The sequence below is a fragment of the Acinetobacter sp. NyZ410 genome (assembly GCF_022828975.1).
GTDB lineage: Bacteria > Pseudomonadota > Gammaproteobacteria > Pseudomonadales > Moraxellaceae > Acinetobacter > Acinetobacter guillouiae.
In genome coordinates this window covers 2,595,219-2,652,889 of record NZ_CP094620.1, presented here as the reverse complement: position 1 = coordinate 2,652,889, position 57,671 = coordinate 2,595,219, and the positions used below count along the sequence as shown (strand labels likewise).

52 protein-coding genes, 1 pseudogene and 1 riboswitch (2 of these 54 cut by a window edge) are annotated in these 57,671 nt (G+C 36.9%); of the genes and pseudogenes, 31 read left to right on the top strand and 22 right to left on the bottom strand.

All coding sequences use genetic code 11. The annotated features are described in order from the left end of the window. On the bottom strand, positions 1 to 580 hold the 5' portion of the coding sequence (locus MTO68_RS12550) for a UDP-2,3-diacylglucosamine diphosphatase (RefSeq protein ID WP_004821836.1). 167 nt of this gene lie to the left of the window's left edge; the window shows 580 of its 747 coding nt (coding positions 1-580); its start codon is at positions 578 to 580; its stop codon lies off the left edge, out of view. 92 nt (positions 581 to 672) lie between these two features. Further along, positions 673 to 1,182, bottom strand: coding sequence for a peptidylprolyl isomerase (locus MTO68_RS12545; RefSeq protein ID WP_004821835.1), 510 nt, complete (start codon positions 1,180 to 1,182; stop codon positions 673 to 675). Positions 1,183 to 1,350: 168 nt separating this feature from the next. Between MTO68_RS12545 and MTO68_RS12540 the strand changes: the two genes are divergently transcribed. Both MTO68_RS12540 and MTO68_RS12535 read left to right on the top strand, forming a co-directional pair. Then, on the top strand, positions 1,351 to 3,072 hold the full coding sequence (locus tag MTO68_RS12540; protein ID WP_004719961.1) for a glutamine--tRNA ligase/YqeY domain fusion protein: 1,722 nt from the start codon (positions 1,351 to 1,353) through the stop codon (positions 3,070 to 3,072). 136 nt (positions 3,073 to 3,208) lie between these two features. Then, a complete protein-coding gene (locus MTO68_RS12535; protein WP_034615323.1) occupies positions 3,209 to 3,529 on the top strand; it encodes a pyrimidine/purine nucleoside phosphorylase in 321 nt (106 codons plus the stop codon). A gap of 24 nt (positions 3,530 to 3,553) precedes the next feature. Here MTO68_RS12535 and MTO68_RS12530 read toward each other — a convergent pair whose 3' ends face one another. Beyond that, the gene (locus tag MTO68_RS12530; RefSeq protein ID WP_244012711.1) at positions 3,554 to 4,450 is read right to left on the bottom strand and encodes a LysR family transcriptional regulator; all 897 of its coding nucleotides are present in this window, start codon (positions 4,448 to 4,450) and stop codon (positions 3,554 to 3,556) included. A 104-nt stretch (positions 4,451 to 4,554) separates the two neighbouring features. On the opposite strand from MTO68_RS12530, the gene MTO68_RS12525 reads away from it, so the two are divergent. Both MTO68_RS12525 and MTO68_RS12520 read left to right on the top strand, forming a co-directional pair. Continuing rightward, positions 4,555 to 5,607 carry an aldo/keto reductase gene (locus MTO68_RS12525; RefSeq protein ID WP_244012709.1) on the top strand — a complete coding sequence of 351 codons (1,053 nt, stop codon included), beginning with the start codon at positions 4,555 to 4,557 and terminating at the stop codon, positions 5,605 to 5,607. Positions 5,608 to 5,715: 108 nt separating this feature from the next. Beyond that, entirely contained in the window at positions 5,716 to 6,159 is a 444-nt protein-coding gene (locus MTO68_RS12520; protein WP_244012707.1) for an SRPBCC family protein, read from the top strand. A gap of 57 nt (positions 6,160 to 6,216) precedes the next feature. Here MTO68_RS12520 and MTO68_RS12515 read toward each other — a convergent pair whose 3' ends face one another. Next, positions 6,217 to 6,753 carry a lecithin retinol acyltransferase family protein gene (locus MTO68_RS12515; RefSeq protein WP_004821822.1) on the bottom strand — a complete coding sequence of 179 codons (537 nt, stop codon included), beginning with the start codon at positions 6,751 to 6,753 and terminating at the stop codon, positions 6,217 to 6,219. Between the two features lie 187 nt (positions 6,754 to 6,940). Here MTO68_RS12515 and MTO68_RS12510 point away from each other — a divergent pair, with 187 nt between their 5' ends. Beyond that, entirely contained in the window at positions 6,941 to 7,699 is a 759-nt protein-coding gene (locus MTO68_RS12510) for a phosphodiester glycosidase family protein (protein WP_244012705.1), read from the top strand. Between the two features lie 90 nt (positions 7,700 to 7,789). Here MTO68_RS12510 and MTO68_RS12505 read toward each other — a convergent pair whose 3' ends face one another. Continuing rightward, positions 7,790 to 8,035, bottom strand: coding sequence for a hypothetical protein (locus MTO68_RS12505; RefSeq protein WP_004719975.1), 246 nt, complete (start codon positions 8,033 to 8,035; stop codon positions 7,790 to 7,792). Between the two features lie 192 nt (positions 8,036 to 8,227). Continuing rightward, positions 8,228 to 9,469 carry a transporter gene (locus MTO68_RS12500; protein WP_244012703.1) on the bottom strand — a complete coding sequence of 414 codons (1,242 nt, stop codon included), beginning with the start codon at positions 9,467 to 9,469 and terminating at the stop codon, positions 8,228 to 8,230. Between the two features lie 516 nt (positions 9,470 to 9,985). Here MTO68_RS12500 and MTO68_RS12495 point away from each other — a divergent pair. Then, the gene (locus tag MTO68_RS12495) at positions 9,986 to 10,615 is read left to right on the top strand and encodes a TetR/AcrR family transcriptional regulator (RefSeq protein ID WP_034615342.1); all 630 of its coding nucleotides are present in this window, start codon (positions 9,986 to 9,988) and stop codon (positions 10,613 to 10,615) included. 29 nt (positions 10,616 to 10,644) lie between these two features. Further along, the gene (locus MTO68_RS12490) at positions 10,645 to 11,325 is read left to right on the top strand and encodes a class I SAM-dependent methyltransferase (protein WP_244012701.1); all 681 of its coding nucleotides are present in this window, start codon (positions 10,645 to 10,647) and stop codon (positions 11,323 to 11,325) included. Between the two features lie 154 nt (positions 11,326 to 11,479). Here MTO68_RS12490 and plsB read toward each other — a convergent pair whose 3' ends face one another. Beyond that, positions 11,480 to 13,681, bottom strand: a complete 2,202-nt coding sequence (plsB, locus tag MTO68_RS12485) for a glycerol-3-phosphate 1-O-acyltransferase PlsB (RefSeq protein WP_244012699.1) — start codon at positions 13,679 to 13,681, stop codon at positions 11,480 to 11,482. 232 nt (positions 13,682 to 13,913) lie between these two features. Here plsB and cysK point away from each other — a divergent pair, with 232 nt between their 5' ends. Next, on the top strand, positions 13,914 to 14,912 hold the full coding sequence (gene cysK, locus MTO68_RS12480) for a cysteine synthase A (RefSeq protein ID WP_154130056.1): 999 nt from the start codon (positions 13,914 to 13,916) through the stop codon (positions 14,910 to 14,912). Between the two features lie 121 nt (positions 14,913 to 15,033). Here the strand turns inward: cysK and MTO68_RS12475 are convergent, their stop codons facing one another. The 8 genes from MTO68_RS12475 to MTO68_RS12440 all read right to left on the bottom strand — a co-directional run bounded on the left by MTO68_RS12475 (position 15,034) and on the right by MTO68_RS12440 (position 22,596). After that, complete coding sequence (locus MTO68_RS12475; RefSeq protein ID WP_239045543.1) at positions 15,034 to 15,570, bottom strand: transglycosylase SLT domain-containing protein; 537 nt, start codon at positions 15,568 to 15,570, stop codon at positions 15,034 to 15,036. Positions 15,571 to 15,701: 131 nt separating this feature from the next. Next, positions 15,702 to 16,283: a hypothetical protein gene (locus tag MTO68_RS12470; RefSeq protein ID WP_004821805.1), complete on the bottom strand. Its 582-nt coding sequence runs from the start codon at positions 16,281 to 16,283 to the stop codon at positions 15,702 to 15,704. A gap of 28 nt (positions 16,284 to 16,311) precedes the next feature. Continuing rightward, positions 16,312 to 17,256, bottom strand: a complete 945-nt coding sequence (locus tag MTO68_RS12465; protein WP_004719987.1) for a phosphatidate cytidylyltransferase — start codon at positions 17,254 to 17,256, stop codon at positions 16,312 to 16,314. Beyond that, positions 17,253 to 17,993, bottom strand: coding sequence for a lysophospholipid acyltransferase family protein (locus MTO68_RS12460; protein WP_004821804.1), 741 nt, complete (start codon positions 17,991 to 17,993; stop codon positions 17,253 to 17,255). Before MTO68_RS12460 ends, MTO68_RS12465 begins: the two co-directional genes overlap by 4 nt. Positions 17,994 to 18,311: 318 nt before the next feature. Further along, on the bottom strand, positions 18,312 to 18,740 hold the full coding sequence (locus MTO68_RS12455; protein ID WP_244012697.1) for a hypothetical protein: 429 nt from the start codon (positions 18,738 to 18,740) through the stop codon (positions 18,312 to 18,314). Continuing rightward, positions 18,737 to 20,092, bottom strand: coding sequence for a phosphatase PAP2/dual specificity phosphatase family protein (locus tag MTO68_RS12450; RefSeq protein ID WP_244012695.1), 1,356 nt, complete (start codon positions 20,090 to 20,092; stop codon positions 18,737 to 18,739). Before MTO68_RS12450 ends, MTO68_RS12455 begins: the two co-directional genes overlap by 4 nt. 91 nt (positions 20,093 to 20,183) lie before the next feature. Further along, the gene (locus MTO68_RS12445) at positions 20,184 to 21,932 is read right to left on the bottom strand and encodes a bifunctional alpha/beta hydrolase/class I SAM-dependent methyltransferase (protein ID WP_244012694.1); all 1,749 of its coding nucleotides are present in this window, start codon (positions 21,930 to 21,932) and stop codon (positions 20,184 to 20,186) included. Positions 21,933 to 21,960: 28 nt separating this feature from the next. Beyond that, positions 21,961 to 22,596, bottom strand: coding sequence for a CDP-alcohol phosphatidyltransferase family protein (locus MTO68_RS12440; protein ID WP_004719997.1), 636 nt, complete (start codon positions 22,594 to 22,596; stop codon positions 21,961 to 21,963). A gap of 158 nt (positions 22,597 to 22,754) precedes the next feature. Here MTO68_RS12440 and ybaK point away from each other — a divergent pair, with 158 nt between their 5' ends. Next, the gene (gene ybaK / locus MTO68_RS12435) at positions 22,755 to 23,222 is read left to right on the top strand and encodes a Cys-tRNA(Pro) deacylase (protein WP_244012692.1); all 468 of its coding nucleotides are present in this window, start codon (positions 22,755 to 22,757) and stop codon (positions 23,220 to 23,222) included. Between the two features lie 287 nt (positions 23,223 to 23,509). On the opposite strand, the gene MTO68_RS12430 is transcribed toward ybaK, so the two are convergent. After that, entirely contained in the window at positions 23,510 to 23,920 is a 411-nt protein-coding gene (locus MTO68_RS12430; protein WP_244012690.1) for a helix-turn-helix domain-containing protein, read from the bottom strand. A 99-nt stretch (positions 23,921 to 24,019) separates the two neighbouring features. Here MTO68_RS12430 and MTO68_RS12425 point away from each other — a divergent pair, with 99 nt between their 5' ends. From MTO68_RS12425 to aqpZ, 4 genes are all read left to right on the top strand, one after another. Continuing rightward, positions 24,020 to 24,856, top strand: a complete 837-nt coding sequence (locus tag MTO68_RS12425; RefSeq protein WP_034617952.1) for an enoyl-CoA hydratase/isomerase family protein — start codon at positions 24,020 to 24,022, stop codon at positions 24,854 to 24,856. A gap of 242 nt (positions 24,857 to 25,098) precedes the next feature. Beyond that, complete coding sequence (locus MTO68_RS12420; protein ID WP_244012688.1) at positions 25,099 to 25,878, top strand: APH(3')-VI family aminoglycoside O-phosphotransferase; 780 nt, start codon at positions 25,099 to 25,101, stop codon at positions 25,876 to 25,878. 700 nt (positions 25,879 to 26,578) lie between these two features. Continuing rightward, a complete protein-coding gene (locus MTO68_RS12415) occupies positions 26,579 to 26,932 on the top strand; it encodes a YcgJ family protein (protein WP_244015977.1) in 354 nt (117 codons plus the stop codon). A gap of 343 nt (positions 26,933 to 27,275) precedes the next feature. Then, positions 27,276 to 27,968, top strand: coding sequence for an aquaporin Z (gene aqpZ, locus MTO68_RS12410; RefSeq protein ID WP_244012686.1), 693 nt, complete (start codon positions 27,276 to 27,278; stop codon positions 27,966 to 27,968). A 222-nt stretch (positions 27,969 to 28,190) separates the two neighbouring features. Here the strand turns inward: aqpZ and MTO68_RS12405 are convergent, their stop codons facing one another. Beyond that, on the bottom strand, positions 28,191 to 29,510 hold the full coding sequence (locus MTO68_RS12405) for an NAD(P)/FAD-dependent oxidoreductase (RefSeq protein ID WP_244012684.1): 1,320 nt from the start codon (positions 29,508 to 29,510) through the stop codon (positions 28,191 to 28,193). Between the two features lie 477 nt (positions 29,511 to 29,987). Between MTO68_RS12405 and MTO68_RS12400 the strand changes: the two genes are divergently transcribed. From MTO68_RS12400 to MTO68_RS12315, 18 genes and pseudogenes are all read left to right on the top strand, one after another. Next, positions 29,988 to 31,232 carry a transposase gene (locus tag MTO68_RS12400; RefSeq protein ID WP_244012683.1) on the top strand — a complete coding sequence of 415 codons (1,245 nt, stop codon included), beginning with the start codon at positions 29,988 to 29,990 and terminating at the stop codon, positions 31,230 to 31,232. Positions 31,233 to 31,538: 306 nt separating this feature from the next. Continuing rightward, positions 31,539 to 31,683, top strand: a riboswitch (yybP-ykoY riboswitch). A 71-nt stretch (positions 31,684 to 31,754) separates the two neighbouring features. Further along, on the top strand, positions 31,755 to 32,330 hold the full coding sequence (locus tag MTO68_RS12395) for a TMEM165/GDT1 family protein (protein WP_244015976.1): 576 nt from the start codon (positions 31,755 to 31,757) through the stop codon (positions 32,328 to 32,330). A gap of 44 nt (positions 32,331 to 32,374) precedes the next feature. Next, on the top strand, positions 32,375 to 33,958 hold the full coding sequence (locus MTO68_RS12390; RefSeq protein WP_244012681.1) for a phosphoethanolamine transferase: 1,584 nt from the start codon (positions 32,375 to 32,377) through the stop codon (positions 33,956 to 33,958). A 538-nt stretch (positions 33,959 to 34,496) separates the two neighbouring features. Continuing rightward, positions 34,497 to 36,281 carry an IucA/IucC family protein gene (locus MTO68_RS12385; RefSeq protein WP_244012679.1) on the top strand — a complete coding sequence of 595 codons (1,785 nt, stop codon included), beginning with the start codon at positions 34,497 to 34,499 and terminating at the stop codon, positions 36,279 to 36,281. Then, the gene (locus tag MTO68_RS12380) at positions 36,274 to 37,746 is read left to right on the top strand and encodes a SidA/IucD/PvdA family monooxygenase (protein WP_244012677.1); all 1,473 of its coding nucleotides are present in this window, start codon (positions 36,274 to 36,276) and stop codon (positions 37,744 to 37,746) included. The genes MTO68_RS12385 and MTO68_RS12380 overlap by 8 nt, the downstream gene beginning before the upstream one ends. Then, positions 37,743 to 39,551, top strand: coding sequence for an IucA/IucC family protein (locus MTO68_RS12375; protein WP_244012675.1), 1,809 nt, complete (start codon positions 37,743 to 37,745; stop codon positions 39,549 to 39,551). Before MTO68_RS12380 ends, MTO68_RS12375 begins: the two co-directional genes overlap by 4 nt. Positions 39,552 to 39,652: 101 nt before the next feature. Beyond that, positions 39,653 to 40,285 carry a GNAT family N-acetyltransferase gene (locus tag MTO68_RS12370; RefSeq protein WP_034616754.1) on the top strand — a complete coding sequence of 211 codons (633 nt, stop codon included), beginning with the start codon at positions 39,653 to 39,655 and terminating at the stop codon, positions 40,283 to 40,285. Between the two features lie 14 nt (positions 40,286 to 40,299). After that, positions 40,300 to 40,683 (top strand): hypothetical protein, encoded by a 384-nt coding sequence (locus MTO68_RS12365; RefSeq protein WP_034616757.1) that lies wholly within the window; start codon positions 40,300 to 40,302, stop codon positions 40,681 to 40,683. Further along, positions 40,671 to 41,924, top strand: coding sequence for an MFS transporter (locus tag MTO68_RS12360; protein WP_244012673.1), 1,254 nt, complete (start codon positions 40,671 to 40,673; stop codon positions 41,922 to 41,924). The genes MTO68_RS12365 and MTO68_RS12360 overlap by 13 nt, the downstream gene beginning before the upstream one ends. A gap of 10 nt (positions 41,925 to 41,934) precedes the next feature. After that, the gene (locus MTO68_RS12355; protein WP_244012671.1) at positions 41,935 to 44,211 is read left to right on the top strand and encodes a TonB-dependent receptor; all 2,277 of its coding nucleotides are present in this window, start codon (positions 41,935 to 41,937) and stop codon (positions 44,209 to 44,211) included. A gap of 139 nt (positions 44,212 to 44,350) precedes the next feature. Next, positions 44,351 to 45,646, top strand: coding sequence for an MFS transporter (locus MTO68_RS12350; protein WP_244012670.1), 1,296 nt, complete (start codon positions 44,351 to 44,353; stop codon positions 45,644 to 45,646). Positions 45,647 to 45,716: 70 nt separating this feature from the next. Beyond that, on the top strand, positions 45,717 to 47,315 hold the full coding sequence (locus MTO68_RS12345) for a histidine-type phosphatase (protein ID WP_244015975.1): 1,599 nt from the start codon (positions 45,717 to 45,719) through the stop codon (positions 47,313 to 47,315). A gap of 64 nt (positions 47,316 to 47,379) precedes the next feature. Further along, positions 47,380 to 48,018 (top strand): annotated as a pseudogene (locus tag MTO68_RS12340) (HAD family phosphatase); the annotation flags it as partial. A gap of 136 nt (positions 48,019 to 48,154) precedes the next feature. After that, positions 48,155 to 48,823 carry a 2'-5' RNA ligase family protein gene (locus MTO68_RS12335; RefSeq protein ID WP_244012666.1) on the top strand — a complete coding sequence of 223 codons (669 nt, stop codon included), beginning with the start codon at positions 48,155 to 48,157 and terminating at the stop codon, positions 48,821 to 48,823. Next, positions 48,811 to 49,323 carry a bifunctional adenosylcobinamide kinase/adenosylcobinamide-phosphate guanylyltransferase gene (gene cobU, locus MTO68_RS12330; RefSeq protein WP_244012664.1) on the top strand — a complete coding sequence of 171 codons (513 nt, stop codon included), beginning with the start codon at positions 48,811 to 48,813 and terminating at the stop codon, positions 49,321 to 49,323. Before MTO68_RS12335 ends, cobU begins: the two co-directional genes overlap by 13 nt. Positions 49,324 to 49,403: 80 nt before the next feature. Continuing rightward, positions 49,404 to 50,456, top strand: coding sequence for a nicotinate-nucleotide--dimethylbenzimidazole phosphoribosyltransferase (cobT, locus tag MTO68_RS12325; protein WP_034616776.1), 1,053 nt, complete (start codon positions 49,404 to 49,406; stop codon positions 50,454 to 50,456). Between the two features lie 30 nt (positions 50,457 to 50,486). Then, positions 50,487 to 51,098 carry a histidine phosphatase family protein gene (locus MTO68_RS12320; protein WP_004720201.1) on the top strand — a complete coding sequence of 204 codons (612 nt, stop codon included), beginning with the start codon at positions 50,487 to 50,489 and terminating at the stop codon, positions 51,096 to 51,098. Further along, positions 51,095 to 51,835 carry an adenosylcobinamide-GDP ribazoletransferase gene (locus tag MTO68_RS12315; RefSeq protein ID WP_034616781.1) on the top strand — a complete coding sequence of 247 codons (741 nt, stop codon included), beginning with the start codon at positions 51,095 to 51,097 and terminating at the stop codon, positions 51,833 to 51,835. Before MTO68_RS12320 ends, MTO68_RS12315 begins: the two co-directional genes overlap by 4 nt. A 129-nt stretch (positions 51,836 to 51,964) precedes the next feature. Here the strand turns inward: MTO68_RS12315 and MTO68_RS12310 are convergent, their stop codons facing one another. The 5 genes from MTO68_RS12310 to sulP all read right to left on the bottom strand — a co-directional run. Then, the gene (locus tag MTO68_RS12310; protein ID WP_034616784.1) at positions 51,965 to 54,052 is read right to left on the bottom strand and encodes a TonB-dependent receptor; all 2,088 of its coding nucleotides are present in this window, start codon (positions 54,050 to 54,052) and stop codon (positions 51,965 to 51,967) included. 193 nt (positions 54,053 to 54,245) lie between these two features. Beyond that, complete coding sequence (locus MTO68_RS12305) at positions 54,246 to 54,782, bottom strand: DUF2058 domain-containing protein (protein ID WP_004720210.1); 537 nt, start codon at positions 54,780 to 54,782, stop codon at positions 54,246 to 54,248. 15 nt (positions 54,783 to 54,797) lie between these two features. Then, a complete protein-coding gene (locus MTO68_RS12300; protein WP_244012662.1) occupies positions 54,798 to 55,472 on the bottom strand; it encodes a YoaK family protein in 675 nt (224 codons plus the stop codon). A 32-nt stretch (positions 55,473 to 55,504) separates the two neighbouring features. Next, on the bottom strand, positions 55,505 to 56,701 hold the full coding sequence (gene sstT / locus MTO68_RS12295; RefSeq protein ID WP_244012660.1) for a serine/threonine transporter SstT: 1,197 nt from the start codon (positions 56,699 to 56,701) through the stop codon (positions 55,505 to 55,507). Positions 56,702 to 56,870: 169 nt separating this feature from the next. Then, on the bottom strand, positions 56,871 to 57,671 hold the end of the coding sequence (gene sulP, locus MTO68_RS12290) for a sulfate permease (RefSeq protein WP_244012658.1). Its footprint extends 927 nt past the window's final position; the window shows 801 of its 1,728 coding nt (coding positions 928-1,728); its start codon lies beyond the right edge, outside the window — the gene reads right to left on this strand; it ends in the stop codon at positions 56,871 to 56,873.

The following is a 57,671-nucleotide window of genomic DNA, read 5'->3' as shown; positions in this document are numbered from 1 at the left end:
GACCATGAACCAACAGGTCGACATTATTAACTGCTTTTTCAACAGCTTGCTGGTTAACATCCATAATTTCATAGGATTTATTTTGTTGAGATTCACGGCTTTTTTTACGAAAACCGTTGGCAAGTTTTTGTCTAAAACCAAGTGGAGTACTTTTTAAAAGTCCTAATACAATCGGATTGCGAATAATTTTTTTAAATCGTTGATAAGAAATATCATCGGTACATAAAGCATCGCCATGTTCAAGACGAAATTTTTTATCACCAATGTTAAATGTATAAAATTCAGGAAGTAATTTACCATTAAACTGATTTAAAAATGTTTGCCCTAAAGCAAAATCACGGTTACCCACTTGAAAATAAATTTGATTACCAGCTTGCAAGGAAAATTGTTTTAGATGCTCAATAATTTCATCTAACCAAGGCGCAGTATAATCATCTCCAATCCAAGCATTAAACCAGTCACCGAGAATAAACAGTTGCGTATTTTGATATTTATAGTGTTCTAATAAATCAAAAAACCCTCGAACCAGTCGAGGGTGTTCTGGTGACAAATGTAAATCAGCGATAAACAGATAGGTCACTTATTTTTCCTATTTAATAATTCTCCCAAGCTTGCTTTGTAAAGGGGACAGTATCCCTTTATTTAAAAGTCAGCTTCGGGAGGATTTATAAATTATTCAGAGATAATTTTTGCAGATTCAATCACAATGTTTTCTAAAGGAACATCAGCATGATAACCACGGTTACCTGTACGAACGCCTTTGATTGCTTCAACGATGTCTAAACCTTCAGTTACTTTACCAAATACTGCATAACCCCAACCTTGAGCAGTTTTACCTGTATGGTTAAGGAAAGAGTTGTTTTTTACATTGATAAAGAATTGTGCAGAAGCAGAGTGAGGCGCTTGAGTACGTGCCATTGCAATCGTACCTTCGTCATTGCTTAAACCATTGTCCGCTTCATTTTCAATTGAATCACGTGTGGTTTTTTCTTTGAAGTTTTCATCCATGCCACCGCCTTGGATCATGAAACCATCAATAACACGATGGAAGATTACGCCATCATAAAAACCATCACGAACATATTCTAAAAAGTTAGCAACAGTTTTTGGTGCTTTTTCAGAGTTAAGTTCAAGAACAATGCGTCCTTTGTTGGTGTTTAATTCGACTTGAGGAAAACTCATTCTATAATCTCCTAATCATGACTAAAAATGTCATGGGTTTTTGGTTGAGAGAAGCATAAGCAAACTGTAAACTACATAGCAAGTAAAAATGTGAAATTCTTTTGTTAAAAAAGGATAAAATCACATTTTCTATATTCAATTTTAACTTTTAGAAGTGATTTATCAACTATGAAGCCAAATGATGTTGTTTCAGAACTGCCGAAAACCCCGACAAATAGTCCAAGCCCTGTCGATAATGCGCAGCAAGAACAACAAGCGGGCTTAGATTTTGTACGCCAAGTCATTACAGAGGATTTGGCAGCGGGCCGTACACAAAAAGTTGTTACACGTTTTCCACCTGAGCCAAATGGTTATCTACATATTGGCCATGTAAAGGCTATTTGCTTAAATTTTGGCATTGCTCAAGAATACGATGGTTTGTGTAACTTGCGTTTTGATGACACCAACCCAGATGCTGAAGAACAAGAATATGTTGACGGTATTGCCAATGACGTAAAATGGTTAGGTTTTGAGTGGAATGGCGAACCTCGCTATGCATCAAGTTATTTTGACCAATTACATACTTGGGCAGTTCAGTTGATCAAACAGGGCGATGCTTATGTAGATCTACAAAGCCCAGAAGAAATTAGAATTAACCGTGGTAATTTTGTCGAGCCAGGTAAAAACTCACCTTATCGTGATGCATCTATTGAAGAAAACCTTGCTCGTTTTGAAAAAATGAACAATGGTGAGTTAGCTGAAGGTGAAGCAGTATTACGTGCCAAAATTGATATGACATCACCAAATGTACATATGCGTGATCCAATTCTATATCGTGTACTTCATTCAGAACATCACCAAACGGGTGATAAATGGAAAATGTACCCAATGTATGACTATGCTCATCCATTGTCAGATGCGATTGAAGGGATTACCCATTCATTATGTACTTTAGAGTTTCAAGACCATCGTCCATTTTATGATTGGGTGGTTGAGAAAGTGCATTCACAATCAGTTCCACGTCAGTATGAATCTAGCCGTTTAAATATAGATTATACGATTACCTCTAAACGTAAATTACGTAAATTGGTAGAAGGTAACTATGTTCATGGTTGGGATGACCCGCGTATGCCAACTGTAGTGGGCATGCGTCGTCGTGGTTTTACCCCTGAAGGGTTACGTGAGTTCTGTAAGCGTGTAGGTGTATCTAAAACAGACGGTATTGTTGATGTGGCTATGCTTGAGTTCTGTATTCGTCAATCTCTTGAAAACACAGCAGCACGTGGTATGGCTGTTTTAAATCCGCTGAAAGTAACTTTGACTAACTTGCCAGCAGATTTGGACTTAAGCCATGCACGTCATCCAAATGTAGATATGGGCGATCGTATTATTCCTTTAACCTCTGAAATCTTTATTGATCGTAAAGACTTTGAAGAAGTTCCACCAAAAGGTTTTAAACGTTTAGTTCCTGAGGGTGAAGTACGTTTACGTCATGCTTATGTGATCAAGTGTGATGAAGTGATTAAAGATGCCAATGGCGAAGTGATCGAGTTGAAATGTTCAATTGATCCTGAAACTTTAGGTAAAAACCCAGAAGGTCGTAAAGTGAAAGGCGTTGTACATTGGGTTTCTGCGTCGAAAGGGATTCCGGCTGAGGTTCGTGTTTACGATCGTTTATTCACCGAAGCTGCACCAGATGCAGATGATGATTTCTTGGCAAATTTAAATCCAGAGTCTTTAACGGTACTTCAAGCGGTGATCGAGCCTGCTTTGGCCCAAGCGCAACCAGAAGATCGTTTCCAGTTTGAGCGTGAGGGTTATTTTGTTGCGGATCAATATGATCATACAGCAGATAAACCTGTGTTTAACCGTGTCTTAGATTTGAAAGATAGCTTTAAACCGGGTAAATAATTTTATTCAATCTTGAATAAAATCATGATTTAAGACCTAGCTTCGGCTAGGTCTTTTTTATGCTGTTTAAAATTGATTGAGGAATACTATAGAAAAGCGATATAGTAAATGCACAAATAATAATCAGGACAAAAATATGTCTTCCCAATTTGATTTTGTTACGGTCCATATTAAACCTAATGTTCATTATAAAGGGCGATCAATCAGTTATCTTATCGAATGCAAAGATGGTTCGAAGAAAACATTAGGGGTCATTTTACCCACAGAGAAACCTTTAACTTTTGAAACGCATGTGACTGAGCGCATTGAGATTGTCTCTGGAAAATGCTTGGTTCGGATAGCAGATCAAGAAGAAATGGAAGTCTATAGTTCTGGAGAGTCTTTTACTGTTCCTGCAAATAGCCGTTTTAGTCTGCAATCCAGCGAAGTTGTAGATTATGTTTGTCATTTGGAATAACGGATAACGTTAGCCAAATCATCATTAGAATTCTTTAAAGTAATCCTGTAAATACTCAATAAAAACTTTTACTTTATCAGAGATTAATTTTTTATCGGGAATAACAGCATAAATAGCAGTGGGTTCTATCATAAAATCAGGAAGCACATGAACCAGTTTTCCTGAATCTAAATCGTTTTTGACATGCCAAAGTGAGTGATTAGATATGCCGAGCCCTGCCAAAGATGCCTGACGAATCCCTTCGCCTGAGTTGGTAATAAAATAGCCATTTACCTGAATATCTAATCTTCTATTTGGGTTAGCATGATCCACAAAGTTCCATGTATTGCTGATGCCTTGTTGATGACGTTGCACGATACAACGATGTTGCTGTAAATCCTCTAAACGTTTCGGGATACCAAATTTAGCGAGATATTCAGGTGCAGCACAAAGTAAGCGCTTATTGATAGCTAATGGTTTTGCGATGAAAGAAGAATCTTGTAGTTTGCCAATGCGAATCGCAAGATCCATGCCTTGACTAATAAGATCTACATTTTGGTCATTTAAATCTAAATTGATTAATAATTCAGGGTGTTGTTTTAAAAACTCAGCAATAACCTGAACCAGTATCTGTGTTCCAAAGGTTGCGGAAGCCGTGATATTGATGCTTCCTGAAAGTTTTTGATCTTGAAGCTTTAAATTTTCGGTTAATGTCTGGAAACTATCGAGTAGTGGACGTCCTTGCTCAATCAATATTTTGGCTTCTTCGGTCAGACTCAGTTTCCGTGTCGTGCGATAAAAAAGTTTAAGACTGAGCTGATTTTCAAGCCTTTGCACTCGTTGACTTGCCACTGAAACTGCAATATTGGCTTCTTTTGCCGCTTGGCTGATTGAACCTAAATCTGCGACACGTAAGAAGAATTGAAAGTCTTGTGTATTCATTTTCCATAAAATCGAAAAAGTAATTCCTTATTATCCTGATTTTTAAAATAATACCAAGTTGTTATTTTGTGATGAGACACATTATTCAATCAAGGTGAATGATCATGAAATATAATTTTTTAGGCAATTCTGGTTTAAAAGTATCTGAATTGGGATTTGGTGCTGGAACCTTTGGAGGAAAAGGTCCTTTATTTTCTGCATGGGGACAAGCAGGGCAAAAAGAAGCCAACCAAATGATTACCACATGTATAGATGCAGGAATTAATTTCTTTGATACTGCCGATGTGTATTCAGACGGTGAATCTGAAATAATGCTTGGAATTGCATTAGCGCCTTATCGGCTCAATGCGATTATTTCAACTAAAGTTGCGCTTCGTAGCAACGAGCAAGTGAATCAGGTTGGCTTTAGTCGTCATTATTTAATTCATGCAGTAGAACAATCATTAAAACGCTTAAATACAGACTATATCGATGTTCTACAGTTACATCAGTTTGATAGCTTTACTTCGCTAGATCAGCTTATGAAAACTTTAGATGAATTGGTCCGAAGCGGAAAAGTTCGTTATATCGGGGCATCTAATTTTTCAGGCTGGCAATTGATGAAAGCGCAGTCGATTGCAGATCGTTATGGTTATGAAAAAATGGTGGCACATCAGGTGTATTATTCATTGATAGGTCGGGATTATGAATGGGAGTTGATGCCTTTAAATCATGATCAGCATATAGGTGCTGTTGTGTGGAGTCCTTTGGGATGGGGACGTTTGACAGGTAAGTTTGATCGTGAGCATCCTTTGCCTGAAAATAGTCGCTTACATGAAACAGCACAATTTGCGCCACCTGTAAACGAAGAATATCTTTATCGGGTGATCGATGCCTTAAAACAGATTGCATTAGAAACAGGATATTCAGTCCCACAAATTGCTTTAAAATGGCTGTTAACACGAGCTACAGTTTCGACTGTACTGATTGGTGCTCGAAATCAACAACAACTGCAAGATAATTTCATTGCAAAAGATCTAGTGCTTACGGATTTACAATTACAGCGTTTAAATCAAGTCAGTGCGGTTTATCCAGCATATCCATATTACCCGTATTGGAATGGTCAATTTTCAGAGCGCTATCAGCGCATTGTTGAATCATCACTTATTCAAACCTAATCCGTTAAATTTGTTAACAAAAACATGATACTGATTACATAGCACTTATGTTATCAGTATCACTTTGTTATCCATATAGTTCTATATAAGCTTAGAAGAGTAATAAGAATGAATCCAACCATTGAAACTCAAATGTTAATTCGTAAACCTGTCTCTGCGGTTTTTAATGCATTTATTGATCCTGAAATCACTTCAAAATTCTGGTTTAGTCGATCTACAGGCCCGCTAAAAGAAGGCAAAATTGTGCAATGGAGTTGGGATAAGTATCAAGTCAGCGCAAAGGTTATGGTATTTAACATTATTGAAAATAAATTGATTCAAATTACTTGGGGTGAACCCAAAACATCGGTAGATTTTATATTTGAAGAAATTAGCCCCGAGCACACCTATTTAAAAATTAGAAATTACGATATTTCACTACAAGGCTCTGAACTGATTCAATTTATTATCGATGCGACTGGGGGATTCACCACAGTGCTGGATGGTTTAAAAGCTTATTTGGAGCATGGAATAGAACTTAAACTGGTTGAAGACAAATTTCCACCATTTTAGTGGTGATTTAAAATTAGGGCTTTGCCTAACGTCATATGATAAACCTAGCTGAGTATTTTACTTTTTAGGCTGTTGTTCTTTAAGTGATAAATAGGTTGGAAGTTTTAATTTTGACTGGGCCCTGAGTTTCATTTTTATATATAAGACCAATGCAAAACAGGTGGTTGCAACTGTTAAAAATAAGCCATTCATATAGGTCATGATTGAACTGATATAGCCAATCGTGGTTAAACGGTTCATCATTTTTACCACTTGAGGACTACTTTCAACCCCTGTAATTGCCCAACTACACAGATGTTCACAATTATTGATAATCAAATGATAGCTGTTTTCGTTCATACGTGTACGCATACGTCGCACCACATGACGACCAGAAAACTTAGGTTGATCATAGTAACGGACACGGATCACTTTACCATGTGAAAATTTTTCTAGTGAAGTGATTTCGATTGGGCGTTTTTTTACAAAATGTGCCAGCCCTGAATAATGTATAACACGACCTTTTCCAGCATAGATTCCATGATGGCTATAGCCAAAATGTTTGACGATTAAATGCGCACCTAAAGGGTATTTAGCTATTTGTTTTGTCTGCATATTCCACTCAGTTCAAATAAAGTGTACACATGTATTTAATTGAAAGGATAGTTTGATTATAACCATGCAAAATGAATTTGATAGCCCTTAAAGTGATAATTAAGTAAAAAAATGCATTAAAAGTGCTAATTAGCCTTCATTATTCAATAGATCACACGATAAAATATAACGCTTTGCAGGGGATGTTATGAACTTTAAAACAGGGGTATATGCGCTGATAAGCATGATGGGATTGAGTGCACTTTCCTTTCAAGTCAATGCCAATACTGACTATATCAAAATAATCAAAGACAAGAAGGTGATCGCAGATGCTGTTCGTATCGAAGATCTGGATCAGCTACAACTATTTTTAAAAAACCAACAAGGGCAAACCTATAAAAAGTTCGCAGCTGTGCAAAAAGAGCGTAAAAATTGTCAGATCAGTTTTGCCATGAATGCAGGAATGTATCACCCTAATTTTGCACCAGTAGGCTTGTACATTGAACAAGGTAAACAACAAATAGAATTAAACCAACAAAAAAACAAATTTGGTAATTTTTTTATGCAACCCAATGGTGTGGTTGCTTGGAACAATAAACAAGCTGTGATTAAAACCACAGAGCAATATCTTAAATCTAATTTTAAAGCTCGCTATGCTACACAATCTGGTCCAATGTTATTGATCAATGGTGAGATCAATCCAATTTTCGTTAAAAACTCAGATTCGTTAAAAGTTCGCAATGGGGTGGGAATTAAAAATAATCAACTGTATTTCGTGATAAGTCGTGGAAAAATTAATTTTTATAATTTTGCTGATATTTTTAAGTCGCAGCTTAAAACAGATCAAGCTTTATATTTAGATGGCTCAATTTCAAGTGCATTTATTCCACAAGCGAAAAGGAATGATCAGACTTATGATTTAGGCCCAATGTTTATTTATAGTGAAGCAAAAAATTGTGACGATTAAAATGTGAAAATTAAAGTTTTAGTTTTTATTTACAGGCAAAAAAATGGATGCCTGCAAACAGAAGCATCCATTTTGTAGATCAAGGATAAATTACTTAACCATGCCAATGATTGAAGACTGTGCTTTACAGGCTTGAATAGCATCTTCTTTAGATAACTTTTTAATTTCTTCTTCAAAGGCTTTTTTCTGTTCTTTTAGTGAATCTTCAGGAATGCCACTTTGTTTTGCCAAGTCTTCCATATGCTTCCAAGATTCTTCACATTCCTTTGGCATGCCACCACATGCGGTTAAGATAGTGCCTAAAGCGAGAATTGGAATTAAACGTAATAATTTCATATTCTGATCCTTTAATTTAAGTTGGTTTTTTACTGAGGTTTATTCATATTGATCATTAAAATTTATAGCGTATACAAATGACGAAAAAATGAATTTGTCTTTGAATAAAAAGAAAAAGACTTCATTCTCAAGTATATACACTAGAATGAAGTCTACGCTAAAAAAAATTTTAACAAGATCATGCATTGAGCATTAGAAACGGTAACCTATTTTTAAACCATAACCTATGGCATTGTTGTCACGATAATCGCCTTGTTGGGCGATCTCAGAAGCACCGGGTACAGGAATGTAATAGGTTCCATCTTGTGCCGTGGCATCCCCAATCCAAATATATTTGATACCTCCTGCGATAAAGTAATTGTCAGCAGGGTTGTATTGAACACCTAGCCCTAGGCCCCAACCGCCTTTGGTAGGATTCAATACAGAAGCAGGATTTCCAGTACCTGAATCCCATGAAACATCAGCCGACGCAGCCCATTTTTGTGTAAATTGATGTCCTAAACCCACAGTGATGCTGTATTGGTCTTTTTGATAGTCATCCAGATTAAATCCGCCAGCATATAGGCCTTGGCTTAACTCAGCTGTTGCCAGTTCGGTGAGTGCACCAAACTGTGTTGGACGGATTCTAAAATCTTTCCAATTTACCCAACGCGCATTTAAATATGCCAACGTATCTTTATATACACCAGTTTGAAAATCTAAATTTACCGATTGTGGCGTGTTGATTTCTGTATCTTTATCAGTGGTGAATGCTAAAGGTTGTCCAAAAATGGTTTCTTGAGCACCTATTTTGTGCTTGATTTTAGAACGATAAGTCACTGCTGCTTTTAAAGCAATTTCAGGAATCTGAAAAGCAGCACCAGCAAGCCATCCAACAGCACTATCTTGTTTAAAGTTGGCATCATAGCCATTAAACACACTCATCGAATTACCACGTAAAGACACTTTACCTTTGACTGTCTGGTATACGCCACCGCCGTAGAGGTTAAAATGAGCATCTGGCTGAAAACCAAATAGCATCGCAATATTTTGAGTATCAACATCCGCAAGGGTACCTTTCATACTGATTTCAGTATCAGAGAAGGTATTATTGCTACGTAAAGGATATTCGATTGCAGCACCATAAGGTTGATCATAGATGAGCCCAAAGGAAACTTTTGGCGCAATTTGCAGTTTTAATGCTGCATTATAGTATTGATATGATTGTGCCATATCACCTGTACTCAGATCATTGCTGCCTGCATTGACTAAATCAGGTCGATTTCGGACTTTGCCTGATACTTTCGGGTCAACTGCGGCAATACTGGCTTCGAAATAATTCTTGTCTTCAAGAAACGCCAGTATCGATTGTCCAGATTGATCCATCGCGGCTGCATGAGTATAAGCAGTGGGTAAAATGCTGAGGATACTGAGAATGAGTGATTGAGTTTTCATGCTTTTCTTTCCTTGAATGTTTTTTTTATTTCGCATATAAAATTCAGACAAAACTATAGTGAATAATAGAGGTTAAGCTATTAGTTTATTTAAGTTTTATCTGAAAGCTTTATGATTTTAGTGAATCATTTTTACTGGATTTAATAAAGGGGTGTAATGACCAATTTAAGGGGGGATTATCGGACAATTCATATGTGCATTGTCTTAAGAAGTTGCCTTAGATCATTGAATAATATTGAAGGATCAATCGTTGATTTAAAAAAGATTATTTTCCAAAAAGAAGTAATTTAAAAGACTGCTTTGATCGATTAGGAATTGATAGATCAGCAATGGTGCAAAATAACCACAACAAGATCTGTAAGTTCATCAATGATTTATTAAATATTGAATCAAGCGATCTGGGTGGATAGCTTATTGCTGCAAAATTTATTAGTATTTAATCTAAATTACCTTGTGGTATCAGCAAGGGTACACTATTCGCTGTCAGGTTATTTGGAAAGGAATTTACGTATCGCTATGAACTATAAAAGATCCTCTGTCATGGAAGAGAAAATGCAACAGAACCGCGAGATGATTTTATTGTCTGCACGAGAACTGGTTGCACAAGGAGGATTTAAAGATGCACAAATTCAAGCGATTGCGGATCGGGCAGGCGTTTCAAGTGGACTGGTCTATCGTTATTTTGAAAATAAAAATCAGGTATTGATTGAAGTTTTAAATGCGGCGATTCATATCGAAGTCAATATTCTCAATGATATTGCACATACCCAACTCAGCGCTGTAGAAAAACTAGATCGCGCCGTTACAACTTTTGTAAAAAGGGCAATGAATAGCCCTCGACTGTCTTATTCTTTATTATTTGAACCTGTCGATCCTCAATTTGAGTTAGAACGTTTTCAAAGCAAGCAATTGATTAAAGAAAGTATTATTAAAATTTTGACCGAAGGACGTCATTCAGGTGAGTTTATTTTTGAGGATTTAAACACCACCGCATTGTGCATCGTGGGTGCAATGACTTTTGTTGTGATTGAACCTTTAAGTATCGCCAAGACCAAGCGTTTTGATAAAAGCTATAAAGAGTATTTTGTAAAACAAATCGCTGATTTTTGTTTACAGGCAGTGAAAGTCAAACATCCTCAGGAATAATATTAATCATCATTGCAAGGCTTAAAGAAATGGCAAAGGACTTTAATAATCCAGTTGTAGTTGAAGGATATGATGCACATATTCGTAAATTAATTCCCGGTTATGAACTGATACATTTACAAGTCCATGCTGTATTAAAGAGCTATGTATCGACTCAAGCGAAGATTTTAGTCGTGGGATGTGGTACAGGTTATGAACTGCAATATTTGGCTGAGCAATTTCCTCATTGGAATTTTATAGCAATAGATCCTGCAGCAAATATGATTGATAAAGCCAAACAACATATAGCAGATTTAGGGCTTTGTTCTCGAATTCAGTTTATACAAGGTGATACATCTGTTCTTAAACGAGTCGATGTGAGTTTTGATGTGGCTTTGGCTATCTTGGTTTCACATTTTGTTCCAGTTGATGCAAAAGCACAATTCTTAAAAGATATTGCAAATCACCTAAGCAATACTGGTCTATGTTTAAGTTATGAGTTGATGGAAATTTCGAATACCAAACAATTACAAGCTTTAAAAAATCTGAGTTTAGCAACCGGATTAACAGAAAAACAGGCGCAACTTATGACCGATCGTATTGAACAAGATTTTGCTTTAATTTCTGTTGATGAAATGAGTGCTTTGTATTTGCAAGCAGGTTTTAAGCGTGTGGAAAGTTTTGCTCAAGTATTGAATTATCATGGTTTTATTGCATTTAAAACGGACTAAGAAAAACCTCTAAGTAATAACTAAAAATCATTTTTTGCTTTAAAGTAAATCAATTAGTCATATTTCTATGAGCTATATACGCTTATAAAAAAGTTCCTTATCCAAATGGTTGAAGGAACTTTTTTATTGTGGATGATCGTCAAAGCTTAAAAGATTATTTCTCTTTGCTTTCTTTTTCAGGTTCTTTCACCACATTGACATCATACAAATGCGCAAAGGCTGAAAGTAAACGAATTTTAGGATCTGCATTTGAAATCTTAATGCTTTGATCCGCTTCAAGTGTGATTAATTTCTCCGCAACAAAATAATCGACAATTTGTGTGATTTCACTCTCAATCTCAGACTCATCCCATTTTAAAAAGAAGGCTTTTTGTATAAGTGGGTATTGTTCGATGACTTGGGTATATAAATCAGATTTTGAAATCTCAAATTGCTGCTGCTCTGTTTCAACACGCAATACTTTGGCAATCAGTGCTGGCAGGATAAACGTGTGCAGAATGTTATTACTGAAATACTTAAGCAAGCCCACCTGTATATCACTGACTTTCACCCAACGTTCATTATCATGCTCAATCAATTCAACTTGTTTAAGCTTCATGGCATATTGAATGATTTCTGTGTTGGAAAGCTCAGTGATTTGCATACGCTCATCATAACGATGCTGTTTGAGTAGATTACGGAATTGTTCTAAACGTACCAATACTTCACGCTCTGCCAAAGCATGCGTTGGTGCATTTAACAAGACCAGAGAAATCAAACTAATAGGATTAATCACCACGGCTTTATTGATATTTTCCAAAATATCAAATGCAACATCATTGACCGTGGCTTTAACAGACTCAGGCATCTCTTCATGCAAAGCAACACGTTGTGGAGCATTGTTCTTTTTTAAGATATCTTCAAGGAAAACCGGTTCACCTAAATTGACATGGACAACACCAAAGACTTTTTCAATCTTTTGAATAGATTTAAGTAGTCCAAATAGTGATTCAGCTTGTTTTTTCTGTCCACCCAGTTCTTTTATGTATGAACTGCCTTCGATCAGTTTTTCATATCCAAAGTAAGTTGGAATAAAGGCAATCGGTTTGCTATTTCCACGCAAATAACTTTGGATGGTCATTGCGAGCATCCCTTTTTTAGGCGGCAATAAAAGTCCAGTACGAGAACGACCACCTTCAATAAAATATTCCATCGGTGTATTTCGATTGAGCATACTGTAGATATATTCTTTAAAGACAGCGGTATAAAGCGCATTACCATTAAAGCTACGTCGAATAAAGTATGCACCTGCACCACGCATCAGTTGCCCAACCACTGGCATATTTAAATTAATACCTGCTGCAATATGCGGAACCATCAAGCCACGGTTATAAATCACATAAGACAATAACAAATAGTCAATGTGGCTGCGATGACAAGGGGTATAGACAATTTCATAATCTTTGGCAAGTTCACGAACCGTATCGAAATTATGTACTTCGATACCGTCATAGAGCTGGGTCCATAATTTAGTTAAAGCAATTTCAGCAAAGCGTAAGGTTGAATAAGAAAAATCAGAGACGATTTCATCGAGGTATTTATGCGCGAGTGCTTCGGCTTCATTAATGCTGATTTTTTTATGAATACTTTCATTGAGAATGGCTTCTTTGACCGCATCACTCACCATGAGTTTGTTAATCACATTGCGACGATCTGAAATATCAGGACCAAGAATTGCTTCTTTATAGCCATTAAATTGTTTATTGAGCTCAGTCACCACATAATGCGCTGGTGAAAAATTGGGGGTGAGTTCAATGGCTGAGTCAATTAACTGGCGTAAAGAAACTGCTTGATGGAATTCAATATAATTATTACGGCCATACAGGGTAATATTCAGTGCTTGTTTAATGCCCGTTGGTTTAGCCCAAGCATCGGTCATCAATGCTTTATACCAGCTATCTTCATTCTCTGGTGCACGTCCCCATAAAATCGTTGTTGGTACTAAAAGCACATCTTGCTCAGGATGTTTCAATAAATATTCGACTAAGCGAATAATTTTATCTGGGTAGTATGCAGAAGCATTGCTTTTTGTTGGTTCTAAAGTGATAAAACGATCATCTTCCTGATAATCTGCCCCTAGATTAAGTGGCGCAAAAGCAGGGCTGAGTTTTCTTTTTTCTGTTTCATTGTCGATCAAGACTTTATTTGAAGTTGAGTCGTCTTGAATGACATAACAAATCGGAAAATTGGCTGTGTTTGGATCATTAACTGTATTTTCAAGTGTTTTTGTATCGCCTAAAACTTGTGGGCTGACGATTTTATCTAAGATTTTTTTTGTAAATTGACGATAAAATTTTTGATAAGCATTGCTTGCCATAATATTCTCTAAATATGAGTCATATCGTTATTATGCTTGAAATAATATACAAATATATAGTTTGATTTGACGACAAATCGGTCAAACACTTTGCCTAAAAACTAAACTTATGATTTTTATCAATAAACTATTTCGATATTGGTATAATTAAATTCAGTTACTCAATATCAAAGTTTCATAGAAAAGCATTATGATAGATTGATATAAATTCATTTAAATTCAAGGAAAGGTCATGTCTACAGATCCAAATTTTCCAGCAACTGAAAACTTAGGGATTGCTGTTTATTCTAATAATGCTGAGGCAATTGGGAATACACCACTTATTCGTATCAATCGTCTTATTACAGGTGGCGCAACGGTCTTAGCAAAAATTGAAAGTCGTAATCCTGCTTTTTCTGTTAAAGATCGAATTGGCGCTGCACTTATTGCAGATGCAGAAGCGAAGGGGCTTTTGAAAAAAGGCATGCATATTGTAGAACCAACCAGCGGAAATACTGGTATTGCATTGGCATTTGTAGCAGCGGCAAAAGGTTATGCGATCACTTTAACTATGCCAGCAAGTATGAGTATAGAGCGCCGTAAAGTATTAAAAGCGTTGGGTGCAAATTTAATTTTAACTGAGCCCGCAAAAGGTATGAAAGGCGCAGTTGACGAGGCAGTACGTTTAGCAACAGAACAACCTGAAACATATTATTTACCGCAACAATTTGAAAACCCAGCCAATCCTAAAATACACGAGACAACAACTGGTCCTGAAATTTGGGCTGCAACAGGCGGTAAAGTCGATATTCTTGTTGCTGGTGTCGGAACTGGCGGTACCATTTCAGGTATTTCAAGTTATTTTGAAAAGGTCAAGCAGCAAGCGATTTACTCCGTTGCTGTAGAACCCGCAGATTCACCAATTATTGGACAAACCAAACGTGGTGAAACTTTAACGCCTGGGCCACATAAGATCCAAGGGATTGGTGCAAACTTTATTCCGAAAAACTTGGATTTAGACTTAGTTGATGAAGTTATTGCTATCGACAACCAAGAAGCGATTGATTTTGCCCGTCAAAGTGCCACTCAAGAAGGTATTTTTGTCGGTATCTCTAGTGGTGCGGCGTTAGCTGCTGCTGCACAATTAGCTGCTCGTCCTGAAAATGCAGGCAAAACCATTGTGGTGATTCTTCCAGATGCGGGTGAACGTTATTTGTCTTCCGTTTTGTTTGAAGATATTTCAGCAGATTAAGTTTGAATTAAATCGTTTATGTCTATGTTGTGTATTGTTGTTATAGACTAAAAAATAAACCCGCTCAAGTATCAGCAAGAGTGGGTTTATTTTATTGATATTCAGTTTCTATTCTTAAATTTTATAATGAAGACTTTAACTGCTTTTCATGTTGTTTGACTTGTTTCGCGTATCGTTTACCTTGGCGTTTCATTTTACGATTTGTTTGGTAATTTGTGGGTCCAACATTGTAGTAGGCTAAGGCCGTTTTCCAGCTTCCTGCACTTTGATTATATTTTGCCAAGATCATGGTGCCACAGCGTACATTGGTATATTCATCAAACAAATCACCAGGGCAGGCCTGTTGCCAATAACGCGGCATGATTTGGGTAAGCCCAACAGCACCAGATGGAGAGGTGACATAACTCCGATAGCTCGATTCTTGACGGATGGTTGCTGCGATCAGTAAAGGATCTACATCATATTGATCTGCGCTTTGTACAATCATTGGGGATACACGATTGGCAACATCGGGAGAGACAGAATAGGCTTTTTGGATTCCAGTCGAAAGTTTAGCAGCACGTTTTTGCACAGAGCCGCCACCCAAAGACGAACATGCTGTGATCGCAAGTGTTAAGCCTACTGCAGAAATTATTTTTAACTGATACTGAAAATTCAAAATAAAACCAATGCTATGTATCCAAGATTGCCCTGATGTTAAGTAGCTGATTTAAACCTGTCAATCTATGAAAATTGGTAGATTTATTCGTGATTTGTATCTTAAGCTGTTGGTTGCTTGCTATTTAGGCGTTATTTCGTCATTTTTGCTTGTTTTTTCTGTAACATTATTGCCAACATTAAATGCAATGGATTCTGAGCAGTATATTGGACTTCAAATTGTTGATTTCCATTGTGCTGGTACAGAGCATAAATTACTGGAATATTTAATTTATTTTCTTCAATCACATTTGAGTCTTTATCTAAAAGTTCTTTGGTCATATCTGCAAGTACATTGGTGCTAATCTCTTGTTGAATTACACCTTGGCAAATATATTGTGCACCTTCAAAACGATCAGTAATCAAATCGATTAGATTTTGTGAATCCTGATTGTCTTTATCAGCCTGTAATTTTTCCAGATTTAATCGCTTTATTTTAGTTAAAGTGATTCCTTCTATAGAAGGGATGGTTTTTGTTGTTTTGTTTGCATTTGGATTAAATTGTTGAGTAAGTTGATTTAATTTTGATCCAAAACTGATATTTACCTGACTTGAGTAGAGTTTTTTTACACGATCAGTCACTTGTTGATTATTACATTCAGACTGATTAAATAAACTGCACCCTTGCAGACCAAAACCTACACAGAGCATTGTAAATATTATTTTGTAATTCATCTATATCTCTCACAATCATGTTTATTCACTAACTCCACCAATATCTTAAAATATGAAAGAAGATAGGTGCAGAAAAGCAGATAGAATCAATCCGATCTAACATCCCACCATGACCATGAATCAACTGTCCCCAATCTTTGACACCACGGTCACGTTTGATGGCTGACATCACCAAACCACCGAAAAAGCCAAAGATACATACAACCAGTCCTATCAATGCAGCTTGTAGATAGCTAAATGGAGTAAGCCATGCCATAGCAACACCTAAAGCTGTGGCTAAAACAATCCCACCCACTAAGCCTTCAACTGTTTTTGATGGTGATAAGACCGGTGCAACCTTGTGCTTTCCAAAAAGCTTACCACAGACATATTGCAAAACATCGGATGCTTGAACGACCATAATCAGCCAGATTGCTAACCAAATCGGTTCACCTTTAAAACCATTTAGTTTTAAATTGAGTAATGCAGGAACATGGGAAATACAGAAAACACAGACCATGAGTCCCCATTGAATTTTAGAACTACGTTCAAGGAAGTGTTTGGTATCTTCTTGTTTTAAACTAGCAATCGGAATCAGTAAAAATACATAAAGTGGAATAAAAATTGAATATAAGCCGTACCAGTCGATATAGATCAAATAATATTGATAGGGAATAACAAAATAAAAGGCGATAAGTAAAGGGAAATAATCACCACGCCGTGTCGGCAATAGACTGGTAAATTCTCGTAGAGCAAACAGGGAAATAATCCCAAATAAGATAATAAATGCAGTTTGACCCAATAGGATTGCTGCGCCAATGACGATCAACATCACCCACCAAGCATTGATTCGTGCGTTTAAATTATCAATCACTGATGAGGGTTTTTGCCCAGCTTTTTGCTTGAGAATAAAGCCCACGCTAGATGCAAAAACTAAAATTCCCGCAAAAATACCAAATAAAAGATAGGTTTTATTCAGATTATCTAAAATCATTGATTCTCAACCTCTTTTAATTGTAATAGCTGCTTCTGTGCATAATCTATAAATGTGGCTTTATCCATTTCTAAATGTTGTTCTAAAGGAAAGCCAAAGCATACGGTAGACAGTAACGGCAAAGGAACAAAAGAACCTTTTGGCATGACACGTCTTAGATTTGAAATCCAAACAGGGACAATCTCAATCTCAGGAAATTGTTTATGTAAGTTATAGAGGCCACTTTTAAAAGGTAACAGCTCAAGATCATCATCAAGATTTCGAGTACCTTCAGGAAAGAAAATAATGGAATAACCCTGAGCAAGAGCGTCTTTCACAGGTTGTAAAGGGTCTGCATTATCTTCGCGATTACGTTGAATCGTGACACCATTAAAGGTGTCTTTAATTAAAAATTGTCTAAAGCCATCTTTCAGCCAATAATCTGAAGCAGCAACAGGTTTAGTTTTACGACGCATCAGTTTTGGAAGTGAAGACCACAATAAGATAAAGTCGATATGACTATTGTGATTGGCATAGTAAATACGTTGTTTCATCTCAGGCTGACAACCAACCCATAAGCTACGAGCACCAGTTAAGAGTCGTGCGCCACGGCGTGTCAAAAATGCGATAAAGCGAGCAATAGAGTGTGATGCTAAATTTCCATTAGATGAATCTAAGTGTTGAGTCTTTTGTTCTAAAGACGGTTTATTGTATGACTCTTTATCTTGTTCGGAACGTTGTTCAGGTAGTTGATTCATTCTCTAAGCCGATTGATATTGAAGCATTTTATTGTGGGGCAAGCTGTATAATAAGATGATTAAAGTACAAAATTCTACTTTTTAAGTGACTAGAATAAAAATATAACCAACCTTAGTTTTGAATAAAAAGTAAAAAGCTTGGTCTCCATTTACAAATTTATCATTTCTGTTTTTTGAATCATAGAAGAATTTTATAGCATTTCAAGATCTTCACTGCTGAGAAGCTGAGAATTTTCTTGATTTAAGATGATTAAAACCATCATACGATAACAATTGAATATATCAGCTAAAACTGTATCAGTTGAGGTTAAAATCGCTTTAAATAATTCTAGAAATCAAAATCATTAAGACCAGATATTGTATCAATAATAAAGCAATTTGAAGTTTTAAAAGTTTAAAACATCCTGCAAAACGCTGTGACCAATCACGACCTGCTTTGGATGCGGGCATCAATTTCATACTCATTAGGGTTTGATCAAATTGCAGGGTTAAGTTTTCAATAGATTCAGTTTGGGATTCTCGTGCAATCATTTTAATGAGTTGAGCATCAAACTTAACTCTAAATGAGAGGTAGTGATGAAGCCCAGATAATAACAATGTAATGACAATGAACGTCCAAAACTCAAAGGATTGCCAGCCTTTGAACAGGATGGCAAAAATAGATAAGGCAAAAGCCAAATAACCTGAAAGTAATATAGCTGTGGTTACAGACAACAGTTGCGCAACCACATAAAAATTCATTTTCATGGCGCTAAACCTTTCAGTTTTAGATGGTAAATTTCTAATTCTTCAAGTTGAGCTTGTTTTAATACCACCCAAGGGCGAGCTTTACGAATAATGTTTACCATTTCATCAATATTGGCATCTTGGTTTTGTTGAATCAGCCAAGCGGTGAGTACAGCGCTACTTCTTGAATAACCTAAGGCACAAAAAATCAGAATATTTTGGGTAGAGCTTGCTTCAAGCTTTGACATCAAATTATTTAATCGTGCTACGGCTAACTCAAGCTGATTGGCTTGTAATGGAATCAGATCTAGACTGAGATATTGCTGATATGCCGTTGCTTGGTTTAACGGTAACTCAGCAACACAATCAAATATTGCATTGTATTGGTGGTGATCTTGTTGTGTTGGAATTCTTCCAATATAGATTTTTTTAAGTTCATGTTGAATGATGAAAGAATCTTCGGGATGCTTTTTGGTCCAAACACGACTATTAAACCAAGCAAAGATTAAATAAGGCGCAAGCAGTATTTGTGCTGCAACCGTCATTTTGCCATTTTCTTGTTTTTGAAAAAAATGTGGACGTACAAAACTATAGCTATGTGCAACGATAAACAGGCTCACGGCAGGGTAAATTAACCACAGTCCCCATGATCTAAACTCATAAGCTAAGATAAAGAAAATTACTGAACCACATAGGTAATAACTGCCAAGCTTTAAATGTTTTGCTGTTAACAGTTGAAGTCCATCTTTTCTAAATGGGGATTTTACTGAAATTGGAAATAACCATAAGCATAAAGCACCAACCAGTATTCCTGTAGGAAGGTCAATAAAATGATGCTGCCATGTGGTGAGTACAGAGATTCCAATCAGCACACACCAAAAATCGACCAAATATTTCCATGTCCCTGATACATGGCGACGATAGAAATCCCAAAGGATAATCAATAGAACAATATGTAATGAGGGCGCTTGGTTAAAGGGTTTATCGAAGCCCATGAGGACATCAAACCATAGACCGAAAAAACCATCTAAAGGTGGGCGTTCAAAACTAAACTTTAAAGGAAACAGTAAGAAGCAACTAATCGAAATAACTTGCGCTAAAAATAGCCTAAGCGCTTGTTGTTTAAGCTCAAACTTGTTCCAACAAAGCAATAAGGAGAGACCATAAAACAGGTCAATTGACCAATACGGCACAATCGTCCAAGCCCAAAGTGGAATATGCTTTTCCCAAGCAAAGACAATACTTGGGACATCACTCAGACCTGATGCATATTGATTTGCAAAGCCATAAGTGAGGAAAAAGAAAGGCGCAAGAAAAACTAAGCAAAGTACGCCCCATTTCCAAGTCCCAGTTTCTTTGATGAGTGTTTGCATAAAACATCCGTAGATTTTTATTCTATTTAAATTAAAAAATTGGTGACTTAGATTGATTTATATCAAGTCACCAACTGTGAAAGCAGAAATTTTATAGCTTTTGTGCGACTGAGACGGTAAATATTCCAAACTCATCAATACATTGGTCGACCTTTTTAAAGCCAGCAGCTTCAACAAGCGCATCCATTTCCGCTTGAGAGCGTAAACGCATTACCCATGCATCACCTTCACGATGTGAGGTTAGTGCACGCGCAATAAATTCTTGCTGTGGGTGCCAAATTTGACCGGTATAAATCAAATAACCATCTTTAAGGATTGCTTTACTTAAGCCTTCAAGTGATTGACGGAGCAAATCATTGTCAGCAAATAACTCATATAAACCCGAAACCACGGCAAGTGATGGTTTTGGTTTAACAGAGGCCAAAGACTGTGTATCAAATGCATCCGCTTGAACAAATTCAGCGATGTCATTCAGTCCACGTGCTGCAATCATTTGCTGACCAGCTTGTACATTGATATCGTTATAATCACGCAATAAAATCGAATCTGGTCGTTTTGGTAGTTGAACCACAGCATCTAAAATATAACGTCCATGACCAGATGCAATATCCATAATTCTTAATGATTTGCGTTTTTTAATCAGAATATCTGCATATTTCTGAACCAAATGTTCAATGTTCTGTTTACGGACACGGATCCCACGCCAACCAATCGCATTTAAATACTGGCGGTCAATGATTTTGCCTATAGGATTGCTACTTTCAGATTGATTACGATAAACAAAATCTAAAGTACTTCCAGAGTCATAGCCTGTGTCTTCACCAATTTTTAAGCCTTTAGATAAATGGCTACCAATTTTTAGATTCTTTTTGGTGATTTCCCAAAATGCATTCTTCATTGATTTAGCGGGTAATGGTGAACTGAGATCTTCAGCAATAGCACAGCTTGGACCAATTTTGTCCGCATTTAAAACGTCTGGTGCTTGATATTCAACAGCAAAACATTGCTGGATAAATCGGCGTATTTTCTCTGTTGCTAAATGGCGATCTTTTTCACCTAAAGTATCGTGAAAGAAGCCATCTAAAATATGTAATTCTTTTTTAGGATGCGGAAGCTTTTGGTAAAACTCACGTTGCGGTTTTTGAAAAACCACAAAATCTGAACCTGAGCATAACACTTGAGTCGGCACAAAGATATTTTGTGAATCTGCAACAATTCGCTTAGAGGCATCATAGAGTCCAAGCAACATTCTCACCGAAATGGCTTTAGCAATTTTAGGATCAGTATCATAGCTTTGAGCACGTTCTTCATCATGGGTCAGCATTTTGGCTTTAACATAACTTTGGATGAAAAAATTACCGCGAATTTTTTCCATAACTCTTAAACTAGGTTCGGCAAATGGCACATAAAGCTTAATATCAAAAGCAGGGGAAGCGAGACACAAGGCGCGAATTTTAGGCGCATAATCATGTACCCATGTAGCGGCCAATACCGCACCTACACTTTGTGCAACTACAGCAATATTCTTGGCGTCGATACCATAGTTTTCTTCAATATGTTGGACAAAATATTGAATATCTTTTACACATGCTGAGAAGCTAGGTGCATCACCACGTTCGCCAGGGGAATCGCCGTGACCGCGGGCATCCCATGCAAAGAAATCAAAATCACTTAAATTGAGTTCCTTGACCAAATGCGCCATACGTCCTGAATGTTCATGTCCACGATGAAACAGAAGAATGGCTTTTTTTGTTTCGCTCGGTGAGTTGGTTGCCCAATGTTGATAAAACAATTCTGTCCCATCATGACTCTTAAAGGTGTGATGACTGTTGTTATACATACGAATTTACCCTAAATATGAAACTGTTTTATAAAGCTGTTTTTAAGCTATTTTTAATTCGGTTATAGATGGTTAAACTAAGCAGCAGACCAATTAAAATGAGTATGCCATTACAGATTAAGCCGAGAAGTTGTAAATTTGTAGTGAATAATGGCAAGGCGACGATTACGACTGTAATTAGACTAAACCAAAATGCACGGTCACTTTTTCCCATTGGACCGTCATAACGACGTTCTTGCCCAATCAGTGGCGCCATTACGCCAGTGTATTCACTTAGAATTGCAAGGAAAGCAATCAATAACAGTAATTTTGCATTGATAAAGCCAAAAGCAATCAAGCATAGATAGAGTGCTGTGTCCGAAATAACATCACACAACTCATTGTAAAACGCACCTAAGTTGGATTGTTGTTTAAATTCACGGGCAAGCATTCCATCGATGGCGTTGAAAGCCATTCGTAGCAGCATCCACAAGGGAAAGAGCAATAACCACCCATTTACAGCATGATTCAGATAATACTGGTATAGAAAAAAGCTTAAACCGAGCGATATAAACATCGCTAATAAGGTGACTTGATTTGCCGTGATTCCGATATTAAAAAGCTTTTGAACAAAAGGGCGCAGTAAGTTTTGAAATGCTGGTTTTAATTGATAGATTGATGGCATTGTTCTAGTAATATAAGGTATATGACAGGATTTTAATCAAGTTTTCCATGATTTTACAAGTATTAATTTTCATCATTTAAATTTGTATTGTTATTTTAAAATTTATATAAATAGTCCTATAATTCAAATGTCTTCTTAATTTTGATCTTGTTTATTCTATGACGCCTGCTTGCAAAGTTTTAAAATCAAATAAAATTGAATTTTCAATTCATGAATATGAACATGATGTAAATGCAAAAAGTTTTGGCTTAGAGGCTGCTGAAAAATTAGGTTTAAATGTTGAAGAAGTGTTTAAAACTTTGATGGTGACAGATGATAAAAATTATTTTGTTGCCATCCTTCCAGTGAACCATCAATTAAATTTAAAGAAAGTGGCGAGTGCTTTTGCTTGTAAAAAACTACATATGGCTGATCCTAAAGATGCAGAGCGTTTAACTGGATATTTAGTCGGTGGAATCAGTCCTGTAGGTCAAAAAAAGCGTTTAAAAACGGTGATTGATGCTAGCGCAACAGCATTAGCAATGATGTATGTCAGTGGTGGTAAACGTGGTTTAGACATTGGGGTGAAACCTCAAGACTTAGCCAAGGTCTTGAGTGCAAATTTTGTTGATATTGTTGATGAATAAGAAGAGTTTCTTGAGTTAAATTTAAAAAAGCTGTTATTCACTATATTAGTCACAAAAATATTGACTCCACTAAGGCAATAGAACTGAAAATTAAAGACCACGATTACAGTCATTCATTCAAGATATGAACCACCTTTGCGGTGGTTTTTATTGTATAGATGAAAGTGGAACAAAATTAAGTAAGCAAAATAGGTGGTAGTTTTAAAACCTAAATACTCTTTTCCATATTCATCAGATTTTGGACGAACAAGCCAAACTCTCACATTTCTAGCTAGCGACTACACACGTTATTTTAGTGTTATGTCTGATTGCTGGGTGGTCGCTGTGCGAATAACATCATCAGATTGATCATAGCGAGATTGGCACACCTGAATGGTGTCCATATTCTCGACAGTCCAGTCGTAGAGCGCGTTAAAAGGCAATTTGAGTGATTGACCAAGTGGCGTCAAGGCATATTCCACGCCCAGCGTTTTCCCATATATAACGGTGCGTGTCACCATACCATTGCGTTCTAACTTGCGAAGCGTCTGTGTCAATACACGTTGGGTAATACCATCAAGACGCCGTTTGATGGCGTTGAAGCGACGTGGTTCATGTAACACCATCAAAACCAGCATTGACCATTTATCTGCGATTTGATCGAGAATGGCACGGCTTGGGCAGTCGGCACGGTAGATTGGATCGTGATCAGGGTTCATAGGTATGCTCCAAGATACTTAGGATGCTTAAGGTACGTAATTGACACTAAGTATACATAAGATACCATGATTTCACACAGCTAAAATCAAGGGTATATGATGACCATTCCAACTTATTCCACACTTCACATTGAGTATGATCGAGGCGTGGCGACTGTCAGTATTAACAATCCACCAGTTAATGTATTGGATGTTGCATTGATGAGTGATATTCGAGCTTTTCTTACTCAGGTACGTGATGACCCACAAACACGTGTAATCGTGTTCCAAAGCGCCGATCCTGAGTTTTTCATCGCTCATGTAGACATGACCTTAATTGATGAGCCAAACGCTTTTGACCAGTTCGCAAAAGATCTACCTAATGGATTGAATCCATTTCAGGCTTTAGGGGAGATGATTCAGGCACAGCCGCAAGTGACGATTGTTAAGCTCGAAGGCTTGGCGCGTGGTGGCGGTGCTGAATTTGTAGCAGCAGTGGATATGGCATTTGCTGCTATTGGGCGTGCTGGCCTCGCCCAATGTGAGGCATTGATGGGTATTATTCCTGGCGGTGGTGGTACTCAATATCTTTCACAGCGTATGACACGGGGGCGTGCATTAGAAGTAATTCTTGGTGCTGAGCTGATTGACGCTTTGCTAGCCGAACGATATGGTTGGGTAAATCGTGCGCTTCCGGCAAATGAGTTAGACGCTTTTGTTCATCGCATTGCCACAAATATTGCAGCTTTACCTGAAGGGGTCATCGCCGCTGCAAAGAAAGCAATCCCACCTGCGGATTTAAGCGAAGACTTCATTCGAGAGCACAAAGCATGGGCTGGTCTGTTTGCGCGTCCTGCTGCTGAAAAACTCATTCGTGGCGGCTTGCAGGCAGGTGCTCAAACAAAAGTAGGTGAACAGGATTTAGAGCAGCTACTCCGCGATTTATCTGCATCCTGAGGTCTTGCTGCTGTCTATATTCTGCTCTAGCTCATTCCTGATGTTTGCAATCGAGAAATACTGCCCCCCACTTTTTAAGTCTAGCGCAATTTATATAATTGAAAGATGATGACAAAATTTTGAAGTATTGATCATCTATAGGGAATAAGCCATATTTTTGCTACAGTGAACCAAATTAAGATCATCTATTTACTAGGCCTCGCATTTGCGGGGTTTTTAATGCTGAATAAAAGGAAAACTTGATGGAATTGCCCAATATCATTCAACAATTTATTGGAAACAGCGTTTTAGAGCCAAATAAAATTGGTCAGTCCCCATCGGATGTTTATTCTTTTAATCGAAATAATGAAGCTTTTTTTCTTAAGCGATCTAGCACTTTATATACAGAGACCACATACAGTGTCTCTCGTGAAGCGAAAATGTTGAGTTGGCTCTCTGAGAAATTAAAGGTGCCTGAACTCATCATGACTTTTCAGGATGAGCAGTTTGAATTCATGATCACTAAAGCGATCAATGCAAAACCAATTTCAGCGCTTTTTTTAACAAACCAAGAATTGCTTGCTATCTATAAGGAGGCACTCAATCTGTTAAATTCAGTTGCTATTATTGATTGTCCATTTATTTCAAACATTGATCATCGGTTAAAAGAGTCAAAATTTTTTATTGATAACCAACTCCTTGACGATATAGATCAAGATGATTTTGACGCTGAATTATGGGGAGACCATAAAACTTACCTAAGTCTATGGAATGAGTTAACCGAGACTCGTGTTGAAGAAAGATTGGTTTTTTCTCATGGCGATATCACGGATAGTAATATTTTTATAGATAAATTCAATGAAATTTATTTTTTAGATCTTGGTCGTGCTGGGTTAGCAGATGAATTTGTAGATATATCCTTTGTTGAACGTTGCCTAAGAGAGGATGCATCGGAGGAAACTGCTAAAATATTTTTAAAGCATTTAAAAAATGATAGACCTGACAAAAGGAATTATTTTTTAAAACTTGATGAATTGAATTGATTCCAAGCATTATCTAAAAATACTTAATTGTCTTTTTACGTCGCTAAATTTTAAATAAATAAGTGAAGAGAGTTAGTGGAGCCACTGATTTAAAGTTTTATATCACCAATAAATCTAAATTTTGGTTTTTAAAATGAACTTATTTAAAATAACTAAAACTGTTTATTAGCTTAACTTGTGATTTAAGTTTTTTTGAATATAAAATTGTTAATTTATTAGCTTTACAAGTTTATTTAAATTTCATCGTGCAACATTTTTAACTAATTTTATTATCGATGGTATTTTTTTGTCTGCTTTTCTTTTCCTAGTCTTTTATCTATCTGCCAGCCATATAGTATTTTATTAAATTCTTATGGGAAATGACGAATGTTAAATTATCTTAAGAGCTTTAATAATATCAATACTTATTTGATTTTATCGATAATTCTGCTGTTAATCATAATATCTCTAGATTATTTCTAAACTGAATGAATGTTTATAATGAGTGATTCATATTGCTATTGAAATCGCCTTCTCACTTTGAAAGAAGGCGAGGATGAGGGGCTTCTATGTTGATTTATCGTTTTAAAAATATCTTATAAAAGAAGCCTAATGTGTTTTCTTATATAGGTTTAAACATAATTGTTGTATATCTTAAATCTAATTGATCTTATAATTTTCCTTTATTTTTTTGTATTGTTTTGCAGGTTTAAAAGTGAAAATTTCTAAAGGATTATTGAGTCTCATCAGCTATGCTTGTTTAATCATCAGTTTTCCAGTGATTGCTAAAACCAACACAAGTTTAGTTTCACCTAAAAAAGGTGTGATTTGTGATCAATATATCTGTGTAAATAACAAAGGTGTATCAAAATCACTTACGGCTCAATATTTAGGAACCCAAAAAGCGAATAAAGTTTTCTCACAAGGCAATTTTGATCACTCTGCATTTACTTTCTCAAATGGGGTGTTCTGCGATACAAATACAAAACGATGCCATATAGATCGATATTTCGACAATGGACATCGAAGTAAAGTTAATCAAAAGATAACAGATCAGCTTTTTAATAATAAGTAATTCTTTGCCATAAATCGGCTAAAGAGCTTACCCGCAGATGGGCTTTTTGATTGTTCTTAAAATTTTTAGAATGCTGTGTTCTATTAAATAAGATTGTATAAATCTATATACATGTTAATAATTACCAATAGATTTATTAAATCATTCCTTCTTCCCCCTCTGAATTGGAATTTTAATTTGTCTAACAAACCCTTCAATCGAAGGGTTTGTTTTATAAAAATTATGAATTTCGTCATTTCATCAATTACTTATGCTTTTTGTAAAATAATTCATGTTTTTGTTTAAAAATGTGACTTGTTTTGCTAAATTCCGCTTGGATTTATTGAACAGAAAAGTAATGAACATGAATAAATATTTTGCAGAATTTATTGGAACATTTTGGCTGGTTTTTGGAGGGTGTGGTAGTGCAGTACTTGCTGCAGCATTTCCAGAATTGGGTATCGGTTTTGTCGGTGTTGCACTCGCGTTTGGTCTCACTGTACTGACTGGTGCTTACGCATTAGGTCATATTTCAGGTGGACATTTCAATCCCGCAGTAAGTATCGGTTTATGGGTTGGCGGTCGTTTTAATGCAAAAGACTTAGCACCATACATCATTGCTCAAGTCGTAGGCGGTATCTTCGCGGCATTTATATTGTATTTGATTGTACAAGGTCAAGCAGGATTCACTGGTACGGGTGGATTTGCAACAAATGGTTTTGGTGATTTATCGCCTGGAAAATATTCTTTGCTTTCTGCATTAATAATTGAGATTGTCTTAACTGCTATTTTCTTAATTGTAATTCTCGGTTCTACAGATAAACGTGCACCAGCTGGTTTTGCACCTATTGCTATTGGTTTGGCATTAACTTTGATCCATTTAATCAGTATTCCTGTCACCAATACTTCGGTCAATCCTGCACGTAGTACAGCAGTGGCTTTGTTTGCTGAAACGGCTGCACTGAGTCAATTATGGCTTTTCTGGGTTGCACCAATTGTTGGCGCTGTGATTGGCGCTTTAATTTATAAATGTTTTGAGCAAAAAAATTGCCAATAGCATTAAAGATCTTTCATAAATCAAAAAATGATCATGTGGAGTGAATCATATTGGTATTGAAAGTTCTTTCTCCCTTTGGGAGAAGGCTAGGATGAGGGTGCTTTTATGTTGATTAATGGTTTTAAAAAGGACTTATGAAAGAAGTCTATTATCAATGCGCCTAACTCTAGACAACATCATAAAAACCTCCCTTGGGAGGTTTTATCATAGCTGAGATTAGATTTAAATAATTGAAACTTCAGCTAATATTTTTTGAGCTGTTTCATCGCCATTTAAATATGCGCCATGAACCGTACCCGCATATTTCAAGCTACAATGTTCGCCAGCGAAGAAGATTTTTTCTTGAATTGGTTGATGCAACACTTTAACAATATCCTCACTGTGCTTTAGTGAGGGAAAACTAAAAGAACCATAGCTATAAGGGTCGGCACCCCAACGTGTAACGATGAGTTTTTTAGGTGTATGGGGAATATTGTTAAATTGTTTCTGCAAGTTACTAAAAATAAACTTTGATATTTCATTATCCGCTGAATTATCAATAAACTCAGATTGCTTTCCTCCAAACAGCATTAAATAAATTGGTTTTTTATAAATTCCAGATAAGTCTAGAATATTAAAACAACCAAGCTCATTCCAATAGAAATCACTTATCTTGTCTATCGGCATTTTGGATCTAAAAGAAAGTGGTTGTTCTAATTCAAAAAATACTTTATTGAAGGATCCAAATCCAATATCTTGAATAGATTGAGTATAGTGATGAGGTAATGCAGGATCAAACGCGATATGATTTTTCTTTAAAATTCCAAGTGGGACAGTAACCACTACACGGGAACCTATGTAAAAATTATCATTGGAATCAATAATTTTGACATAATCATTTTCACAGATGATTTTTTTTACATCAACATTGAATTGAATGTCGATTTTTTTTGAAAGCACGTCTATAACTTGGGCATAGCCATTGGGAAAAATAACTTCATCACCATCAAAATAACCTTCGTAATTTTTGTAATTTGATGAAAGTAGCTCAAGATTTGTCGCAAATGGGTCATTTGCTATTCGGTTGAAAAAGTTAAATAATAATTGTTTAAGATAATCTTCTGAAAATGTATTACCTGAATAATGTAAAGAAGAAATTATTTCTTCAGTCGCCTTGAGGGCCGATTGCGTTTGTGTTTGAGAAAGTTGCTTTTCTATTTCCTCTACATAAGATTCAAACTCTTGGACTTCTTTGTCAGAAAATAACAACCCATTTTCATGAAAATATTGCGATTTGTCATAGTTAAATACAGTTGTTGCTATATGATTCTCTTGGGTAATTTCCCAGATAGGATTACCTTCAACGCCATGAATCCATGATGCACCTAAATCAAAAACATCAGCATCAGATTGCAATGAATCTATGCGCCCACCTGTGCGAGACCTCGCTTCGAGTATGGTAACTTTTTTACCATTTTCTTGTAATTTTTTAGCGCATGCGATTCCTGCTATCCCAGCGCCAATAATAATAATCGGTAAATTAATATCGCTATGTTCCAACATAAAAATCTATAGCTCAGTTTTGTATCTAAAATTAAGATAATACACCTTATACTTCTCAGATAAAATTATTTGATTTTTATTTTAAAAAAAACAATAAATTATATTTTATCACATTGATTACAGGTTCTTTAGAATGGATGAAACTGTTGAATAATAATCTTTTAATATGAGCTTTTTTTGTTTTCGATAAAAGCGCCAAGTAGGATGAAATTAAAGTCATGCTTATGCGACCAATGCGTGCGATTAAAGGCTCCTATTATTAAAAATAAATATCATATAATCGACTTCTTTCATAAGTCCTTTTTAAAGCCATAGATCATCATAAAATCCCCCTCATCCTAGCCTTCTCCCAGAGGGCATAGGTATCTACACAATTAAATCTATTTAAGTTAAATTGGAGAGCATGCTCTCCAATTTAACATTCCACACTTAGATAACCGATTAGTTAAACGCTACGGACGTCTTGTAAAACTTAATATGAATCCACTTGCTTCATTAGCCCCAGCGCTTAAAGATATTGCCTCTACCCAAAAGACTAGCTTTGCTACAACCCAAGCAGTTTGGCGTTTTTTAAATAACGAAAACGTTTCATTTCAACAACTCAATCAGCCTCTTCAAAAACTTGCGTTTGAACAAATCGCTCTATCGAATCACCACTATGCCTTAGTTGCTCATGATTGGTCTCAACTACAATATTTCAAACATAACAACAAGTTAAATAGATTCAAAAGAACACATGCAAGTGACAAAGGCTATGAATTACAAAGCAGTTTATTAATTGATGCTGAAACGGGTTTACCCATTGCACCATTAGATCAAACTTTATGTGATGCTACTGGACGTTATTCAACATTTACTGATGGGCATAAAATAAAAGAAACCCACTTAAATGCACTATGTGAACAAATCGAACATATTGAGTCTTTACCAATAGAAAAGAAACTCGTACATATTATTGATCGTGAAGGAGATTCAATTGCTCATCTTAGATTATTGAATCAACAAGAACATTTATTTCTTATTCGAGGTAAAGAAGGAAATCGTGTTGAATATCAAGGAGAAGATGTTAAGTTAAGGGAAGTGTCAGACCAAATACCAACTACACAAACCCATACAATTCAATATAAAGGGAATTGCGAACAACTCTATGTTGGTGAAACTCAAATCAGTATTACACGTAATGCAAGACCAATGCAGAAAGATGAAACGGGAAAAAGAGTTCCGCCACAAAAGGGAAAGTCATTAACCGTTCGACTGATTGTAGTTGAAGTTAAAAATAAGCAAGGAAAATCACTTTCTCGTTGGAGCTTATTAAGTAATGTATCATCAGAAATTCTAAGTATAGAATTGGCAACTTGGTATTACTGGCGTTGGAAAATAGAAAACTATTTTAAGTTGTTAAAACAGGCGGGCCATGACATTGAGTCATGGCTACAAACAACGCCACAAGCGATATTAAGACGACTCTTAATTGCAAGTATGGCATGTGTATTAACTTGGCGAATACAGCGAGAAAATGATGAGAAAAATTCAAGAGTTAGAGTCTTTCTAACACGTCTATCAGGAAGGCAACAAAAAAGAGGAACAAGGGAAAGTGCTCCTGCAATTTTGGCTGGTCTGTCAATATTACTGAATACACTACAATTATTATCTGAACATTCGGTGGATGACCTTAAGCTGATTGCTGAAATTGCATTAGAGTCTCTACAAAAAGATGTGTAGATACCAATGCCCAGAGGGAGAAGGGACTTTCAATACCAATCTGATTCACTCAATATGGTCATTTTTTGATTTATTAAGGATCTTTAATTTATTGAATTTAAATGTTTTTTATGAGTGTTTATCGTTTTTAATATTATTTCCCTCTAGCTAAATATATTCATAACTTTGCAATTTTGTTACTGATCAATATTTAAAATATTTTTATAGGAATATGCACTGAGGAGATGGCGTAATCAAACAGGAATGAGTTCTTTTAATTTATCTAAAAAGTATGATTGAAAACTACACTTGATTCTACTAAAATAAAAAAACTTCATTGGGGAGTAGCCGCTTTTTACCTCAGGTAAAAAGGTGATGGTCAACATAATTGCTTAAACTAGCATGGTCATCATAGCAAAGAACCAAATGATCCTCCGATCATAGATTTCTTTTTGTTGGCAAGACCTTTGATTTATGACTCTGCTATGGCTAGCAAGAGTAATAAATCATTGGTAATTATTGCTAGCCAGAGAAATTATTATGATATCTGCTTTCCTAATCTCTCTTGCTGTAGTTGCTTTATCTGAAATGGGAGATGAGACCCAATTACTGGCACTACTGCTTTCTGCACGATTCCGAAAACCTATTCCTATTCTAATCGCTATATTTCTTGCGACACTGGTAAATCATGGTGTTTCTGCCGTACTCGGGCAGTGGATTACGACTGTTCTTAGTCCGACTGTCTTATTGTGGATTGTTTCTCTAGGATTTATTGGGATGGCCGTATGGATGTTAATCCCAGATAAGCTAGATGATGAATCTGGAAGTATCGATAAGTGGCAAAAATACGGTGTCTTTGGCGCAACCTTTGTGCTTTTCTTTTTGGCAGAAATTGGTGATAAAACTCAAATAGCGACTGTGGCATTAGCTGCTCGTTTTGACAGTATCGGCTGGGTAACTGTAGGTACCACCTTAGGAATAATGTTGGTGAATGCTCCAGCCGTATTTATTGGTAATAAACTTGCAGAAAAACTTCCAATTTCACTCATTCATAAAATTGGCGCACTTGTCTTCTTAATTATTGGTGTTGCAGCACTCATTCAACATTACTTTTTCTAATGACAATGAAACGATTTAATCGAATACCAGTAAGCTGGCAACGCATGTTTTTTATACCGTATCTACTTGCACTACCACTGATCACTTTACTGTTATTAGGGTTAGCTGGGAGTTGGTCGGATAGTGTTCGTTTGGCATTTTTATCACTACCAGGGTGTTGGTTGTGTTTTCAAGTCACAAAAAAATCAAATTTATTTTGGAAATTATTTTCAATCGTTTGGTGGTTTATTTTTATATTTCATTCCAGCTTACTCTCAGTAAGTTGGCTGTTGTTCAATAGTGATGCTGAAGCATATTCAATTATTGAATCTATCGCGAATACAACATTGAATGAAAGTTTAGAATTTTTTCAACTGCATCTTGGTTTTTTTATTCTATTTGTTGGCTTTATTTTAAGCGTTTTGATTTTATATTTTTTTATTTTATTTAAATATTTTAATACGCGTGAGTTCCATGATCAGAAAGTACATCGATTAGGACGTTATGCTATAGGTTTGTTATTTCTACTGTGTACTGCCAGCTATGCGATTAAGCCTTCAATGGCTTTACATCCATTGCCATTTTGGTATGGATACTATGGCAAAATTCAAGATTTCAAACAGCGTATTCTACAGCATGATCAGATACATAAAGAATGGACATTGAATGCAGAACAGCGCTTAGATTTTAGTGGTCAATTGAATAAAAGGCAGACACATACCATAGTTTTAACTGACAGCATTACCAGTTTTAATTTTGGATTATGTGGCTATCCACGAAATACAACACCTGAGTTAACTCAACGGAGTGACCAATTCAAAGTCTTTTGTCGTGGTTACTCACCAGCGTCATCTACTATTCAATCTTTACGTTATTTGTTTAATGATGGTACGCGAAATGCAATGGATGATCATGCCCCTGAAAATATTATGGCATACGCTAAGGCTGCAGGTTTTAAAGTTTATTGGATTAGTAACCAAGATGATGTTTATATCTCTTCACTTTTTGCCTCATTTGCAGATGAAGCTGTTTTTATCAATAAAAAGTCAGGTCGTAGTAGCACGTCATTAGATGAAAATATTCTGCCCGCTTATAAAATTGCATTGGATGACCCAGATCCTCGTAAGTTGATTATTCTGCATCTCATTGGTTCACATCCAAATTATAAGTTGCGCTACCCAGAACAATTTTCTAAGTTTAATGATTCTAGCAATGATGAGGTTGAAGAAAAGCTTGAACGAAATGAGATCAATCACTTAATTCAGTTAAAACGCAATGAATACGATAACAGCATACTTTACCAAGACTGGGTTGTTGCAAAGTTATTCGATCTTTTAATTTCCACACAATCTGATTTTAGATCTTTTACCTTTTTATCGGATCATGGTAATGAAGTCGGGCATGCTAAAAACTATGCTGGGCATAGTGCAAATACTGAAGCTGGCTACCGTATTCCAATTATTATTTGGTATGATCATATGCCGACTAAAGGAATAGTCAGTGAAAAACCAATTGATGCCAGTGACCTAGATCGATATGTATTACACCTCATGGGTGCTCATGATCGATTGGATCGTAAAGAAAAATTGTGTTGGTTAGATCAAACTTGTAATTTTGTACCTCAGTTACTTTGGCATTCACCAAAATAAACAAGCGATATTATATTAGCTTTGGACAAAATTTTTGCTAAACCGCATCGCTCTGATTGATTGGGTCAGATTTGCTTCGACAAGATCTAAATGAAATAGCATTTTAAAGAAGCGACACAATTCACGGATATCGTTAAACCTACTTTTTATTTTTCCATTAGAAATATCACAATAAATCAATAAATAAGCCTTAGATTAAAATCTGCTAGTGAAGTTGTAGATCAATAAAACTTGCTAAATAATCTCTTAAAATGAAAATTTCGATGAAATTTCTCAATTCTAAATGAGAATATTATCATTTATTACAATTGAAAATTTTAAAATATAAACCATAAGAAAAAGACCAATTCATCATAAATCTTCACAGAATCATAGTGTTAAACCTGTATAGACAAGCAGGGTATAACATTGCATTCTTAAATGAGAATGATTATCATTATTTTGTGTTAAGCAGAGCTACACGATCCAAGAAAAACATAAATCAAATTTCTAGATCTTTTTAGTGCAGTAAAAAGTCTTGTACAGAGGATATGGTCAGATGAAAGAGCTTGCCAGCCGATTGGCGATGCAGCACCTAATCAATGCATATTCACAAGAAACTGGGGGTAGAATTTTACTAGAAAAGTATCAGCAAAACTCTACTCAACTTGCGTTTAGCCAAGGCTTGACGTTGTTAATGATTCCACTGGAATCCATCCAATCCCAATTATTTGTACCGCTTGCATATACGAGTCTTGTAGGGCGGCATCGAATAGAAAAACTGCCACAGATTTTTAATAAAGGACAAGTGCAAAGGTTTAGTCCAATTGCAATTGTGTGCTTACTTCTGGAAGAACTGGTACGAAACGCTGTTGAATCCTTAGATTCAGCATCATTGGTTGAAAAATGGATACAAAGCCGAGATGCTTTAGCTGAGTTTTTAAAGCAGCGTCAATATGATTTTGACCAATTAATTCAAGCCAAACAAGATTTCATTCAGACAGAACAAGCACTGATTCTTGGGCATAGTATGCATCCAGCGCCTAAGAGCCGCACAGGTTTCGTTCATGAAGATTGGTTAAAGTTCTCACCAGAACATAAGGGTCAAACACAACTGTATTACTGGTTAGTTGCACCAGAATATCTGGCAGAAAGTGCGACATCAGATCAGCCAATTACTAGCCAACTCATAAAGCATATGCAATGGTATTTGAGCGAAGCAGAATTAGATTTAATTCATACACATTCAAGCTATAAATTATTGACATTGCATCCATGGCAAGCACGTTATTTACAGACTAAAGACTGGTATAAAGAATTAAAAGCTAAGAAAAAACTGATTGATTTTGGTGAAAAGGCTTGGCATTTTTCAGCAACAACATCCGTGAGAACATTAGTCAGCTATTCAGCACCTTGGATGGTGAAACCGTCACTATCCGTGATGATTACCAATTCCATCCGAGTCAATTTAGCCAAAGAATGTCATCGTGGAGAAATCACGCGTCAACTTTGGCAGGGGCGAATAGGTCAGTCGATTTTAAAATCTTGTCCTACATTGAAAGCAATAAATGACCCCGCATGGACTGCGTTAATCATCGATGGAACCATTGTCAATGAAACGATTTGCATTTTCAGAGATCAGCCATTTGATCGACATCAGCAAGTGTCATGTATTGCCTCCTTATGCCAAGATCATCCAGCAAAAAATTTAAATCGCTTTGATCATTTATTTGAACAAATTGCACAGGTAGAACCGCAACTAAGTATTGAAAAAATTGCTTTAAATTGGTTTGAGCGATTTTTAGAGATCAGCTTAGTTCCCTTGATGTATTTGTATCATCACTATGGGATGGCATTTGAGTCACATCAGCAGAATGTATTGGTTGAGTTGGAAAATGCGTATCCTAAGAATTTATGGCTCAGGGACAATCAGGGTTTTTTCTATATCGAAGAATATGCTACTGAAATATTAAAAGAATTCCCTGAGCTTGATGGGAAAGCACAGGCTGTTGGTCACAAATCTTTGGTTGATGAACGGTTCAGTTATTATTTTTTTGCTAATACTTTATTTGGCATGATCAACGCAATTGGTGCAACAGGGAGTGTTTCTGAACAGCAACTCATTGATCTATTACGAGATAAATTGATGGAATTATATGTACAGTATTCTGACAGCAGTTTATTACAAGGCTTATTGTATCAACCAACCTTGCCATATAAAGGGAATTTACTCACGCGTTTATATGAGCTGGATGAACTGATTGCGCCAGTAGAACAGCAATCAATTTATATTCAGTTGCCAAATCCTTTATATCTAAAACGGAAGGATGCAATTTATGCTTGATTTTATTGCTGTGGGTTTAGGACCGTTTAACTTAAGTTTAGCAAGTTTGTTACAACAAAAATCAAAGCTAAAATATTTGTTTTTTGAAAAACAAGCCCAGTTTGATTGGCATGCAGGAATGCAGCTTCCAAATAGTATGTTGCAAGTGCCTTTTATGGCTGATTTGGTCTCTATGGTAGATCCGACCAGCCCATTTAGTTTTCTCAATTATTTAAAAGCGCAACAGCGACTCTATAAGTTCTATTTTTTAGAACAGCCACATATCCCTCGTAAGGAATATAATCATTATTGTCAATGGGTTGCAGAACAAATTGAACATATTCAATATTTATCTGTGGTCACAGAAATTGTGCCTAAATACTATGGCTTTGAAGTTTTAGTTATACAGGGAGGAATTCATCAACGCTATAGTTGTCGAAACATTGTATTGGGTGCAGGAAATGTGCCTTATATCCCACAATGCATGCAGACATTGATTCAAAGCTATCCTGAGCGATGTAAACATTCAGCACATTATCTAGAACATCAGCCAAAAAAATTACAAGGCAATGTTGTGGTACTGGGATCAGGGCAGTCTGCGGCAGAAATCTTTTTAGATTTATTCGATCGTCAGTATCAATTTGATCAGGTGTCTCAACCGAAATTCAATCTCAATTGGCTGACCCGAGCCAATGGGTTTTTCCCTATGGAATATACACCATTAGCTTTAGAACATTTTAGTCCAGACTATAGTCAACATTTTCATTGCTTTGATGACCTTAATAAAGATTTGCAGTTGAGTAAACAGTCACTTTTATATAAAGGAATCAGTGCGCAAACTATTCGTGAAATATATAAGAAACTTTACCATCGACATCTTGCTGGAAATGATTTGGCGACGCATTTACACAGTCAGTCCAACCTAATTGATGCTGTTTTAACGGAACAGGGGAAAATTAGACTGATTTTCCAAGATCGGGTGACATTAAATCAGTTCAGTCTAGATAGCGATTATGTGATCTGTGCTACAGGCTATCGCTGTCCTGAATTTAAATTTCTAAAGCAACTGAAGCCCTGGATTAAAACCAATCCACAAGGACATTGGAATATTTCAGCAAATTATGCTGTCGAATATGCTGGCATTGGTGAAATTTTTGTTCAGAACATGGATATGCATAGTCATGGTGTTGGTACGCCTGATTTGGGTTTAGGCGCTTATCGTGCGGCAACAATTGCAAATCAACTCATAGGTTATGCACTGTATGACTTAGCAACAGCCCCACAATGTTTCCAACATTTTGATCCTTTGCAAAATCCGCAAGTCCAAGTGATCCAGAAAAACATCACAACACAACATCATGTGCATGCTCAGCATGTTGAAGACTTGGTTAAAAATGTGAATTTTAAAGCCCAAAGCCTCAATACACAACATTCTCAGCATCAACAAAACCATCAACAATATTCGAATACTGAGAACAGCTTATGAGTTTTGCACAGTTACAAATTAATCAGAACCAATGGCGAAGTGCAGGCCAACGCTTGATTGAAATGGCAATCGCTGAGTTTTTATATGAAGAAATTATTCAGGCTGAAAGCTTGGATAATGATGTATTTCAATTGAGATTGGATGACCGAATTTATCAGTTTAATGCACAACAATACTTATTGGGGCATTGGCATATTCAAGAAGGTTCAATACGTGATTTAACTGTCGATACCAGAAGACCCGCTTGGAATTTACATCAATTTATTGCCGCTTTTTCCAATCAGGTTGGGGTTAAACCCTTTACCAAAGCCTATTTGATTAAAGAGATGAACAATACATGGTTGGCCGAAGCTCATGTACTGGATGAAAATCGACTAACAAGTGCAGCTGCATTGACTGCACCGCATTATCAAATAGAAGCGATGTTGCGCGGTCATCCTTGGTTAATTATGAGTAAGGGGCGAATCGGTTTTGGTTATGATGATTATTTGAACTCAGCGCCTGAGATTTTACCTAGAGTCAAAGTGTTATGGCTGGCTGTGCATCGAGATTTGGCAGAATTTCGTTCTACCACTGAATGGTATGCAGGGCAATTATATTGCCATGAGTTTGACGAGCAGGAATTGCTAGAATTTCGCGAAAAAATGCAAAACCTTGCTTTAAATTCAGAGGATTATTATTTAGTTCCTGTACATGCTTGGCAATGGCACCAATGGATTGTGCCAACTTATACCAATGAAATTGTAGATCAAAAAATTGTCGAACTTAAAATTGGACAGGATAATTATGTACCAATGCAGTCAATTCGCACTTTATGTAACACATCAGATGCACAACGTCATTACATTAAACTACCAGTGAGTATTTTAAATACCGCTGTTTATCGAGGATTGCCTGCTCAAAGGAATTTAGCTGCGCCCGCTGTTACAGCGTGGTTAAAAAATATTTTAAAACAAGATGTGGATTTACAAAAAACGGGTGTGGTGTTTTTAGGCGAGATCGCAACTTTGACTATTCAGCAACCTTGTTATGATCACATTGAAGGTGCACCTTATCAATTCAAAGAGTTATTCGGCTGTCTGTGGCGTGAAAGTGTAGATCCATTTGTTGAATATCATCAGCAGGTTTTATCGCAAGCTGCTTTATTACATCGTGATATTCAGGGGCTTTCCATTTTAACGGTGCTTATCCAAGCTTCAGGATTAGCCCCATTGGATTGGTTAAAACAATTTATTAGCGTCAGTATTCAGCCGCTTCTGATTTGCCTTTATAAATACGGCCTTGCATTTTCCCCGCATGGTGAAAATACCATGTTAATTCATGAAAATGGTGTACCTAAAGCCATGGTACTCAAAGACTTTATCGATGATATTAATCTTGTCGATGAAGATTTTCCTGAATTGGCGGATCTTCCTGACGAAGCTAAAATTTTACTGAGACATTCTGCGCAAGACCTCAGTCACTTTATTTTTACAGGTTTGTTTATGGTGCATTACCGCTATATCTGTAATGTATTTCTACAGGATTTCCCACAACATCATGAAATTGAATTCTGGCAAACCGTATCCTATGTAATTGATGAATTTCATCAACAGCATCCAGAATATTCAGCAAGAATTGAAAAGTTTGCAATGTTTAGAAATCAATACCATAAGGTTTGCTTAAACCGTGTTCGTCTATTTACCACCAGTTATCACGATGAAGCACAACGCCCCGTACCTGTAATTCTAGATTTGATTGCAAACCCTGTAAGCCCAGAAACCTTAAACAGTTGGATAGCACAATTTTCGCCTGCGCCAGCATGATAAACCGTGCTCGCGCAGACTAGCTATGTGTCTGTATAGCACTTTGATTCAATACAAATTGAAAGCACGATAATCTAACAAATACAACAAAGGTGACAGTGATGAAAACGTTATCACAGCAATTGCCAGACTTTTATGAATACTATGAAAACAGCAACACGTTTTATTTACGTCAAGTGAAATACCCTGATGATATGGCTTTATTACACAAATGGATGCATGAACCACATGTGATTCCGCAGTGGCAACTGAATAAATCAGAAACAGATCTGAAGGTCTATTTTGAAAAACAATTGGCTGATGATCATCATCGTTTATTTATCGTTGGAGTTGATGGACAGGATGTGGGCTATGCAGAAATCTATGAAGCTAAACGAGATCGATTAAGTCGTTATTATATTGCGCATGAACTGGATTTGGGCTGGCATTTGCTGTTTGGTGAAAAATCGGCCTTTGGTAAAGGCTATCTTAGAACAGTAGCGCGCTTATTAAACTTTTATATTTTTGAGCATGCGAACTCGCTGAAAATCGTAGGTGAACCCGACTCGACAGTTAAACCCTATGCAGCAGTTGTAGAAGAAATGTGCTACGAAACTCAGGGTATTCTTAGGATGCCAGAGAAAGATGCAATGTTATATTATTGTTTTAGAGATACTTTTTACCAAAAATTTGGTGAATACCTAGTCCAATCTCAGCAATATTTAGCACAAAAAAAACAATATAAAATCCAATAAGTTGAATTTGCCTTATGAGTTATCAATCTATACATATTCAGATCAAAGAGATGATTTTTTGCAAAGATGTCTCAATCGTTGAATTTCAGTTCTGGTTGGCTGAAATTGAAACATTTCTATGTCAGCAACAAAATTTTGTTTTGGTGATGAGGAGTGCAAAAGGTACAACATTTCCAGAGGAATACCGTCAAATTCAAGCGAATTGGTATAAAAAAAATAAAGCCAATTTTTTTAAGTACTGTGTAGGTTTAGTACGGATCGCCTTAGATCAAGCCGATCAAGTACGGCTCAATACACCTGCGCTACATGTTGCATGGCAAGTTCCATATTATGTGACATTAGATCGCGCTGATGCATTGCAATGGGCTGTGCAGAGGTGGCTATTATGCAACGCATAAATAATTTAACCAAACAATCTGTCACTCAACAGATTTCCGTACTTAGTTTAGGTGTTGTGGTAGTTTTATATTTGGCCCATGCCTTGCCTTTATATTTTTATAATGTGGCATTGCCTGCGATTTTAAGACATCAAGGCGTAGATCTACGCTGGATTGGGTTATTGTCACTGCTTTATATTCCTTGGGCTTTCAAATTCTTTTGGGCACCACTTATTGATCGTTTTTATATTAAAAAATTAGGCAAACGAAAAACGTGGTTGCTGTTCACTCAAATTGCTTTGGTTTTAGGGATTATTGCGCTTGCATTGACTCAGTTTTCTTATGGGTTACTGGCCTTTGTCATTATTGGTTTATGGATATCGAGTTTTGCAGCCACCCAAGATATTGCCATTGATGGATATACCGTTGAAGCATTTTCACCACAAGATTACCGCTTTGGCAGTATGGCGCAAAGCATTGGCGTTGCACTTGGCAGTATGCTCGGTGGTGCTGCAACACTTTGGCTATATCAATATTATGGATGGCAAACAGCACTTATCTGTTTAGCAAGCTTAACCGCTTTGACGATGTTTGCAGTTTTTCAAATACAAGAAAAAAACACTGAACACATGATGAAAAGCCCACCGAGTTTAATGCGAGCATTTAAACGACCTGAAATTCGTTGGGCATTACTTTTAATTGTTTGTTATCGCTTTGTAGAAGCCCCCGCAATGGCAATGCTCAATCCAATGCTGATTGATCAAAAATGGTCACTTTCACAAATTGGTGTGTTGATGTCTGTGGTAGGGGCTGGTGTTGGATTGCTTGCAGCCGTTTCTGCTGCATTGCTGCTCAAAAAGCGAAAGGCGACCCAATTACTGCTATGGGCTGGCTGGGTGAGAACACTGATATATGGACTCTTAGGAATCGCTATTCTGTTCGGATGGCTAAATCAGTGGCAGCTTTTGCTGGGGGTTTTTGTGATTGCATTCCTTGCAATTCGTTATATCGCAATGACTTCTTTATATGCATATTTCATGCAAAGTAGCTCAAAAGCGCAAGCAGGGACCGACTTTACAATTTTGGTGTGTTTTGAATTGCTGGTCTATTTTATTGGCGGGGCTGGCTCAGGTTTTCTTGCCAAATCATTAGGTTATGGCAATTTTTATATTGTTTTAGCTATTGCATCTGTAGTGAGTTTGATTCTCTCACAACTCATTATTTCCAAATCACAAAAAACTCTAAGATCAGAGATGTTGTAAGGGATAAATCATGAAAAGAACATCAATTCAAATACAACTGACGTGTTTAAGTTTGGCTATTGCGACACAGATTTATGCGCAAGAGCCCACGACTCAAAAAGTTGAAAATACTGGGGCAGAGGTAAAAAGCCTAGCGCCAATCGTGGTCACAGCAACACGTTCTGCAAAAAGTATTTCAGACATTGCAGGGACGGTATATCGCATTGAACGTAATGAAATTGAAAAACAAGCCAATGCGGGTAAAAGCACGGCAGAAATTTTAGGGCTATTGGTTCCTTCGCTCACGCCCAATACTGGTACAACTTCTAATTATGGTATGACCATGCGCGGCCGTGTGGTGCAATATATGATTGATGGGATACCACAAACAGGCTCATGGGATGGATCGCGTCAGCTCAATAGCATTCTTCCTTCAATGATTGACAGAATAGAAGTTGTGTCTGGGGCAACGAGTATTTATGGCTCAGGTGCAACTGGCGGTATTATCAATATCATTACCAGAAAAGGCGGTGACAAGCCTTTAAGTTTTGAAACCAAACTGGGGCTAACCTCTGGGAATAATTTTAAAGGCGATGCCTTGGCTTATGAAGCTTCACAAAATGTTTCGTTTAACCAAGAACGCATCAAAGGTAATTTGGGTGTTGGCTATGTTAAACGGGGGGAAATTCAAGACAGTCGTGGCGATCGTATTGGGCCTGAGGTTGCGCAAACAGATCGTCAAGATACCCAAACCCTTGATGTCAATGGACAACTCACTTGGAACATTTCAGATCAACAGCACTTAACTGTTGGTGCGCAATATTATAATGATGAACAAGACAGTGATTATGGACCTGATTATGGTCAGGGTTTATCTGTCATATTTAGAGGAGCTACACCCAGTTTAAAAGCATTAAAAGGCTTACAACTCGAAGACCAACCTAGAACAAAACGCTGGTCAACGCACGCCCAATATAATCATAATGATGTATTGGGGCAAAGCTTAACCTTGGAAGCTTATTACCGTAAAGAGCAGGCAAGATGGTTTCCAACCGCAGTAAGTTTACCGCATCCGCAATTACCTCTTCCTACTAGAAGTATTCCTGCTGTGATGCAGTCTAATACGGATATTAATATTTGGGGATCACGTTTAGCCTTACAGAAAGATTTTAAAGTTGCAGATCGGGCTTTAGGGTTAAGTTACGGTTTAGATTTTGAAAATGAGAAAAATGGTCAAGAAGGGCAAAGGTATGATACTAATACTTTTATTGCGAGTAATGGCTTAAATCATAAAGCGACAAAAAACTATGCGATGGGACCAGATGTTCAAATTGCAAAACTTGGGGCATTTGTTCAAGCGAATTATGCAGTTACGGATCGTATAAATATACAGGCAGGTGTGCGTCACGAACGAATTAATAGTGATGTCAGTGATTCTACCCCGTACCCTGAAAGTATTGTCGCTGACTTCGATCCTAGCTATACGGCGAAAAGTTTAAAAGGTGGTGAAGTAAAACATAATGCGACTTTATTTAATTTGGGCGGGGTTTATCACTTAAATGATACGCAACAAATTTTTGCTAATTTTTCTCAAGGCTTTAGTATTCCAGACGTACAACGGATGCTGCGAGATGTTCCAGCAAGTTTTGTTGTGACCAGTAATAATATTGATCCGATTAAAGTGAATAATTATGAACTCGGCTGGCGTTTACAAGAGCAAAAGGGACTCAATCTAGGGCTGACTGCTTTTTATAATGATTCTGATAAATCTGTGAGGTTTAATGCTGCCCCAAATTTTAATATTGAAGTGATTGATACTGATGAACGCATATATGGTTTGGAAGCCAATGTAAAATATGCAATTTCAGATATGTGGAATATGGGAGGGACTATTGCTTATACGCGCGGTCAATTTAAAAATATACTCGGTGATTGGCAAGAGCTAGATGCTACACGAGTTTCACCACTGAAAGGCACGTTATTTTCAGAATGGCAATTTGCAGATAATATCAATTTACGCGTACAGACTTTAGCAATTGGTGGTACAGATCAGGCCGCTAAAGACTATGTCAATCCATTAAATGACCGCAGTATTCGAAAACCCGCTGAGATTAAAGGGTTTGCGATTATGGATGTGATCACCAGTGCAAAAGTAGGTCCAGGCAGATTAGGCTTTGGCGTTTATAATGTATGGAATACAGATTATAAAACAGTGTTTAGTCAAGCAGTTGCGCCAACCTACGGCGCCATTTCAAGTTTGGCTGCACAAGGTCGTAGCTACGGTTTAACTTATACGCTGAAGTATTGATCCAGATAAAGCCTCTTTAAAATTTGAAAGAGGCTTTTTATTGAGTAATATCTCGATGAAAAAACTGAAGCGTGGGTAATTATATAAATCCAATAAAAATTTTCCTAATCAGTTAAGACTGATATTTTAGGAGATTCAAATGAATAAAAATAATGATATTTGGATGATGGCAACGCTGCTCAACGGGATCAGCTTATCCATGATTTTACCTTTACTCGCACCTCTTATTCGTCTATTAAAAATCTCAGAGCTTCAGGCAGGTCTGATGGTGTCTGCCAGTGCATTGCTGATGAGTTTGACTGCAATGTGGATTTCTAAAAAACCAAATCTTCAAAATCATTATTATTTATTGAGTATCGGTTTTATTGGAATGAGCATAACTTGGGGACTATTTTCAGGGGTATTAAGTTATGGGCTAATGTATAGCATGCCAATTGGACTACTTTTCACTTTATTATTGCTTACACGAAGCAGTATTGGCTTTTTTATGGCAATGCCGCAAATCGCATTACAAAGTTATGTGATGACGCGATATATAGATGAAACGACACGCAGTCAGAAGATGGCAAGCTTTGGTGCCTTAAACAGTGTAGGGCTAATTTTAGGGCCATTTTTAACCACATTACTCATTATTTGGGGAATACTGATTCCTTTGTGGCTCGCCGTATTGCTTTTGACTGTCATGAGTATGCTGATAGTAGGTTTATATCAACACAACGAGGAAAATGCTCAACAGTCACATTCAAAACGTCATGATCCAAACCATTTGCCTTTAACCTATCATTTTGATGAAGATCAGCATTTTCAAGACGCACTTTTACAAAAAGAGATTTCTCAGCAAGATTCTAATCATTCGCAATTGGTTCGTCTGAGTGATGATGATCTAAGAAAATCGATGATTTGGTTGATCCTTGGATTTAGTTTATATATTGCGATTATTACTCTGAATTTAACTGCAGGTTTTTATATTCAAGATAAATTTCAATTCAACATTCAGCAAAGTGCCCTCTATTTTTCCCAATGCTTGTTGATTGTGGGGATTGTTTCGGTCTTGATGCAAATTGCGATTTCTAAATGGTTTAAATGGTCTTTAACACAGCTTTTAATGGTCGGATTAAGCACGATGTTGGTTGGGCTGATCTTGTCAATTTATACCCAGCAGATCGTGATTTTTCAGTTGGCTTATGTGTTTTATGGTATCGCTGTGGCATGTCTAATGCCTGCATTTACCACAGGTGCATCACAATCAGTTTCGATAAATTTGCAAACTAAAATTGCTGCTTTATGCACCATGGCGCAAGCGCTCAGTTTGGTTGTTGCACCATTAATGAGCACAGGGCTGTACCAACTTAACATTATCTTCCCTTATTATTTACTGCTTGGTATTTTCTTATTGCTGTCTTTTTATTTTGTTGTTTTTAAATGGAATAAATAGAGGATGGTCATACCAGTGTCATGTTCTTTGATTAGTTTGCCTGCATTAAATCAAATATGACATTTCAATGATGAAACCATTTAAAATTAAACATTCGCTAATCATTTGTTTTGCTTCAGGACTATTTTTAACAGCCTGTAATAATGATCATGATGATAATTCAGCTGTTGTCGTCCCACCTAAAGTTGATACATCACTATATTTACAGACCAAACAACCCTATCAACCCCAGCAGAAACTAAGCAGTTATGAAGCAACGCCAGCAGGTTATCGTGCAGTTTTTACAGAATTAGTTGCTCGACATGGTTCACGAGGTTTATCGAGTATTAAATATGATTTAGCTCTATACAACATGTGGTTAAAAGCAAAACAGGAAAATGCCTTAACGCCATTGGGTGAACAATTGGGTGCTGATTTAGAAGCCATGATGAAAGCCAATATTTTATTGGGTTATGGGGTGGAAGGTATACGCCAATATGGCTATGGCAACGAAACTTCTGTGGGTATTAAAGAACATCAGGGTATTGCCGATCGTTTATTACAACGCTTACCACAATTGTTTAATCAAGCCAGCCAACAAGGTAAATCTGTACAGATCGTCAGTTCAGGTGTGGATCGTGCGGTGGACAGTGCTAAATTTTTTACCAATGAATTGTTGAAACAGCAACCAAGTTTAAAGACTGCAATTACACCAGCAAGCTATCAAAGCCTCAACAGTACCTCTATACCAAGTATTGTCGATGGCGGGGTAAATCGCTTTCATCTGTATTTTCATAGTTTAAATGCACAAGACGATTTGGCCAATGTCAAAACGGATTTAGACAAAACAGTCTATGCGGCTAGTTTAAAATATCAAGATTTTGAAGAGAATGACGTTAACTTAAAACAAAAAATTAAAACATTGAGTGCAGATTCTAATGCGCAAAAAATCGCAACAGAAGTATTAAGCCCAATTTTTAAAACAGCGTTTATTCAAAAAATTGGTCAAACTGGCTATAGCTTTAGTAATTCAGGATCATTCACTGTAACAAGCCCTAAAGGTGAACAGATTACTGAAAAAGGAAAGGGGAAAAATACCATTGCCAGTGCAGTAGATGCTGCTGCTTATGTGTACGAGTTGTATTCAATCACTGGCGGAATGCAAGACGAGCTTGGGGCGACAAATTTTAAAAAATATATGCCAATTGAAGCGGCTAAGTTTTATGCGCAATATAACGATGCCAATGATTTTTATAGTAAGGGCCCAAGCTTTGATACAGGCAAAGCTGTAACAACAGATATTGCCAAATCACTCAAACAGGATTTATTTAAACAAGTTGATGATGTTATGAGCAATACACAAAAGAATGTTGCTGTATTAAGATTTGCTCATGCTGAAATCATAATCCCTTTAGCCACCAGCTTAGAGTTAAAGGGGATGATGCAATCTGTGCCCTTGACGCAGACGTTTAATTATTCAAATAGTGCGTGGCGTGGTGAAGATATCTCACCGATGGCAGCAAACTTACAGTGGGATATTTATCAGAATTCGCAAGGGCAGACTTTGTTAAAAATGCTCTATAACGAAAAAGAGATTGCTTTTAAAAAAGATTGTGATTATGCCCGCTATAAAGCAAACAGCTATTATTATGATTATTTAAAGTTGAAACAATGTTATAGTATTCAATAGATTGCTATAAAATTTGAGGGAGAACGGGTTTCTCCCTTTTAATCTGTTTATAAAAAGGAACACTGTGAAATTCCAGCAACATACGATTCAAGCTGCTATTTTTGATATGGACGGTACGATGCTGGACACTGAACGGCTTAGGTTTGATGTGTTAAAACAAGCGTCTTTGGAAATCATCGGTGTAGAATTTAGCTTAGATTATTTGATGCAATGTTTAGGGCTTAATGCGTTAAGCTCAGAACACTTAGCACAAAAGTTTTATGGTCAAGATATCCCTTACCAACACATTCGGCAACGTGCTGAACAAATTGAACTTGAGATAGTTTTGTCGCAAGGCGTACCAGTGAAAGCTGGGCTTTTAGAAATATTAGCTTATTTGCAATCTCAAAATATCCGATTGGCTGTCGCTACATCTAGTACCCGAAAAATTGCTGAAAAATATTTAAAACTTGCAAAAATTGATCATTATTTTACCTTGTTGGTCTGTGGCGATGACGTGATACAAGGTAAACCACATCCAGAAATTTTTAACAAAGTCTGCACGTTATTAAATCTAAATCCGCAACACAGCTTGATGATTGAAGATTCTGAAAATGGGATTACTTCAGCAGATTTGGCTGGGGGAGTAACGATTTTGATTGAGGATATTAAAGAACCAAATCAGACCATGCTGGCGAGAGCAGATTACTACTTTGAATCTATGTTGGATTTTTATCAGGCAATCATAAAATCTGACTGAATAAAATTCATTTTCAATTGAACAACACTCAGTCAATTCAAGATTTAAACATGATGATTACGTGCTTTAATAGAAGCATTAAAATTAATGTGAATTTGATGTGTTTTTAGATTCTCAAAGTTTAACAACTCCAACTGAGACACATGATTATCCCGAGTGGCACAAAGGGAGAAAACACTATGCCTTATGGTATATCGAAATTCATCATCCTGAATTATTAGCTTATTTAAGCGATTTAACAGAAAAATTCTCAAACTATTTATTGCACCCCAACACACGCCAATTTCATATCACATTATATATTTGTGGCTTTCTAACCGAAGATAAAAAGCAATTTGATGATGATTTTATCCAAAGTAAATTTCAACAACAGCTTAAAATTTTGAGCCAAAACCAGTTAAATAGTTTTAAATTAACAACAGGAAAAATAAATAGTTTTAGCAGTGCTTTATTTATAGAAATTCAAGATCACGGAAATAGCCTAAGCAATATTCGACAATTATTATCCCATTCAAGCCAAGAAATTGCTGCTTTAGATTATTGTCCGCATATCACCTTAGGTTTGTATCCAGCTGAATTTAAAGCGCAACAAATATTTAAGGCTATCGAAACGATTGATCAAAAAAGTTTTGAAATTGGCATTGATCAGCTTAATTTTGGTATATATCAAGCACAAGTCTTACAGGGGCCTTTAGCTACGTTACATCAGCTTATACTCAATCCAAAAAAAACAGATGGATCTTGGGAGTCAAATTTATGTTGCAATTAATCCTAGGTGGCGCGCGTTCAGGCAAAAGTAAATTAGCTGAACAGATCGCAAAAGACTCAAATCTACAAGTTATTTATATTGCTACCGCGCAAGCGTGGGATGATGAAATGCGACAACGTATTTCACACCATCAGACACAACGACCTGATGCATGGCGGCTGATTGAAGAACCACTTTACCTAGCCGATTGTTTAAAACAAATAGATCAACAAGAACAAGTGATTTTGGTGGATTGCTTAACCTTATGGATGAGTAATTTATTGATGCATGAGGACTCAAATCTTCAGCGCATCGAATGTGAAAAAATGCTGAAAATTCTACCTACATTAAAGTCTAAAATTGTTTTAGTTAGCAATGAAACAGGACTCGGTGTTATACCAATGGGTGAAATAACCCGAAAATTTGTTGATGAATCAGGACGTTTACATCAACTATTAGGTCAAATAGCTGATAAAGTAGTGTTTTGCATCGCAGGTTTTCCGATGTTATTAAAAGGATAAATATTGTGATTTTTATCATATAAACTTGTGCATTTTAACGATTAACAATGAATTTTTAAAATACGAGATGGAGAGCAACAATGAATTGGTGGTTAGAAGCATGTAAAGTGCCAAACGCAGAAACAAAACAACAGGCTGAAGAACGTCAATTACAATTGACCAAGCCAACAGGCTCGCTGTCTGTTTTGGAAAATGTCGCCGTGCAATTGGCAGCTTTGCAAAGTAATTCAAAACCGAATGTAGATAAACCTTGGATCACGATTTTTGCAGGTGATCATGGGGTAATGGCTGAAAATATTTCAGCATATCCGCAAGCTGTAACGCGCCAAATGTTGCAAAACTTTGCAACGGGTGGGGCTTGTATCAGTGTGATTGCTAAAGAATATGCTGCGACTTTACAAGTCATTGATTGTGGCACAGTGGGTGAGGCTTACCAATATCAAGGCGTTGAGCGTCATAGTATTGCTCAAGGGACTGCCAATTTTGCTCAACAAGTGGCAATGACTGAGCAACAATGCCAGCAAGCCATGGCGCTGGGGCGTGAGAGTGTAGAAAAAGCCATTGCACAGGGTGCTTCTATTTACATTGCTGGAGAAATGGGGATTGGAAATACCTGTTCCGCTTCTGCGATTGCATGTTTCTTATTAAATGAACCTGCTGAGCAACTGACAGGTGTAGGCACGGGGATTCGTGCTGATCAGTTGATTCATAAAAAAAATATCATTCAGGATTCACTTGAGTTACATAAAAATTATGTTGAAAATGATGCATTTAAAGTTTTGTGTGCTGTAGGTGGCTTAGAAATTGCTGCAATGACAGGAGCTTATATTCGCTGTGCTCAACTCGGGATGCCTGTAATTGTCGATGGCTTTATTAGTTCTGTGGCGGCATTAGTCGCGGTACGACTCAATCCTGAAGTTCGACAATGGATGTTGTTCGGTCATCAGTCTGCTGAATATGGGCATCAACGCCTATTACAAGAGTTGAATGCTGATCCATTATTAAAGCTTAATTTACGTTTGGGAGAAGGCAGTGGTGCGGGTGCTGCCTTGGGTGTGATTAAGTTGGCATGTAGTTTACATAACAATATGGCCACTTTTGCAGAAGCTGCGGTAATTGGCGAGAAAGTTTAAATTTATTCATAATTCAAAAAGAGCATATGCATGAAATTGAGGATTGATCTATTACGTCACGGGGAAACTACGCTGAATCATACTTTGCGTGGTTCGACTGATGATGAATTGACAGAATTGGGCTGGCAACAAATGCACCAGACCATTTCCTATGATCAATCCTCTGTGCAAACGCAATGGGATTTTATGTTTAGCTCGCCTTTAAAGCGCTGTTTCTCATTTGCACAGAAACTTTCTGAACAAGTTCAAATACCACTGATGCAAGATCACAGACTACAAGAAATTCATTTTGGTGATTGGGAAGGTATTTCAACACAGCAGATCTATGCAAAAACGCCTGAGTTATTAGAAAATTTTTGGCAATCTCCGACACACTTTACCCCGCCAAATGCTGAAAGATATTTAGATTTTCAGTATCGAATTAAGCAAGCATTACAAGCGATCAAAGAGCAGATGCTGGTTACACAAAGCCAAACAGCTTTGATTGTGACGCATGGCGGTGTGATAAAACTTTTAAAATGTATGGCGCTACAACAATCTCTTGATGATATTTTAAAAATGTCAGCAGAACTTGGGCAATTAAACCGCTTTATGTTGGACAGTGAAACCATGCAGTTAGAGTTATTGGAGGACAATAGATGACTCCATTTTTTATTGCATTGCAATTTTTAACGATTTTCCCTGTTTATTTAAAAAATATGCCTTCGCCAAAACAAAATGGTCAGTCACTGCTATTTTATCCAGTGATTGGGCTTTTGATTGGTTTGGTTCTGTTTGCCGTTGCCAGTTTTCTACATGTTTTGCCTGTAGTTTTACTCAGTACCATTATTCTGGTCATCTGGATTTTGCTCACGGGTGGCTTACATTTAGATGGTTTAGCGGATACTGCGGATGCTTGGGTCGGTGGCTTTGGTGATAAAGAAAATACCTTAAGAATTATGAAAGACCCAGCATGTGGACCGTTTGGTGTGCTGAGTTTAATTGTTATCTGTTTGATTAAATGGTCTGCACTGTATGTGTTATTACAGGAACAACACTATACTGCTTTGATTCTATTTCCTATTTTAGGGCGTTTAACACCATTATTTTTATTTCTGACCACTGAATATGTCCGTGAAAAGGGCTTAGGCTGGTCGATTGCTCAATATATCCCTAAAACTTGGGCAATGATCATTTTTGGTATCAGTTTATTGGGTGCGGGTTATTTTGTCTGGGTTGGTTTAGTGACGGCGACGATTTTTATTTTGACCTTGATTTATCTACGCTATAAGTTTATTCAACGAATCGATGGGATTACGGGTGACACCATTGGTGCCAGTATAGAAATCGCAGAAACCGTCTGTTTACTCTGTTTTATCATTTGTGGTTTTTATATTTAATCAGATAAAAAAAACCGAAGTTTTTAAAACTTCGGTTTTTAAATTGATTACTTATTTATGTTTATCTACTCATTATTTATCAGTAAATAATTAATAAGATTTTGATTTATATATCTATGCTAATCAAAATTAGAATTTTTTCTCTACACTGAACAAGAAGCTTGGAATAGCATCATTGACCCGAGCTTCATATAAAGCACCATCACTTTGATTATTTAAGCGCTCTTTATAGTCTGTACTCAAAATATTACGAGCACTCAGTGTTGTTGCCCAGCCTTTAGGGAAGCGTTTTGTCGCACTAATATCCACATTTACACGTTGATTGGTTGTACGATCATAGGGAAGATTGTCTAAAGCACGGGTAAATTCAGGCGTGTAGCTTAGATTAATACTGCTTGCCAATTGCCAAGGCTGGTAATTGTATGAAACGCCTGTACTTGCTGTATAAGGGGCAACATCACTGGCTAAACGGGTATTATGGTCGGTATCTTCGATTTTGGCGCGTACCGTCGATAATTGTCCATTCAACATAAATGAATGACCATTTTCGGTTTGTTTTAAAGCATAGCGACCTGAAATTTCTACACCGTAGGTTGTTGCTTGGTCTTGGTTATACGGACGTTCAACAAAGCGTGTGCCTTCTTGACGAATCACTTTTTCGATATAGTCATCAATATCTCGATGAAAAGCCGTAATATTTACGCCACCTGCAGTCGTGTTATAACCCAAGGTTGTTTCCAGTGCGGTGATTTTTTCAGGTCGAAGATTGGGATTACCACCACGGTCTGGGTTATTGATAGAGCCTGCATCAGCATCTGTTGAAATGGAAACAGTCGGCATGAGATTGTTACTATTTGGACTTTTAAAGGCGCGACTAACATTGGTTTGCAAAGACCATTGATCGTTAAAGTCTAAACGGTGTGCAAGCACAGGGCTGAGGTTTTGATCACTGTATTCAACCAAGCCTGAACGTTCTAACCATTCCTGACGTGCGCCCACGGTAAGCGTTTGACGTTTTGAAAACTTCCAACTGCCTTCCAAATAAAGTGCGTAACGTTGCTCATCTAATGTATCAGCAATATTGCTTGCTAGCGCATTAGCACGCGCATCAAGTCCAAATTTTACTTGTTTGCTTTCGTCAAACTTGCGTACCCCATCATACGCTAAGCCGTATTCATTCACAGTTTCATCAATATAAGAACTGTATTGATTGGAACGAGTGGATTCAGTTTCATTTTGCTTTTCAATAGACAAGCGGACTTTGTCTGAGTCACCTTTATCTTTACGCTCATAGCGGGTATTTAAACGAATACTGTCATTTTTATCATTTTGAACTTGATTACTGCTAGAGCCATCACTTTCATTCTTACGATAAAAAATTTCTGAAACCAGTTTTTGTTGATCATCAATTTGATATTCAACACGTGGTGAAAACATGGTATTTGTACGATTGGTAGTGCGTATTTGTTGGCGTGTACCATTTATATTTTCAATTTCCGTGCTTGATTTGCTGTCATTCCACATTTGATTGGCTGAAACACTGTAAATCCATGCACCATCACGCCCATCTGCTTGTACACTGATATTTTTACGCTGTTCTTCTTTTTGATCCGATTGGGTGATGCCATATCCTAATTTAACATTGCCACTGATTCGAGCATCGTCTAAGGGTTCTTTTAAAATGATATTGATCACTGCGGATGAGGCAACTGAGGCTTGAGCTACACTAGGTTGTTTGGTGATTTCAATTCGTTCAATCATTTCAGGCGTAATTGAGTCAACAATAGACATACCACCACGTGGTCCACCTTGTACGGCTTCACCATTAATCAAAAATACTGGTGCGCCGCCACCACGAAAACGCATGCTGCCTGAACCGCTTGATCCACGTGGTCCTTGTCCAGGTGTTGGCATTTGAAAACCTGCTGCACGTCTTAAAGCATCATTGACCGATTGATCGCCGAATTGCAGCATTTCTTCACGTGTCACAATGGTTTTAGCGACCGCACTGATATCAGGATCTTTAGCAGGTGTTTGTTCAGCGGCAAAAACCAAGGTTTTTAATTGTTTTGGTGATTCATTTTCTTTAAGTTGAGTCGCTTCAGTGGTTTTATTTGCAGATATTGTTTCATCATTTGCAAGGCTTGCAGAGGTGATGGCGAATATTGCAAGGCTTAAAGTACTCAATGTACCCCAGTAAAGTTTTGTACGGTGCATGTTGCATCGTTCCGTTTATGTAATTTCGCGTAAGATTAGCGCACAATTATGTAGAAATTTTGAGGAAAAGTGCATGGATGAAAAATAAATTTAATGCTGAATTTTTTTTATTTAAATCAAAAAAAAGCCTAATGATTGAAGCATTAGGCTGATGAAATTTCTAAAAATATAAACTGAAAAATAGAACAGGGGATTACCACATCAAGTCATCTGGAATAACATAAGCAGCATAAGGATCTTCCTCATCTGTCACTTGTTCATTCTTCTCAGAATTATTGACAATAATAAATCCAGTCATTTTTTCATTGATACGTTCACCCAAAGCTTTGGGTAAAATTGCGTAGGCATCATTATTGTCATGTGCAATTACCAAACTGCCTGAAACCAAGGCATTATAAACTTGCTGATTGATATAGATTTTCTTAACCGAACCATCGATAAACTGATAGACCGCATCGCCATCTGTATCTTTGATTTTATGTTGACCAATCATTTGGATAATTGAAGCTTTTAAGGCTTTTTCATCTAAAATGCGTTGTTTCTCTTGATTCAGCGCTTGGTCTTTACTGATTTTCTCTTGTTTGTCTTGTTCAATTTTAGCTTTAAGCTCAGCTTCATTACTCTGACCTGTACGTTGCTCGTGCTGTGCCTGCTTTGACAATTTCTTTGCTTTTTTATTATCCACTAAGCCAGCTTTGAGTAACTGTGCTTGCAATGCGTTTTTGACCATAACAATAACCAACCATTAAATGTGTTTCGAACCATGCCGAAAATAATTAAACCAATACGTTAAGCTGAGTATTAAACTTAATCCAGCAGGGATAAGGAATGAATTTAATTGTAAATAAGGATACACGATACTGGCAATCAGCCCACCCAGAATAAATCCGCAAAGAATCAATAAATGTAATGTGACACGGCGCTTTTCAATACCGAGTCCCCGAAAAAGATAGCCTAAAGCCAGACCAAGATCGGTTAAAACCCCTGAAAGATGTGTAGTGCGAATAATCGTGCCTTTATAGTGGCTGACCATGGCATTTTGCATTCCCATTGCGGTACTTGCCCAAAGTAAAGCATATTTGGGATAATAAGGAATAAATAACCAGCAAAGCAAAATAAACACACTGACAAGACTGAGTGGAACACCATATCTACGACCCAGTTTAAAATTGCTATTGCCTAAAATAAAGCCACTATAACTTGATCCAATCACATAACTGAGCATGACCAAGAAAAGGTAAAGCACATGATCATATTGTTGATGAATCAGTGCTTGCGCAAATAAACTGGCATTGCCCGTCATATGAGAGATGGATTGATGAAGCACGGTAATCAAACCAAGCACATTAATTATGCCTGCATTGACTGCAAGCATAAACGCACCTAGTTGAATCCAAACGGGCAAATACTGTAGAGGCATAATTCCTTCTTTTTATTCATATACCTTGTATATTACTTTTTAGAAAGATCAACTGCTGCTGTAAATAAGACATCAGTCGAGGAATTCAATGCTGTTTCTGTTGAGTCTTGAAGCACACTAATCACCATACCAATTGCAATTACTTGCATTGAGATTTCTGAAGGAATACCAAATAAACCACAAGCCACGGGAATTAACAACAGAGAACCACCAGCAACACCAGATGCACCACAAGCCGTTACCACAGAAACTACAGATAAGATCACCATAGTGACGATATCAACTTGAATACCAAGCGTATGCACAGCAGCGAGGGTGAGCACGGTAATTGTTACCGCTGCACCTGCCATGTTAATTGTTGCACCTAATGGGATCGCAACGTTAGCCGTAGTATCATTTACCCCTAAGCGTTTTGCCAAATCAAGGTTTACTGGAATATTTGCCGCAGAACTACGGGTAAAGAATGCAGTGATTCCACTTTCTCTTAAGCATTTTAAAACCAAAGGATACGGGTTTTTACGCATCACAAAACCAACAATCAAAGGATTGATGACGAGGGCTACAAAAAGCATGGTACCAATAAGTACAGCAATTAACTGGGCATAGTTCTTTAATGTCTCTAAACCTGCTTGTGCAAATGTTGCAACAACTAAGCCAAAGATCCCCACAGGAGCAAAAGCAATCACCACACGAATGATGGCATTAATTGCATCCGCAACATCTGTAATCACTTGTTGAGTGGTTTCTGAACCGTGACGAAGTGCTGCACCTAAGCCTACAGCCCAAGCTAAAATGCCAATGAAATTTGCCTCGTGTAAAGCTGTTATTGGATTGGTAATAAAACTAAGGAGTAGATTTTTTAATACTTCTGCTACGCTACCCGGCGGCTGTAAAGTCACTTCGCTTGCATGTGCAAAAACCAAAGTACTTGGAAACAACGTGCTTATCGTAATGGCACTAATCGCAGCCAGTAACATTCCAATTGCATATAATCCAAGAATTGGTTTTAAGTTACTCGCACCTTCGCCGACTTTAAAGTTAGCGATGGAAGAGAGAACCAAGACAAATACAAGAATTGGTGCAATGGATTTTAATGCTTTAATAAAAAGCTCGCCTAAAATAATGAAATATTGGGCTGAATTGGGGAATAGATACGCAACTATAAAACCAAGAATAATGGCAATAAGAATACGAGTAACTAAACTTAAACGTGCTAGGACAGCAAACATGTTGAACCTTTATGCCTAAACTGGTCTAAAATCGATGAACAAGCCGCGTATTCTATACCTAAAAGCGAAAACTTAAATAATACAATTTCGCCATAAAAATTAAGATATTAAAAAATATATAGCTTTTTCAGCAATCATAATAAAAAATGTTGATAAATTAAACGATTATTTAACTAAAAGTTTGAGCATCCAATTGATGCATGGCTTGGTAATGCGTTAAATAAATATTTCCACTGAGCTGTTTAATTAAATTGGACTGTTTTAAACGATCCATGACTGGACCTTTGACTTCCGTGAGATGCATTTGAATTTTTAATTTATTTAAATCACTGTTGATTTCTTCCAGAGTTTCTAAAGCACTTGCATCAATATTACTAATACTTGAGCAATTGATCACCACATGATGTAGTTCTGGGTGTTTACTGACTTCTAAAATGATAAATTCTTTTAAGGTATTGGCATTTAAAAAACTTAGATTTTCATCTATACGAATAGACACAATATTGGTACTGGTCAATACATCATGTCTTGAAATATTGCGGAAATGTTGCGTGCCTTCAACTAAGCCAATGACGGCAATATGCGGACGGCTAATACGCCATAACAGCAATAAAAATGTAGAAACAATACCAATAATCAAACCTGTTGAAATATCGATACACAACACCCCAAAGAATGTGACCCACATGGCAATCCCATCGGCTTTGGAATAACGCCATGTTTCGATGAAGGGTTTAAAATCAACCAATTTCCAAATGGATACCATAATGGTGACAGCGAGAATCGCCAAAGGAAGTTGTTTAAATAAACCGGTAAAATATAAACTCACAATCACGATAAAAATTGAAGATAACACACCAGCCATAGGCGTTTTTGCGCCTGCATCTGCATTAACCACTGTACGTGATAAACTGCCAGTCACAGGAAATGCTGACGTGACACCTGCACTAAAGTTGGCTAAACCCAGTGC

Bases quoted from the DNA above. Each gene is read 5' to 3' on its own strand.
- MTO68_RS12545 (WP_004821835.1), bottom strand. From the start codon at position 1,182: ATGAGTTTTCCTCAAGTCGAATTAAACACCAACAAAGGACGCATTGTT.
- MTO68_RS12540 (WP_004719961.1), top strand. From the start codon at position 1,351: ATGAAGCCAAATGATGTTGTTTCAGAACTGCCGAAAACCCCGACAAAT.
- MTO68_RS12535 (WP_034615323.1), top strand. From the start codon at position 3,209: ATGTCTTCCCAATTTGATTTTGTTACGGTCCATATTAAACCTAATGTT.
- MTO68_RS12530 (WP_244012711.1), bottom strand. From the start codon at position 4,450: ATGAATACACAAGACTTTCAATTCTTCTTACGTGTCGCAGATTTAGGT.
- MTO68_RS12525 (WP_244012709.1), top strand. From the start codon at position 4,555: ATGAAATATAATTTTTTAGGCAATTCTGGTTTAAAAGTATCTGAATTG.
- MTO68_RS12520 (WP_244012707.1), top strand. From the start codon at position 5,716: ATGAATCCAACCATTGAAACTCAAATGTTAATTCGTAAACCTGTCTCT.
- MTO68_RS12515 (WP_004821822.1), bottom strand. From the start codon at position 6,753: ATGCAGACAAAACAAATAGCTAAATACCCTTTAGGTGCGCATTTAATC.
- MTO68_RS12510 (WP_244012705.1), top strand. From the start codon at position 6,941: ATGAACTTTAAAACAGGGGTATATGCGCTGATAAGCATGATGGGATTG.
- MTO68_RS12505 (WP_004719975.1), bottom strand. From the start codon at position 8,035: ATGAAATTATTACGTTTAATTCCAATTCTCGCTTTAGGCACTATCTTA.
- MTO68_RS12500 (WP_244012703.1), bottom strand. From the start codon at position 9,469: ATGAAAACTCAATCACTCATTCTCAGTATCCTCAGCATTTTACCCACT.
- MTO68_RS12495 (WP_034615342.1), top strand. From the start codon at position 9,986: ATGAACTATAAAAGATCCTCTGTCATGGAAGAGAAAATGCAACAGAAC.
- MTO68_RS12490 (WP_244012701.1), top strand. From the start codon at position 10,645: ATGGCAAAGGACTTTAATAATCCAGTTGTAGTTGAAGGATATGATGCA.
- plsB (WP_244012699.1), bottom strand. From the start codon at position 13,681: ATGGCAAGCAATGCTTATCAAAAATTTTATCGTCAATTTACAAAAAAA.
- cysK (WP_154130056.1), top strand. From the start codon at position 13,914: ATGTCTACAGATCCAAATTTTCCAGCAACTGAAAACTTAGGGATTGCT.
- MTO68_RS12470 (WP_004821805.1), bottom strand. From the start codon at position 16,283: ATGAATTACAAAATAATATTTACAATGCTCTGTGTAGGTTTTGGTCTG.
- MTO68_RS12465 (WP_004719987.1), bottom strand. From the start codon at position 17,256: ATGATTTTAGATAATCTGAATAAAACCTATCTTTTATTTGGTATTTTT.
- MTO68_RS12460 (WP_004821804.1), bottom strand. From the start codon at position 17,993: ATGAATCAACTACCTGAACAACGTTCCGAACAAGATAAAGAGTCATAC.
- MTO68_RS12455 (WP_244012697.1), bottom strand. From the start codon at position 18,740: ATGAAAATGAATTTTTATGTGGTTGCGCAACTGTTGTCTGTAACCACA.
- MTO68_RS12450 (WP_244012695.1), bottom strand. From the start codon at position 20,092: ATGCAAACACTCATCAAAGAAACTGGGACTTGGAAATGGGGCGTACTT.
- MTO68_RS12445 (WP_244012694.1), bottom strand. From the start codon at position 21,932: ATGTATAACAACAGTCATCACACCTTTAAGAGTCATGATGGGACAGAA.
- MTO68_RS12440 (WP_004719997.1), bottom strand. From the start codon at position 22,596: ATGCCATCAATCTATCAATTAAAACCAGCATTTCAAAACTTACTGCGC.
- ybaK (WP_244012692.1), top strand. From the start codon at position 22,755: ATGACGCCTGCTTGCAAAGTTTTAAAATCAAATAAAATTGAATTTTCA.
- MTO68_RS12430 (WP_244012690.1), bottom strand. From the start codon at position 23,920: ATGAACCCTGATCACGATCCAATCTACCGTGCCGACTGCCCAAGCCGT.
- MTO68_RS12425 (WP_034617952.1), top strand. From the start codon at position 24,020: ATGACCATTCCAACTTATTCCACACTTCACATTGAGTATGATCGAGGC.
- MTO68_RS12420 (WP_244012688.1), top strand. From the start codon at position 25,099: ATGGAATTGCCCAATATCATTCAACAATTTATTGGAAACAGCGTTTTA.
- aqpZ (WP_244012686.1), top strand. From the start codon at position 27,276: ATGAATAAATATTTTGCAGAATTTATTGGAACATTTTGGCTGGTTTTT.
- MTO68_RS12405 (WP_244012684.1), bottom strand. From the start codon at position 29,510: ATGTTGGAACATAGCGATATTAATTTACCGATTATTATTATTGGCGCT.
- MTO68_RS12400 (WP_244012683.1), top strand. From the start codon at position 29,988: ATGAATCCACTTGCTTCATTAGCCCCAGCGCTTAAAGATATTGCCTCT.
- MTO68_RS12390 (WP_244012681.1), top strand. From the start codon at position 32,375: ATGTTTTTTATACCGTATCTACTTGCACTACCACTGATCACTTTACTG.
- MTO68_RS12385 (WP_244012679.1), top strand. From the start codon at position 34,497: ATGAAAGAGCTTGCCAGCCGATTGGCGATGCAGCACCTAATCAATGCA.
- MTO68_RS12380 (WP_244012677.1), top strand. From the start codon at position 36,274: ATGCTTGATTTTATTGCTGTGGGTTTAGGACCGTTTAACTTAAGTTTA.
- MTO68_RS12375 (WP_244012675.1), top strand. From the start codon at position 37,743: ATGAGTTTTGCACAGTTACAAATTAATCAGAACCAATGGCGAAGTGCA.
- MTO68_RS12370 (WP_034616754.1), top strand. From the start codon at position 39,653: ATGAAAACGTTATCACAGCAATTGCCAGACTTTTATGAATACTATGAA.
- MTO68_RS12365 (WP_034616757.1), top strand. From the start codon at position 40,300: ATGAGTTATCAATCTATACATATTCAGATCAAAGAGATGATTTTTTGC.
- MTO68_RS12360 (WP_244012673.1), top strand. From the start codon at position 40,671: ATGCAACGCATAAATAATTTAACCAAACAATCTGTCACTCAACAGATT.
- MTO68_RS12355 (WP_244012671.1), top strand. From the start codon at position 41,935: ATGAAAAGAACATCAATTCAAATACAACTGACGTGTTTAAGTTTGGCT.
- MTO68_RS12350 (WP_244012670.1), top strand. From the start codon at position 44,351: ATGAATAAAAATAATGATATTTGGATGATGGCAACGCTGCTCAACGGG.
- MTO68_RS12345 (WP_244015975.1), top strand. From the start codon at position 45,717: ATGAAACCATTTAAAATTAAACATTCGCTAATCATTTGTTTTGCTTCA.
- cobU (WP_244012664.1), top strand. From the start codon at position 48,811: ATGTTGCAATTAATCCTAGGTGGCGCGCGTTCAGGCAAAAGTAAATTA.
- cobT (WP_034616776.1), top strand. From the start codon at position 49,404: ATGAATTGGTGGTTAGAAGCATGTAAAGTGCCAAACGCAGAAACAAAA.
- MTO68_RS12320 (WP_004720201.1), top strand. From the start codon at position 50,487: ATGAAATTGAGGATTGATCTATTACGTCACGGGGAAACTACGCTGAAT.
- MTO68_RS12315 (WP_034616781.1), top strand. From the start codon at position 51,095: ATGACTCCATTTTTTATTGCATTGCAATTTTTAACGATTTTCCCTGTT.
- MTO68_RS12310 (WP_034616784.1), bottom strand. From the start codon at position 54,052: ATGCACCGTACAAAACTTTACTGGGGTACATTGAGTACTTTAAGCCTT.
- MTO68_RS12305 (WP_004720210.1), bottom strand. From the start codon at position 54,782: ATGGTCAAAAACGCATTGCAAGCACAGTTACTCAAAGCTGGCTTAGTG.
- MTO68_RS12300 (WP_244012662.1), bottom strand. From the start codon at position 55,472: ATGCCTCTACAGTATTTGCCCGTTTGGATTCAACTAGGTGCGTTTATG.
- sstT (WP_244012660.1), bottom strand. From the start codon at position 56,701: ATGTTTGCTGTCCTAGCACGTTTAAGTTTAGTTACTCGTATTCTTATT.